The following is a 57,434-nucleotide window of genomic DNA, read 5'->3' on the forward strand; positions in this document are numbered from 1 at the left end:
CAAGTATCAGGGAGCACTGAACAGCAGGCCAAGAAAATGCCTCGGGTTCCGGCAGCCTTCAGTGGTCTTTGCAGAGTTAAGACAGGCGGCTTAGCGTTGCACTTCGAACTTGAATCCGCCGTTTGTCGTCTCAGTGAATAGCGATGCGGTGCCTGCGGTCCTGAATAATGAGCAGTTCCATAAGATATACGGCATTGATAATCCCAATCTGAAATTAATTGCCGAGCTAAGGCAGGCAGGGGTGGAAATTTCAGTTTGCGATCAATCTGTTGCTTTTCATCATCTGCAGCATGACTGGATCGATAAATCTGTTATCCATACGCTTTCCAGCGGCACCACGGTGGCAACGTTACAGAACCAGGGATATGCCTTTTTACCACTGTAACCTGCTACTGACACCGATATAACGGATGTCACTTCTGCCGGTGCAGTGAAATAAATGAGTAAATATTTCGTCTGCGCGCGGAAGGCATTTGCAGTGCATAGCGCTGGCGGAATACAATTGCACAGTGCTTCACCAGGGCATACATCGCACAGTGAAAATTGCGCATAATAAATTCCTACAGGCGCCAAAATAATGTTTAGCAAAATCGAGGTAAGTCTATGCTGAGGCTGCTGCGGCCAAAGACAGACTTACGCACTCTGATCACCATGCTGGCGATTGCCAGTATTGTGATTACTCTGGCCAATTCTCTTTATGCAACATGGCGTGTTCAGCGTGAACAGCTGATCAATAACACGCTGGAAGCGAACCGGGTGTACGCCACAAAACTGGCATCAACCACGGAGATCTTCTTCCAGCTGGCGCAGTCGCAGCTGGCGTACAGCGCGAAACGTCTCAGCAGCGGCATGGATGATGATAACGTGCTGCAGGAAGAGGTCGATCGGCTGCGTGAGCAAACCTCCAGCTTTAACTCGGTGGTGATTGTCGATGCCGATGGCTGGGTGCGCTCTATCTCCCCGGAATCGCTGATGCTGAAAGGCATGCATCTGAACACCGATCTGGCGCGTCAGGCACTGACTGAGCGTAAGCCGATTATCAGTCTGCCCAATATATCGGCGTCGAATAATCTGGTGGTGCTGATTTCGTATCCGGTATGGTCGAAAAATGGTATCTACCTCGGCTATGTTGGCGCATCGATTTATCTCAAGAAAAGAAGCATTCTGAATGAACTGCTGGGCGAGCAGTTTTACCGCGATGGTTCCAGCCTGTATGTCGTTGATCAGCAGAATCACGTGCTTTATCACCAGAATCACAAGCTGATTGGCAAATCCATCGCGCCATTGATCAGCGATGAAGATAAGCAGAAAAACCCTAATGGTTATCTGGAAATGGTGCCGCAGGGTGAAGAGGCGATGCTGGCGGGGTATGCCACTGTCCCGGCTTCTGGCTGGATGATTGTCGCGCTGAAACCGACCCGAACCACGCTGGAACCGCTGAACAGCCTGCTGTTGCAGGTGCTCAGCAACTCGGTGCCGTTCGCCGTGCTGACCCTGATTGCCGCCTGGATTCTGGCGCGTCTGATTGCGCTGCCGTTGTGGCAGCTGGCGCGTAAAGCCAGTCAGATGGATGCGCAGGGCGTGTCGAAAGAGATTAATGGCATTCGCTCATGGTATTACGAGGCCGCGCAGATTAAGCGTGCGCTGCTGGCGGGTATTGGCTGCAGGATAAAATCGGCAAGCTGAAGTTTGAAGTACAAACCGATCCGTTAACCCATTTACTTAACCGTCGTGGTCTGAGCGCGGTGCTGGAATATTTCCTCACTACCCGCCAGCCGTTTGCGGTGCTGGCGCTGGATATTGACCATTTTAAACGGGTGAATGATACCTTTGGTCACGATGTCGGTGATACCGTGATCATTCGTGTTGCGCGTGAACTGGAGCAGCATTCACGCCAGACCGATGTGGTGTGCCGTAATGGTGGCGAAGAGTTTTTAATGATTCTGCCTGGCGCTGACAGCGGAATGGCGTTGATGATTGCCGAACGGGTGCGTCAGCATATCTTCCAGCTGGAGATTAACCCGGTGGGGAATGTGTCGGTGTCGCTGGGTGTGGCGTTGTGGCAGCCCGACCATAAGAGTATGGAAGAGGTGTTTAAAGCCGCTGACGACGCATTGTACCTGGCGAAAAATGCCGGACGCAACTGCGTCAGGCTGGCGCAGGAACGTCCTGCCTTAGCCTCTGCCAGTTAATCCGTTTGCTGGCAGGTTAGACAAAAAGAGCGCTAACCTGCCAGCTGCCTTTCTGTTCGTCAGGCCTTTCAGTACAATTCAGCCTTTTCCTCAATGAACTCAGGGACGTCATTATCATGCTGGCATTGTTAATCCAGTGGTATCGCCGCCGCTTCAGCGATCCGGAAGCCATTGCGTTGCTGGTCATTTTGCTGGCCGCTTTCGTTATTTTATTCTTTTTCAGTGGCTTACTGGCACCGCTGCTGGTCGCGCTGGTGATGGCTTATTTACTGGAGTGGCCAACGGTACGTCTCGAGCGGCTGGGATGTTCGCGTGGCTGGGCCACCAGTATGGTGTTGACGCTGTTTGTCGGGGTTTTACTGCTGATGGTGCTGGTGGTGGCACCGATTGTCTGGCAGCAGGGGATTAACCTGACGCGCGACCTGCCTAATATGCTGAATAAACTGTATCTGTTTGCCGCAGGTTTGCCAAAGCGTTTCCCGGCGCTGGTGGATGCGGGCATTATCGACATTCTGGTGGAAAATATTCGCAGCCGTCTGACAGGGGTCGGTGAGTCACTGGTGAAATATTCGCTGGCGTCGCTGGTCGGGCTGATGACGCTGGCGATCTACCTGGTGCTGGTGCCGCTGATGGTGTTCTTCCTGCTGAAAGACAAAGAGCAGATGCTGAACGCGGTGCGCCGCGTACTGCCGCGCAATCGCGGGCTGGCGGGGCAGGTCTGGAGCGAAATGAACCAGCAAATCACCAATTATATCCGCGGTAAGGTGCTGGAAATGGTGGTGGTGGGTGTCGCGACCTGGATTGGTTTTCTGATTATTGGTCTGAATTATGCGTTATTGCTGGCGGTGCTGGTCGGGTTGTCGGTGCTGATCCCGTATATCGGCGCGCTGGTGGTCACGATCCCGGTGGTGTGTGTCGGCCTGTTCCAGTGGGGGCTGGGCAGCGATTTCTGGACCATGCTGGTGGTGTATCTGATTATTCAGGCGCTGGATGGCAATCTGCTGGTGCCGGTACTGTTTTCCGAGGCGGTGAATTTACATCCACTGGTGATTATTCTTTCCGTGGTGATATTCGGCGGTCTGTGGGGCTTCTGGGGCGTGTTTTTCGCTATCCCGCTGGCGACGCTGGTGAAAGCCGTGGTGCACGCCTGGCCGGATGAAATGCGTGTGGAATAGCGCTGCGGGCGGCGGTATCCGCCGCCCGTGGTAGTTACGCTGACTTCAGGTAGTCCAGCACAATGTCGTGGTGATTGGTGGTTTTGAAATCATCAAACACCTTCTCCACGCGGCCATTACCGTCAAGCAGGAAACTGATGCGGTGGATGCCGTCATAGGTTTTACCCATAAACGACTTCTCACCCCAGACGCCAAACTGTGCGCTGACCTGATGATCTTCATCAGACAGCAGCGTGAAATTCAGCAGTTCCTTCTCAGCAAAACGCGATAATTTTTCCGGTTTGTCGGTGCTGATGCCCAGCACTTCAACGCCAGATTTTTTCAGGTCGTCCATGTTGTCCCGCAGGCCACATGCCTGCACGGTGCAGCCCGGTGTCATCGCTTTCGGATAGAAATAGACCAACACACGTTGTCCCTGGAAGTCGGCCAAATTTACTTGTTCGCCGTCTTGATCGGGCAAGCTAAATTTCGGTGCAATATCACCGGCTTTCAGTGGATTCATCACTACTCTCCATTTTTTCTTCATGCTGTGGGTAATTCACGACACTAAGAGTGCCCTGAGCCTGCAGTTCTGTACATAGCTTGTTAAAGGCTTGTTCAATAAATGAGGCATCCTGGCTGGCAGGACTGTGCGCAGTAATCTGAATATAGAGTAATGGGGGGCGGCCTTCTTCGGCTGGCTGCGTGCGGGAAACCAGCTCCGCGATATTCATCTGCTGCGAATCGAACAGATCGGTAAAACGTTCGATAATATGCGGTGAGTCGGCCACTTCCACCTGTACCCACACGGTCGCAGGCGTTGGGCGTTGCGCTTTGGCGTTCGTCCGTTTCATCACGATCAGCAGTTCCAGCTCAGCGCCTTTCAGCGGCAGCGTCGACTCAATCAGCGTGATCGCATTCCAGCTGCCGGAAAGCAGCATGATAAACGTGAATTCGTCACCGAGCATCGCCAGCCGGCTATCTTCGATATTGCACTCACAGCTGCTGACATGGCGGGTAATCGTATTGACAATCCCCGGACGGTCAACGCCCAGTGCGGTAATAACCAGATAATGTTGCTCTGACTGCGGCAAAATGTTACTTCCTGTCCGTCGTGGTGATTAGCAATTGTGATAACCCTAAGGTAAACATAAAAAATACCCTCTGCCAAGCGCCTCTGCGCCCTTGCCCGCTTGCTTTTCAATAGCCGTCAAACGTACCATGAAGCACTTGTTTGTGGAGGGGATGGCTAATGTTTACGGGAAGTATTGTTGCGCTCGTCACACCGATGGATGACAAAGGTAATGTCTGCCGTGCGAGTCTGAAAAAACTGATTGATTATCATGTCGCCAGCGGGACTTCGGCGATTGTCTCTGTCGGCACCACCGGCGAATCCGCCACACTCAGCCATGAAGAGCATGGTGATGTGGTGATGCTGACGCTGGAACTGGCCGATGGCCGTATTCCTATCATCGCAGGCACTGGCGCTAACGCGACGGCGGAAGGCATCTCTCTCACCAAACGTTTTGAAAAATCGGGTGTGGTTGGCTGTCTGACGGTAACCCCGTACTATAACCGTCCGACTCAGGAAGGGTTGTATCAGCACTTTAAAGCCATCGCGGAAAGCACCGATCTGCCGCAGATGCTGTACAATGTCCCTTCGCGTACGGGCTGCGATATGCTGCCGGAAACCGTTGGTCGTCTCGCTAAAATCAAAAATATTATCGGGATCAAGGAAGCGACCGGGAACTTATCACGTGTTAGTCAGATCCAAGAGCTGGTTGATGAAGACTTCGTGATTGTCAGCGGCGATGACGCGAGCGCACTGGATCTGATGCAACTGGGTGGCCGTGGGGTCATCTCGGTAACAGCAAACATTGCTGCGAAAGAGATGGCTCGTCTCTGTGAGCTTGCGCAACAGGGCAACTTCGCCGAAGCACGCCGCCTTAACCAGCGCCTGATGCATCTGCATCAGAAATTATTTGTTGAACCTAATCCAATCCCGGTGAAATGGGCCGCGAAGCAATTAGGACTGATAGCAACCGACACATTGCGTCTGCCAATGACGCCATTTACAGATGCAAACAAACCGGTTGTCGAGCAGGCGCTTAAAGAAGCGGGTCTGCTGTAATTTAGGGAGATTTGATGGCTTACTCAGTAAAGAAGTCCACGGTAGTGAAAGTTGTTGGACTGTCAACGGTGATGCTGCTTGCAGCTTGTTCCAGTGACCAGCGCTACAAGCGTCAGGTGAGCGGCGACGAGTCTTATCTGCAGGCTCCCGAACTGAAAGAATTGCACGCACCCGCAGGGATGATCCTGCCGCTGCAGAACGGTGATTATGATATTGCTGCCACGGCGGGTAACGGCGTGACAGGCAAACAGCTGGATATTCGTCCGCCAGCTCAGCCACTGGCGCTGCTGAATGGCGCACGCAGTCAGTTTGCCGGTAACACCGGTACTCTGATGCTGGAAAATACCCGCAGTGGTTCAATCTGGCCGCAGGTGGTGAATGTGGTTCAGTCCTACAAGTTCCCGATTGCCGATCGTCAGGATGCCAGCCAGCAGCTGACCACCGACTGGGTACAGTGGAACCGTGCGGATGAAGATAACCAATACCGTGGTCGCTATCAGATTAGCGTGCAACAGCAGGGTTATCAGCAGGCGCTGACTGTTCGTCTGCTGCAGCTGCAGCAGCAGGGCGCTGACGTTACGGCACCTGCGCAGATCCAGCGTTATACAGCACAGATGCTGAATGATATCAGTACCGGCATGGACAAGATCTCCTCAGCACAGGAAGATGCGGCGGCGAACCATGGTGTTACCCGCGTCGATGTGCAGAGTGGTGCAGATGATACCGGTCTGCCGAACCTGATCCTGCGTGCGCCGTTTAATGCGGTATGGCAGCGTCTGCCAGATGCGCTGAAACGCGTTGGCATGGAAGTGAAAGACAGCAACCGCTCGCAGGGCAGCCTGGCTATCACTTACAAGGCACCGGGCAGCGGCCGCTTTGACGACCTGGGAGCGAAAGATCCTGAGTTGCCAAACGGCGATTACAAACTACAGGTGGGTGATTTAGATAACCGCAGTAGCCTGCAGTTTATCGATCCGAAAGGACATCCGCTAACCCAGTCGCAGAACGATGCGCTGGTCGCTGTGTTCCAGGCAGCGTTTAACAGGTAAACTATCAGGGCCGGACTTCCCGGCCCTTTTTTATCACGTTTGGAGTTAATCAAGATGCAAAAGCAAGCTGAGTTGTATCGCGGCAAAGCGAAAACCGTTTACAGCACCGAAAATCCGGACCTGCTGGTACTCGAATTCCGCAACGATACGTCAGCAGGAGATGGCGCCCGTATTGAGCAGTTTGACCGCAAAGGTATGGTAAATAACAAGTTTAACCACTTTATTATGACCAAACTGGAAGAAGCGGGCATCCCGACGCAAATGGAAGCGCTGCTGTCAGATAACGAAGCCCTGGTGAAAAAGCTGGAGATGGTGCCGGTTGAATGCGTGATTCGTAACCGCGCGGCAGGCTCTCTGGTAAAACGTCTGGGTGTGGAAGAGGGTATCATCCTGAATCCGCCACTGTTCGATCTGTTCCTGAAAGATGATGCCAAACATGATCCGATGGTGAATGAGTCTTACTGCGAAACCTTTGGCTGGGTGAATAAAGAGAACCTGGCGCGTATGCGTGAGCTGACTTACAAAGCTAATGAAGTGCTGAGCAAGCTGTTTGCCGATGCGGGTCTGATTCTGGTGGACTTTAAACTGGAATTTGGTCTGTTCAAGGGCGAAGTGGTGCTGGGCGATGAGTTTTCGCCGGATGGTGCGCGTCTGTGGGACAAAGACACCCTGGCAAAAATGGACAAAGATCGTTTCCGTCAGAGCCTCGGCGGCGTGATTGAAGCGTATGAAGAAGTTGCTCACCGTCTTGGCGTTAAATTAGACTAACTGCGCAATCGTTTTCCTTGCCGTTATTTTCTTCACAGGCCGGTGATACCGGCCTGATGTCGTTGTAGGTACTGTTGTTTCATCTGTTTGTTCTCCCGCCTTAACTGCCTTGCTCTGTTTACCCCTGCTTTTGTGGCTGTGATGATATGCCACCACGGCGGTGCTGGTTATTCAGGGGCAGCACAGCTACTATCTGCTTTATTTGCTGTAATCCATACATGAGGTGCGTTATGCGTTGGCAGGGGCGTCGTGAAAGCGACAATGTGGAAGACCGACGCAATGAGTCTGCTTCGATGGGTGTTGGCCGTATGCGTATTCCGCGCGGTAAGGGCGGGATTATCCTGCTGTTTATCGTCATTCTGGCGAGTTACTACGGCTATGATTTGACGCCGTTACTGACCGGCGAAGTTCCGGGGCAGCAGCGTCGCGCTCAGCAGGATGATGAAGCGGCGAAATTTACCAAAGTCATGCTCGCGACCAATGAAGACACCTGGCAAAAATTGTTTCAGCAGATGGGCAAACCCTGGCAGCCACCGGGGCTGGTGATGTACCGCGGCTCAAGATCGACTGGCTGCGGTACTGGCCAGTCGGTGATGGGACCGTTTTACTGCCCGGCTGACAGCAAGGTCTATATCGATCTCTCCTTTTATGATCAGATGCGAACACAGCTCGGTGCGGGCGGCGATTTTGCTCAGGGTTATGTGATCGCCCATGAAGTGGGTCATCATGTGCAAAAACTGCTGGGAATTGAACCAAAAGTACGTGAGATGCAGCAAAAGGCATCAGAAACGCAGCGTAACCAGTTGTCAGTCAATATGGAATTACAGGCCGACTGTTTTGCCGGTGTCTGGGGTCACTATATGCAGCAGCAGGGGATTCTCGAGCCTGGCGATCTGCAGGAGGCGCTGAATGCGGCGACCGCCATTGGTGATGATCGTTTGCAGCAGCGCAGCCAGGGGCACGTGGTGCCAGACAGCTTTACGCATGGCAGTTCAGCTCAGCGTTACAGCTGGTTCAAACGCGGCTTCGACAGCGGCGACCCCGGCCAGTGTAATACTTTTGGTGCGTAACGGGTGATGGACCTTCTGCAACTGACTGCTGATATGCAACGGCAGGGTGTGCGTCGTCTGCTGGTGATTAGTGGCGAGGCAGAGTGGTGTGAACAGCAGGCAGCACTGTGGCAGGCGTCGCTGTCTGGCTACTGGCTGCGGGTCAGTGAACAGCCAGCAGATGGCCCCTGTTATACGCCCGGCGCGATGCGGACATTGCTGGGCCAGGAGTTTCGTCATGCCGTGTTCGATGCCCGCGCGGGATTTCATGCCGAAGCCTTTGCTGCCCTGGCAGGAACGCTTCTTGCCGGGAGCTGGCTGTTGCTGATGACGCCGCCATGGCGGCAGTGGCCTGTGACCGTCGATCAGGATACGCTGCGCTGGAATGATGGCGCGCAGGCTATCGCGACACCCCATTTTGTGCACCATCTGCAGTATACGCTATCGCACGATGCGGAAGTGGCAATGCTGCGTCAGGGAGAGCCGCTGCATCTGCCGCCTTTAGCTCCCCGTCCTGCGTGGCAGCCAGACGGCGAACGTCAGCAGCAACAGATCGTGCAGGCGTTGCTGTCATCAGAACCGGGTATTTCGGTGCTGACTGCGCCACGTGGTCGCGGCAAATCGGCGCTGGCAGGTATGCTGGCGCAACACTCCCCAGGACGCTGTGTCGTGACGGCGCCGGCAAAGGTGTCGGTTGAGGTACTGGCACGGTTTGCAGGCGAGGCGTTTCACTTCTCCGCTCCAGATGCCCTGCTGGCTGCCTGTGAACAGGAAGCGCCAGAGGCTGAGTGGTTGCTGATTGATGAAGCCGCTGCGATCCCGACGCCACTGTTACAGCGTTTAATCCGCTATTTTCCGCGTGTATTACTTACCACCACCGTGCAGGGGTATGAAGGTACTGGTCGTGGTTTTTTACTGAAGTTTTGTGCCGCGTTGCCGCAGGCGCAGTTTTACACCCTCGACCAGCCGCTGCGCTGGGCACAACATGATCCGCTGGAGCGTGTTGTCGATAATGCATTGCTGTTTGCTGAAAACATCAATCCGCAGATTACCGGGCCTGCGGCATTCCTGCGTCTGGAGCAGCAGCACTGGCAAACACAGCCGCAGCAGCTGACGGCAATGTATCATCTGCTTGCCAGTGCGCACTACCGCACCTCGCCTCTTGATTTGCGCCGCATGATGGATGCGGAGGGGATGCATTTTATTGCCGCACACAGCCAGCAGCAGATTTGTGGGGCATTGTGGCTGGTCGATGAGGGAGGGCTGGATGCCGGGCTGGCATTTGCGGTCTGGGCTGGCGACCGCCGCCCGCGCGGTAATCTGGTGGCACAGTCGCTGGCGGCACACGCCGGTTTCCCTGAAGCGGCCCGGTTGCGTTCGCGGCGGATTACGCGTATTGCGGTTGCGCCGTCACTGCGTCGCAGCGGTATTGGCCAGCAGCTGATTGCACACTGCGCCGCTGATGCTGACGCACTGGATTTTCTCTCGGTTAGTTTTGGTTATACCGATGAACTCTGGCGTTTCTGGCAGCGTTGCGGTTTTCAGCTGGTACGTATCAGCACCCAGCGTGAGGCCAGCAGCGGCTGCTATAGCGCGATGGCGCTGCTGCCGGTAACGGCGGCAGGTCATACACTGGTGGATCGTGCGGCACGGCGACTGGCGCGTGATTACTGGTGGTTGCGGCAAAAGCTGACACAACCGCTGGCAATCATCTGCGATGAACAGCAGTGTTTCACTGAAGATGACTGGCATGAGGCGGCGGGATTTGCCTTTGCCCGGCGTTCGTTTGACGCCGCATGGCCAGCGCTCGGGCGTTTGCTGGCCGACGTTTCACTGATCCTGCCTGCACTGCGTGGTGCGATTAACCAGCAATTGCCTGCCAGCGAATTATCCCGCCTGCTGGGATTATCCGGGCGTAAGGCGTTATTAAACCAGTGGCGAATTGAAGCACAGCAGGCGTTAATGGCATATGACCGCAGGCGGGCGCAGGAGAGCCAGCAGCTCCTCTCCCGGGCGGGAGAGGAGTGGGGGACCGACGACTATTTCTTTTTCGGCCAGTCCTCTTCATCGTCCCATTTATGATTAAAATCGCGATGGGGCGGCAGCTCGGGCCTGTTGTCCATAAACTTTTTATGATCGATGCGCTTCAGGTCTTTATAGACATTCATCAGCGCGCCCACCATCAGCAAGATAATCAGGACCCACCAATACTCTTTAATCCATTCCATGATATTTCTCCCCGCTTCAGGCGATCAGCTGTTCCATAATACGTTGGTACATACGGCTAAGCAGTTGCAGATCCGACGCCTTCACACACTCATTGATCTTATGGATCGTGGCATTGACCGGACCCAGTTCAACGACCTGTGAGCCCATCCGTGCGATAAAACGACCATCGGAGGTACCGCCATTGGTCAGCAACTGCGGTTTAATTTCATTATAGTGCTCAACGGCGTTCACCACCGCATCGACCAGCTTACCGCGTGAGGTGAGGAATGGCTGGCCGGAAAGCCACCAGTCCAGGCTGTAGCGCAGCTGATGGCGATCCAGCAGTTCTGTCACGCGCTGTTTAATCATTTCATCAGTCAGTTCGGTGCTGAAGCGGAAGTTGAACTGCACAAACAGTTCGCCGGGAATGACGTTATTGCTGCCAGTACCGGCCTGAACATTCGCGATCTGCATGCTGGTGGCCGGGAAAAATTCATTGCCCTGGTCCCATTCGGTTGCAACCAGCTCATTCAGCGCCGGCATTGCCCGATGCACCGGGTTATCGGCGAGGTGCGGATAAGCAACGTGACCCTGCACGCCGTGGATGGTCAGATTGGCAGTCAGCGAGCCACGGCGGCCATTTTTCACCACGTCACCCACCACTTCGGTGCTGGATGGCTCACCGACCAGGCAGTAGTCGAGACGTTCGTTACGCGCCATCAACTTTTCCACCACCTTCACGGTGCCGTTCGCACCCGTAGCTTCTTCGTCAGAGGTGATCAGAAATGCCAGACGGCCCTTATGGTTCGGGTGCGCTGCGACAAAACGTTCTGCCGCCACCACCATCGCCGCCAGTGAACCTTTCATATCCGCAGTGCCGCGGCCGTACAGCATGCCGTCACGAATGGTTGGTTCAAATGGCGGATTGATCCAGCGGCTGACATCACCCGTTGGCACCACATCGGTATGGCCAGCGAAGGCCAGGGTTTGCCCATCGCCACGCCACGCCCAGAAGTTCAGGGTGTCATCTATATTCATCTGCTCGACGTTAAAACCAATAGCCTGCAGCCGCTCGATCATAATGGCCTGACAGCCGGCATCATCGGGGCTGAGGGAAGGGCGACGAATAAGCTGCTGCGTCAGCTCAATGACCGGACAGAACATATTATGACTTCTCCTGGGTAAACTGCTGATAAGTTGTTTCGCTAAAGCCCAGCAGCATAGAGCCGCCAGCGTCGCAGAGCAATGGGCGTTTGATAATTGACGGCTGTGTCAGCATCAATTCGCGCGCGGCATCGGCATTATTAATGGCGTTACGCTGTTCTTCTGGCAGTTTGCGCCAGGTGGTGCCGCGTGTATTGAGCAGGGATTCATAACCAAGCGTATCGATAAAGCGTTGCAGCAGTTCTGCGGTCAGACCATCTGCACGGTAGTCATGGAAGCGGAAGTCGATGTTCTGGCTTTCCAGCCAGCGACGCGCTTTTTTGATGGTGTCGCAGTTTTTGATGCCGTACATCGTGAGTGGTTGCTGCAGATTGCCTTCAGTCATAAATCATTATTCTCCTGATAATAGTTTCGTATTTTCTTTATTAGCCTGATTGCTGGTTATTATGCAATAAATCATCGTGTCAGGATAATAATAATTGCGAGCTATGCCGAAATATCATTGTTTATTAGTCGGGATGCTAATGACGGGAGTCAGTCTGCCGGGTAGCATAGTTATGGGTGCCTGAAACTGTTAGTTTCAGGTATTTCACGAGCTGACAGAAGAAGGCCCCAGGTCAATATATTATTAACCTGAGGCCACTCCTGACACACCACAAGGTCAGGATAGCCTCTTAACAGCAGAAATGCAACGGAGGTCTGAATGCCAAAAAAGTATTTATTACGCGGACTGGTGGTGGTTTGTTTTACATTACTGGTTGCACTGTGGTTAGTTCGTGACCGTTTATGTGAAGTGCGAATTAATCAGGGTGGTAATGAATATGCGGCGTTCCTGAACTGTGAAGTTAAGAGCTAACCGCGGGCGGGGGAAACCCCGCCTGACTGGTGGAGTTGTCAGTGCTTCAGGCACCCTTTTTATTATTCATTAAATAATTATTATATTTAACTCGTTTGTGATGAGTGCTGTCTTTTTTCTTTATTATTATTTGTTCAGGTAATGACAGAGGTCAATGTTCTGCATTAGCATCATTCCGGGCGCCTGAAGCTGTCTGCTTCAGGTGTTTTTTTGATAGTGGACAGAAGAAGGCCCCAGGTCAATATTCTATTAACCTGAGGCCTGTCCCGACTCCCACACAGAGTCAGGATAGACTCTTAATTGCAGTGATGCAAGGAGGTTTAAATGCCACGGAAATATTTATTACATGCATTAATAGTGGTTTGTTTAACATTATTATTGAGTCTCTGGATAATTGGTGATCGTCTGTGCGAGATTCGTGTTACTCAGGGAAGTAATGAATATACGGCGTTTTTAAACTACGAATTTAAGAGCTAACCGTGGGCGGGGGGAACCCCGCCTGATGGTGTGTGGTTTTTGGTACTTTAGGCGCCCCTTCACTTTTTTCTTATTATGTCTGGTAACCGATTTATTTACTTTCCGACATCAGCGTAGCCATCTTGCAGACAGAACACCGTTCTGTTGTATTTGAGAATTAAACGCATTTATGGTCTCGATAAGGAGAGGGCTAATCTTTTCAATAAATTAGATTGATGTCTTATCTTAAATTTATGACCAGCAGCAAATTTTACAGTTTTGATAAAAAATGCCGATGATAATTATAGGGTGAATGTATTCACCTGCTCAAAAAACAGGCGTATACTGCGCCTGATTATAAGAGAGAGGGTAACATGATTGATTTAGAACTGGGGAACTGGAAAGACTTTATTGAAGCAATGTTGCGTAAGTAAGCATTTCTTTCAGAAAGCGATCTACCGTATCTGTTGCAGTAAGCTCTAACCATACCGAATACAACATAGTGAAAGGCCGCCAGCATACTGGCGGCCTTTTTTCCTTTATTGATGCGTCTTCTCTTTCAGCGGAAAGCGCTGACGGACCACGACAAAGAACAGCGGTACAAAAAATATCGCCAGCACGGTGGCGGCGATCATTCCGCCCATGACACCCGTCCCTACCGCATGCTGGCTGCCGGAACCTGCGTCGCTGCTGATTGCCATCGGCAGAACGCCGAAAATAAAGGCCAGCGAGGTCATCAAAATCGGACGTAAACGCTGACGTGAGGCTTCCAGCGTGGATTCGATCAGCTCACGTCCTTTGGTATTCATTTCATTGGCGAATTCAACAATCATAATGGCGTTTTTCGCCGACAAACCAATCACCGTCAGCAGACCGACCTGGAAATAAACATCATTTTCCAGCCCACGCATCCAGGTAGCGAGTAGTGCGCCGACCACGCCCAGTGGCACCACCAGCATCACAGAGAAGGGGATAGACCAGCTTTCATATAGCGCTGCCAGACAGAGGAAGACCACCAGCAGCGAAATGGCATACAGCGCAGGCGCCTGAGCGCCAGACATACGCTCCTGGTAAGATGCACCAGTCCATTCAAAACCGACGCCGAGTGGCAACTGACTGACCAGCTTTTCCATAATATCCATCGCCGTACCGGTACTGACCCCCGGGGCTGCTTCACCGACGATCTCCAGCGCGGAATAACCGTTGTAACGCTCGAGGCGTGGCGAACCGGTTTCCCATGCGGTTTTGGCGAATGCGATAAATGGCACCATGCCGCCTGCACTGTTACGTACATACCATTTGCTGATATCGTCCGGCAGCATACGGTATTTCGCCGCCGCCTGGACATACACTTTTTTCACCCTGCCACGATCAAGGAAATCATTAACATAGGTTGAGCCCCAGCCTGTTTTCAGCGTGTCATTAATATCATCAAGTGAGACGCCGAGCGCCTGTGCTTTACGCTGGTCAACATCAATACGCAACTGTGGCCGGTCATCAAGCCCGTTATGGCGCACACGCGCCAGCTGCGGATCGCTGTCGGCCATCGCCAGCAGTTGATCGCGCATCTGCATCAGCCGGGTGTGGTCAATACCAGCATGATCCTGCAGTTCCATATCGAAGCCCGCCGAGTTACCGAGGCCGGTAATGGCCGGTGGGCTGCTGGCGATGACACGCGCTTCATTAATCTTACGAAATGCCCGGCTGGCGCGTTCGATAATGGCAAACGAACTGCGTTCTGCACCCGGACGTTCATCCCAGTCTTTCAGGCGGATAAACAGACGTGCGACGTTTTGGCCGTTACCGCCCGGGCCAGAGCCGACAGTGGCAAACACTGACTGCACGTTATCCTTCTCATGCGTCATATAGTAATTTTCCACCTTCTGGACCACTTTCAGCGTTTGCTGCTGAGTGGAACCCGGTGGTAACTGCACCTGGGTGGTAAAGACGCCGCGGTCCTCCAGCGGTAAAAACGAGGTGGGCAGACGCAGAAACAGAAAGGCCATCACGCCAATAATTGCCAGATACAGCAGCAGCCAGCGTCCGCTTTGTTGCAGAATTTTCAGCACGCCACGTTCGTAGCGCTCGCTGTTACGGTGGAACATACGGTTAAACCAGCCGAAGAAACCGTGCCGGCCATGATGCTGGCCCTGCGGCAACGGTTTCAGCAGCGTGGCGCACAGGGCTGGCGTCAGGATCATCGCCACCAGCACCGACAACACCATCGCGGCGACGATGGTAATTGAGAACTGACGATAGATAGCACCGGTGGTGCCGCCAAAGAAGGCCATCGGGATAAATACGGCGGACAGCACCAGTGCGATCCCTACCAGCGCTCCCTGGATTTGTCCCATCGATTTACGGGTGGCATCACGCGGCGATAATCCCTCTTCGCTCATAATGCGTTCGACATTCTCTACTACCACGATGGCATCATCAACCAGCAGGCCGATGGCCAGCACCATGGCGAACATCGTCAGGGTGTTAATACTGAATCCGCAGACATACAGAACCGAGAAGGTGCCAAATAGCACCACCGGTACGGCAATGGTGGGGATCAGGGTGGCACGGAAGTTTTGCAGGAACAGGTACATCACCAGGAACACCAGCAGTACCGCTTCGAGTAGCGTTTTCACCACATCATGAATGGAAGCGGTGACAAACGGCGTGGTTTCATAGGCCACTTTCACTTCCAGCCCGTGCGGGAAGAAGTGCGACAGCTCTTCGATGCGCGCACGCACCAGCTTATCGGTTTCCAGTTCATTGGCGCCGGACGCCAGCTTCACCCCGAGGCCAGATGCCGCCTGACCGTTATAGCGGCTGAGGAAATCGTACTTTTCTGCACCCAGCTGAACTTCTGCAACATCACCGAGGGTGACGACCGAACCATCCTGATTCGCGCGCAGGATGATGGCTTTGAACTGCTCCGGGGTTTGCAGCAGAGACTGTGAATTAATGGTGGCGTTCAGTGCCTGACGATCCACTGACGGTGTGCCGCCCACTTCGCCGACCGCAATCTGGCTGTTTTGCGAAGAAATGGCGTCAACCACATCCTGGGTAGTCATGGCATAGTTAATCAGTTTGTTCGGGTCGAGCCAGATACGCATCGCATATTGCGAGCCATAGGCGTCCACCTGACCGACGCCGCTGATACGGCTGATCGGGTCCTGAATATTACTGGCGACATAGTCAGCAATATCCTGTTTATCCATGCTGCCGTCGGTGGAGACAAACGCCAGCATCAGGATATTGGTATCGCCGGTTTTATTTACGGTCACTCCCTGCTGCTGCACATCCTGTGGCAGCTTACGCACGGCGGACTGCAGCTGGTTTTGCACCTGCTGGCGCGCTTCATCGGGGTTGGTGCCGGCGGTAAAGGTCAGGGTAATCGTTGCCTGCCCGGTACTGCTGCTTTGCGACGACATGTACATCAGATTATCGATGCCCGTCATGCTTTGCTCGATCACTTGCGTCACGGTATTTTCCAGCGTTTCTGCAGATGCACCAGGATAGTTAGCGGTAATACGCACATTCGGCGGTGCCAGATCGGGATATTGCTCTACGGGGAGTGACATGATCGACAACACGCCGGCCAGACACAGGATAATTGCCAGTACCCAGGCAAAAATCGGGCGATCAATAAAGAATTTCGCCATCGAAATCAGAGCTCCTCAGCAGCAGTAGTCTTAGCTCACAAAGAAAATACGCCAGTATCAGGGTTATCGGCGAAGAAAGTGTTGCAGCCGGGAAAAATGTTCTGTTGATTCAGACTTCTCCGGCAGGAAATTACTTTACCCGTAGTGGATGAAAGAATCGTGGAGAAATTAAGGAGAAATGTAAAATATCATCGCGCTATGTCTTCCCCCGGGCGGGGGAAGACAGGGAGGGGGGGTGAGGTGATTACTCACTCACTTTTTGTGAAGAGACGACTCGCCGCGGCAGATAGCTAACCAGCCACGCCAGCACAAACAGTGCCGCCTGGATGAGGACAATACAGGGGCCAGTGGCCGCATCCAGCCAGAAGCTGGCGAGCGTTCCGGCGAAAGCGGAGAACAGCGCGCTGAGAGTAGCGACAACCAGCATGGCACTAAAGCTGCGGCACAACATCAGCGCGGTGATCCCCGGGGTAATCAGCATCGCGACCACCAGCACAATCCCTACAGCCTGCAGGGCAGCAACGATAGTCAGTGCTAACATACTCAGCAGGCCATAATGCAGCCACTTAACCCGTAAGCCGATGACCCGTGCCTGCGCCGGATCGAAGCAATACAGCAGCAGGTCCTTACGTTTCACCAGCATCACCACGCTAACCAGCAGGCTGATCACCAGACATTGCCAGAACTCCGCAGCGGTGACACCTAACACATTGCCGAACAGGATATGGCTCAGATGCTGATCGCTTTCGATACGGGAAAACATCACCAGCCCGATGGCAAACATGCCGGAGAATACAATCCCCATCACGGTATCTTCTTTGATACGGCAGTGGTCCTTGATATAGCCGGTCGCAACAGCACACAGCAGGCCGGACGCGAAAGCGCCCACCACCAGCGGTGCGCCAGCCACATAGGCCAGCACCACGCCGGGCAATACCGCGTGGGAAATGGCGTCGCCCATCAGCGACCAGCCCTTCAGCACCAGGTAGCAGGAGAGAATGGCGCAAACCGTACCGCTAATCATGGCGGTCAGCAGCGCACGTTGCATAAAGGGCAGGCTGAGCGGCTGGCTGACCAGTTCAAATAGCATACTCATAGCGTTGCTCTCCGAACCTTACGTCGGCTGGCGAGCAGGCCATATTTAGGGGCAAAGAAAAAGGCCAGCAGAAACAGTGCGGTTTGCAGCGTGACAATCACGCCACCCGTTGCGCCATCAAGGTAGTAGCTCAGCCATGCGCCTGCCGCGCTGGTGGTCGCGCCCAGCGTGACGGCAATCAGCAGCAGGCGCGGGAAGCGGTCGGTCAGCAGCCATGCGGTGGCGCCTGGGGTAATCACCATGGCAATCACCAGAATGGCACCGACGGTTTGCAGTGCGGCGACGGTGCAGGCGCTGAGCAGGGTGAAGAACAGGATTTTCAGCCGTAGCGGGGAAAGGCCAACCGAGACGGCATGTCCTTCATCAAAAAATACCACCAGCAAATCTTTCCAGATCAGCAGCATAATCAGCAGCGAAATGGCGCTAATCACCGCGACCTGAATCACATCTTCATCTGCAATACCGAGAATATTGCCGTAGATAATCGACTGGATATTTACCGATGTCGGGTTAAGGGAAATGATCAGCAGACCCGCGGCAAAAAAGCTGGAGAAGACCAGGCCAATAATCGCGTCCTCACGCAGACGGGTCAGATGGCGCACCAGTGTCATCCCCAGTGCTGCCAGCATGCCGGTGATAAAGGCACCGACCGCATACGGCAGGCCAATGGCATACGCTGCCGCGACGCCCGGCACCACGGAGTGTGACAGGGCATCGCCCATCAGCGACCAGCCTTTCAGCATCAGCCAGGCGGATAAAAAAGCACAACTGGCGCCGACCAGCGCGCTGACGCCAATCGCTTTGACCATATAGTTATAATGCAGAGGTTCCAGCAGCAGCTCGATCATGATTGCCCGCTCCCACACAGCGGAGTGTCTGGCGCGGCTTCCACGGCGGTATCGGCAGGCAGCGTAAGATAACGCAGCACGCCACCAAAGGTTTGCTGCAGATTCTGCTGGGTAAAGGTGGTTTCGGTGGGTCCGCAGGCCACCAGGGTACGGTTAATCATCACTACCCGATCGCAGAATGTCGGCACGGAACTCAGGTTATGGGTGGAGACCAGCAACAGATGGCCCTCATCCCGCAGCGCTTTCAGCATATCGACAATCGCGTTTTCGGTCTGCACATCGACGCCGGTAAAAGGTTCATCGAGCAGCAGAATGCTGGCCTGCTGCGCCAGCGCACGCGCCAGAAACACACGTTTACGCTGACCGCCAGACAGTTCGCCAATCTGCCGGTCGCGCAGATGCAGCATACCGACGCGATCCAGCGCCTGCTCCACCCGCCGCTTATCTTCAGCAGACGGAATACGCAGGAACGACATCTTACCGTAGCGGCCCATCATCACCACGTCGCTGACCAGCACCGGGAAATTCCAGTCCACTTCTTCGGTTTGCGGTACATAGGCGATCAGGTTGCTACGCAGCGCTTTCGCGACCGGCTGCTGGTTGATTTCCACTTTGCCGCTGGTGGGTTTCACCAGTCCCATAATACTTTTGAACAGCGTTGATTTGCCGCTGCCGTTGACGCCGATCAGGGCGCACAAGCTGCCAGCATGCAGGTCGAAACTGGTGTCGACCAGCGCCGTATGGCCGTTCCGGTAGGTTACGGTAATATTTTGCAGCGAAATATGCGCCCCGTTACTCATTGTCCGAACCCTTTCGCAATCGTATTAACGGTAACCTGCAACAGGTCGATATAGGTTGGCACCGGGCCATCCGCCTGTGACAGCGAATCGACATACAGCACGCCGCCGTAACGTGCTCCGGTCTCTTTGCTCACCTGGCGGGCGGGTTTATCCGAGATAGTGCTTTCACTAAATACCACCGGAATGTGATGCTGGCGTACCAGGTCAATCACGTGCTTCACCTGTTGTGGTGAACCCTGCTCATCCGCATTGATGGGCCACAGCCAGCCCTCTTTCAGCTGGTAGTCGCGGGTGAGGTAGCTGAAGGCACCTTCACTGGTGACCAGCCAGCGTTGCGCCGCAGGGATTTTATCCAGGCGTGCACGCAGTGGCGCATCCAGCGCGCGGATCTTTTCGGCGTAGTTTTTGGCATTGCGGTTATACACGTCGGCATTTTTCGGATCGTATTTGACCAGTGCCTGACGGATATTCTCAATATAGATCAGCGCATTGGACGGTGACATCCAGGCGTGTGGATTCGGTTTGCCACTGTAAGGTCCGTCGCTGATCGACATCGGCTCGATGCCGTCGGTCACCACGGCGGAAGGCACATCATGCAGGCTGGCGAAGAAGCGGCTAAACCAGCGTTCCAGGTTGAGGCCGTTCCATAAGATCAGGTCGGCCGACTGTGCTTTCAGCACATCGCGCGGTGTTGGCTGGTAGTCATGGATCTCGGCACCGGGTTTGGTGATCGATTCCACCACTGCAGCGTCACCGGCGATGTTCTGCGCCATATCCTGAATAATGGTAAAAGTCGTCACGACCTTAAACTTCTCCGCTGCACTGGCGCTAAACGCCAGCATTAATGCAACAGCCGCCAGTCCCAACGATCGCACAGTTCCACAATGCATAGTTATCCATCCTGAAGGTGAGGTGATTTTATACACAGATATAGCATTTGCTATATTAGTTAGCAATAGCTATAAAAAACTATACAAAACGTCGCAGGCGACGCACTGGAAAACGGGAGCAGGGAGATAGCGAAAGAGAAGAGAAGGGGGAGATGTTTCTGTATCGGCGAGATTGATCACATCAGGTTACCTGGAGCAAACATTGATACCACTCCTGACAGTTCCCAGGATTGCTGCCGTTTCTCTTCACAAAGCTTGCAGGCTTTTACCCACGCGTCACGTTGGTTTTCATTGGGCAGGTAATAATCATTATCGTGATTAACAAACAAGCTTATGATTAACGAAGTAAGTGCTAAGGAGCATCTTATGAAAATCAAATTACCTGCCATCGTTGCTGTTGCCGTGCTTGCTGCTTCTTCTTTTACCGCAATGGCGGCCACTGAAGTGAATAACGAGCAGGCGCAGGGACTACAGAGTATGGGTAGCGTATCTATCTCTGGCGCGCGTGGTTCCATCGACGATGCACAGCATCACCTAGCGCAGAAAGCGGAAGAGATGGGGGCGACCCATTATCGTGTGGTGGGCCTCGATAATCCGGGTGATTCCAGCCGCTGGAGTGGTACAGCAGAGATTTACCGTTAATCCCCTTTCCTGTCCTGTGTAGCCTTAGTTTGCCTGTGGGCATTGACTAAACCGACCGCAACCTGCGGTCGGTTTTTTTGTTTTGCGTCAAGTGACACACGATTATTTTTGTCGCCAGTCCACATAATTACAAAACGTCATCTTTTTTCCTTATGGTTTATTTTGCTTCGTTCCCGCAGAACGGGTAGGATTCATCGCCGTAAAATAGGCTGCATCCCGAAAATTATAAATAACAGGATGATAGCGATTACCCCATTTCGGCAGACTTGACGCAAACGTTTGGTTACGTCTGCAGCAATGGGCTGAGCGTACAGGCGCTCTGTCATCGGACAGGTAACAGGAATAAAAATGAAAGCTACGAAAAAAAACGCAGCTGATGTACATGCTGCAAAAAGACGTTGGTTGAACTCGCAGGATTCGGGTTATCACAAAGCGATGGGTAATCGTCAGGTACAGATGATTGCTATCGGCGGCGCTATCGGTACGGGTCTGTTCCTTGGCGCGGGTGGACGTTTACAGGCAGCAGGTCCGGCGCTGGCGCTGATCTACCTGGTGTGCGGTATTTTCTCTTTCTTTATCTTACGTGCGCTTGGCGAGCTGGTTCTGCATCGCCCAAGCAGCGGCAGCTTTGTCTCTTATGCGCGTGAGTTCCTCGGCGAAAAAGCGTCGTTTGTCGCGGGCTGGATGTACTTCGTTAACTGGGCGATGACCGGTATCGTTGATATCACGGCGGTTGCACTCTATATGCACTACTGGGGTGCGTTTGGCGATGTGCCACAGTGGGTGTTTGCCCTTGGCGCACTGGCGGTGGTCGGCACCATGAATATGATCGGCGTGAAGTGGTTCGCCGAGATGGAATTCTGGTTTGCACTGATCAAAGTGCTGGCGATTGTTGTGTTCCTGGTGGTCGGTACTGTCTTCCTTGGCAGCGGCAAGATGCTTGATGGCAATGCCACCGGCTTCCATCTGATCAGTGATAATGGCGGTATCTTCCCGCATGGTCTGTTACCTGCACTGGTGCTGATCCAGGGCGTTGTCTTCGCCTTTGCCTCCATCGAACTGGTGGGAACGGCGGCTGGCGAAACCAAAGATCCACAGACTGTACTGCCAAAAGCGATTAATAGCGTCATCTGGCGTATCGGCCTGTTCTATGTCGGTTCTGTGGTGCTGCTGGTGCTGTTGCTGCCATGGAATGCGTATCAGGCGGGCCAGAGTCCGTTTGTCACCTTCTTCAGCAAACTGGGCGTGCCTTACGTTGGCAGCATTATGAATATGGTGGTGCTGACTGCCGCACTGTCCAGCCTCAACTCAGGTCTCTACTCGACCGGACGTATTCTGCGTTCGATGGCGATGGGCGGTTCCGCGCCAGAGTTTATGGCGAAGATGAGCAAGCAGCAGGTGCCTTACGCCGGTATTATGGTCACCATCGGCATTTACGTGATCGGTGTGGTGCTGAACTACTATGTGCCGACTCAGGTGTTTGAGATCGTCCTGAACTACGCGTCTCTGGGGATCATTACCGCCTGGGGCTTTATTGTTGTCTGCCAGATGCGTCTGCGTAAGGCGATTAAAGAAGGTAAAGCGGCGGATGTCAGCTTCAAAATGCCTGGCGCGCCGTTCACTTCCTGGCTGACGCTGCTGTTCCTGCTCAGCGTGCTGGTGCTGATGGCGTTTGACTATCCAAACGGCACTTACACCATTGCGTCTATTCCGCTGATTGCGGTGCTGCTGGTGCTGGGCTGGTTTGGTGTGCGTAAGCGCGTACACGCGATTGCTCAGGCAGAACAGGAGCATCACGCGCAGTATGAGCATCATGACGATGAAACGCACGCGCAGCCTGACGCGCAGGAGCGTCCGTTAAAAGATTTACCGAACACCTGATTGTTCTCTCCGGGCCAGCGATTGCTGGCCCGTTTTCTTTCTGCTTTCGGATAGTCTTCCGTCGTTTTCCATTCTAAGATGATCGGCTCCTTCACAGCATTATGGAGACGGTATGTCGGCGAAAGTAGAGATCATCAAAAACAAGATTCTCTCCGAAAACTGGTTCGTATTACGCAACTTCACTTACGACCTGATTGCTAAAGATGGCGCCACGCTACGCCATAAGCGCGAAGTTTATGACCGCGGCAATGGGGCGACAATTCTGCTGTATAACCGTGAAAAAAACAGTGTGGTGCTGATTAATCAGTTCCGCATCGCGACCTATGTCAACGGCAATGACAGCGGCATGCTGATTGAGAGTTGCGCCGGTCTGCTGGATGATGACACGCCGGAAGATTGCATTCGTAAGGAAGCGATTGAAGAGACCGGTTACGCCGTGGGTAAGGTTGAGAAATTGTTTGAACTCTATATGTCGCCGGGCGGCGTGACCGAAATCGTCCATTTCTTTGCGGCTGAATATCATGAGTCGCTGCGGGCAAATGAGGGGGGCGGCGTCGATGATGAAGATATTCATGTGCTGGAGATCCCTTTCCCGCAGGCGCTGGCAATGGTGAAAGACGGCCGGATTCGTGACGGTAAGACGGTGATCCTGTTGCAGCATGCCCAGCTGGCGGGCTGGCTGAAAGCGTAACATGTCAGGGCGGTCAGTGACCGCCCGCTGTTTTTGTGACTGCCGCTGCGCTTTTGTTACTGGTTAGTTAAATGTACGACAAATCCGATTGAGACAGCAGCGCGGCCTCGCGAAGATAAAGCATATACTACTGTTCGCTTTTTCGGAGGGCTGGCTGCTGAATGTCTTACTGGATGAAATCACTGCTGTTGTTGCCTTTTCTGTTGAGCGCCAGCCTGCGCGCGGAACCGCTGCAAAAGACATTTTCCGACTGGCAGATTACCTGCAATAACCTGAATTTTTGTCAGGCACGCAGCTTCCCCGGCGATAATGGTCTGGCGATGACGATTTCCCGTTACGCGGGTGGCAATGATCGTCCGTTGCTGCGCATCGACTATGGCAACAGCTACAGTGGTGAACTGAGCGGTGGTACGTTGCAGGACAATTTGCTGCTCGATCAACAACGGCTGCGCCTCGATCTGAAACACTGGACGGTGGCGCCGCATCATCTTGCCACCTCACACACTATCTCGATTGATGAGTTCCTTGCTCAGGTGATGGATGCGGATGTCATTCAGCTGACGTATCGCCCGCAGGCGCAGATTTCACTGCATGGTATGAAAGCGGCATTATTGCTGATGGATGAAATTCAGGGACGCGCCAATGGGATGAGCGCCTGGGTGAAACGTGGCGACCGGGTTGCGTTCGATGTACCGCCCGCGCCGCCACAGCTTCCCCCTCCAGCTCAGCAAGCCACGCCGCTGACGCGGGAAGAGAGCAATGGGCTGATTGATTTCGCCACCTGGCGGGTGAATACCAGTGAATGTTCACTTGATCCGATGCGGCGCGAAGTCAGCGTGGCGCCACTCACTGATGATAAGGCGCTGCTGCTGGTGAGCTGTGAGATGGGGGCGTATAACGTTATCGACCTTGCATTCGAAGTGACGCGCAGCCAGCCATATGCGGCGCGTGGTCTTACGCTGGATTTGCCTTTCACCCCACCAAACCGCAACCAGCGTCAGATGGAGCTGATTAATGCCGAATATGATGCGGCCAGCGGTCAGCTGGTGACCTGGTCGAAAGGGCGTGGGTTAGGGGATTGTGGTAATGCGTCGCGCTGGCAGTTTAATGGGGAAACCTTCGAACTGGCGGAGTATACCGAAGAATCGACCTGTGATGCCTGGCATGGCAGTAACGACTGGCCGTCACTGTGGGTGACGGAACGGGCAGAACCGGCAAAATCTGCGGAGCCTGCGGGCTGACCTGACATGTCTTTCCCTGAGACGCTGCACCGGTGACTCCCTCCCCCACATTAGTGGGGGAGGGTTGGGGAGGGGGAACCACTGGCTCGGTGCTGTTTGCTCCCCCATCCCAGCCTTCCCCCATTACATGGGGGAAGGAGCGGTTAACATCGCTGTCACTGGCATTCTCAGCGCGTTTTCAGCAGCGCTTCCGCCTTGCTGACAATGTTTTCCACCGTAAAGCCAAACTCAGCAAACAGTTTCTCTGCGGGCGCTGACTCACCAAAACCGGTCATACCAACAATCGCGCCATTCAGGCCAACATACTTGTACCAGTAATCCGCAATACCCGCTTCGACCGCCACGCGTGCCGTAACAGCGGCCGGTAATACCGACTCACGATAGGCCGCATCCTGTAGATCAAACAGGTCGGTAGACGGCAGTGAAACCACCCGCACTTTGTGGCCGCTGATGGTCAGTTTTTGCGCCGCGCCGAGGGTGATTTCAATTTCCGAGCCGGTGGCAATCAAAATAACATCCGGCGTGTCCCCGGCATCCTGCAGCACATAGCCACCCCGGGAGATATTCTCCAGCTGGGCAGGCGTGCGCTCCTGTTGTGCCAGATTCTGGCGTGACAGGATCAGCGCGGTTGGGCCGTGATGGCGCTCCACGGCATGTTTCCATGCCACGGCGGTTTCCACCTGGTCGCACGGACGCCAGACGCTCATATTGGGTGTCAGGCGCAGACTGGCCAGCTGCTCGACTGGCTGGTGGGTCGGGCCATCTTCGCCAAGGCCAATAGAATCATGGGTATAGACCAGCACCTGGCGTGCTTTCATCAGCGCCGCCATACGTGCGGCATTACGCGCATATTCCACAAACATCAGGAAAGTCGCGGTATAGGGCACAAAACCGCCATGGTGTGCGATGCCGTTAGCAATCGCTGTCATACCGAATTCACGCACGCCATAGTGGATATAGTTACCGGCGATATCCTCTTTAATGGATTTTGAACCCGACCAGATGGTGAGGTTACTGGGCGCGAGGTCAGCAGACCCGCCCAGAAACTCCGGCAGCAGTTTGCCATACGCTTCCAGCGCATTCTGCGAGGCTTTGCGGCTGGCGATTTTCTGCGGATTTTGCTGTAGTCCGCTGATAAATTTCGCGCTTTCCGCCTGCCAGTTTTCCGGCATCTCGCCCTGCATCCGGCGGCTGAATTCCTGCGCCAGTTCAGGATGCGCCGCTTTATAGGCCGCGAAGGCATCGTTCCAGTTCTTCTCACGCTGTGCACCCGCTTCTTTTGCGTCCCATTGCTGATAAATTTCCTGCGGGATTTCAAATGGCGGGAAGTTCCAGCCAAGCGCTTTACGCGTCAGTGCCACTTCTTCTTCACCCAGCGGCGCGCCGTGCGCTTCTTCTTTACCCGCTTTGTTTGGCGAGCCGAAGCCAATCTGAGTGCGGCAGATAATCAGTGAGGGTTTATCCGTGACGCTTTGCGCTTCTTTAATGGCGCGCGCCACCGCGTCGGGATCGTGGCCATCAATTTCATGCACCACATGCCAGTGATAGGCTTCAAAACGCTTCGCGGTGTCATCGGTAAACCAGCCTTCGGTTTCACCATCAATGGAGATGCCATTGTGATCGTAAAAACCGATCAGCTTACCAAGCCCGAGTGTACCCGCCAGCGAGCTGACTTCATGGGAAATCCCTTCCATCAGGCAACCATCGCCCATAAAAACATAGGTGTAGTGGTCGACAATCTCGTGACCCGGGCGGTTAAACTGTGCGCCCAGCGTGCGCTCAGCAATGGCCAGACCTACCGCGTTAGCCAGCCCCTGGCCCAGCGGGCCGGTGGTGGTTTCCACGCCAGGCGTGTAGCCAATTTCCGGGTGTCCCGGGGTTTTCGAATGCAGCTGGCGGAAGTTTTTCAGCTCTTCCATCGGCAGGTCATAACCGGTCAGGTGCAGCAGGCTGTAGAGCAGCATTGAACCGTGGCCGTTAGAGAGAATAAAGCGGTCACGATCCGCCCAGGCGGGGTTGGCCGGGTTGTGCTTCAGGACATCGCGCCACAACACTTCGGCGATATCCGCCATCCCCATTGGCGCGCCAGGGTGGCCCGATTTGGCTTTCTGTACTGCATCCATACTGAGTGCGCGAATAGCGTTGGCAAGTTCTCTGCGTGAGGACATGTTTACTCCCCTGTATAGGCTTCAGAATTGACACGGGTGACATCACTGCCACCCGTGAGATGATTGATTTTGTACGTTGGCTTTCCGGGTTATCTGGCGGCTTACCGGGCAGGCATTACAGCCGCGCCGCCAGCATATCTTCCAGTTTTTGCTGGTCGACAGCGAACTGACGAATACCTTCAGACAGTTTTTCCACCGCCATTGGGTCCTGATTGTGCGCCCAGCGGAACTCCGCTTCAGACAGTGGCGCAGGCTGATGGAAGCCTTCCGTTGATGGCGTCAGTTTGCGCTCAACCGGTGCGTTGCTGTTCTGCAGCTCCTGCAGCAGATTGGGTGCAATGGTCAGGCGATCGCAACCCGCCAGCGCCAGAATTTGCTCGGTTTTACGGAAGCTGGCACCCATAATCACCGTGTTGTAACGGTGTTTCTTGTAGTAATCATAGATACTACGCACGGATTTCACGCCAGGATCTTCATCCGCAACATACGGTTCCAGCGGGGTACGGCTGTTATACCAGTCGTAAATACGGCCAACGAATGGCGAAATCAGGAACACGCCCGCTTCGGCGCAGGCGCGCGCCTGGGCAAAGGAGAACAGCAGCGTCAGGTTACAGTTGATGCCGTTTTTCTCCAGCTCTTCCGCTGCGCGGATACCTTCCCAGGTTGATGCCAGCTTAATCAGAATGCGTGAGCGCTTAATGCCATGCTCTTCATACATTCTCACCAGTTTTTCCGCTTTGGTGACGCACATACCACGATCGTAAGAGAGGCGCGCATCCACTTCCGTAGAGACACGGCCCGGCACGCTTTTCAGGATCTCCATGCCGAGGTTGATCGCCACTTTATCGCTGGCATTAATGATCTGGGTTTCCTTACTGCCGCCCTGCGTTTTGGCATAGTCGATGGCGTCATCGATCAGATGCTTATAGGCATCGAGGCCAGCGGCTTTCAGTATCAGGGAGGGATTGGTGGTGGCATCTTCAGGATGGTAACTACGAATCGATTCAATATCGCCACTGTCCGCTACCACAGTAGTGAACTGTTTTAAGGCGTCTAGCTGGTTCATCTCTTGTCTCCTTGATAAACAATCTGTGATGCAAAATAGCGCCGCGACGGGCGTTGTTTTTACCGAAGGGGGCATGCGCTTAAACCAGCGGGCGACCTGGGGCGACAGGCCACATTGTTATAATGTGGCGAGACAACGACTCGAACCGACACGGCAAATAATTCTCAGGCGAAACATTGCATCAGACATGCGGCGATGAAAATGCGTTTTCTCTGATTATTGCAATGGATTCGCCCAATGGCCGCGCCACGGCGCTGAATAAAAAGCCGTACCCAAAAGTGTAGCAGTTAGCGTAAAAACCGTGCTGGCGCAGCGCACAGCTGCGCGTCGCACCGGCATTATTTCTCGCTAACGGTCTGCTCGTAATAGCTGATTTTTTCCACTTTGGCCGTCGAACCGCCACCTTCAAACTCTGAATTCAGCCAGCTGTTGACGATGCTGCGCGCCAGTTCCGGGCCAATCACGCGTGCGCCCAGCGTCATAATCTGTGCATTGTTGCTTTTACGCGCCCGTTCAGCGGAGTAGGTGTCATGGCACTGCGCCGCGCGGATGCCGGGCACTTTATTGGCGACAATCGCCATGCCAATGCCGGTGCCGCAGATCAGAATACCGCGCTGGTGTTTGCCTTCACGCACGGCGTTGGCCACGGTCCAGGCAATGTCCGGATACAGCGGTTTTTCCGCCTGTGCGTCATTGCTGTAGTCGCTGACAGCGATATTTTTTTCCTGCAGATACTGTTTGATCAGGTTTTTCAGTTCCAGAGCCGCATCATCGGCTCCAATCGCGATAGAAGACATAGGTACTCCTGCTGAGTTAACAAGTTGCCTGGTTATGCCGGCAGCGGTTCGCTATTACCCTAGCGCACTATTGTTCATATGCTCAATAGGCGTTCTTTTGTTTTTGATTGTTTTCCTTTCCTGTGGTCCGTTGTCAGCCTTGCAGTGCATGGATTAGGTGGTTTTGTGCCGTGTTACGGCAAAGTTAAAGGTTTAGAGCTGTGTCACAAATTCAATTTTGTGGGCTGGGGTTTGAACATAAATGCAGTTAATGTTCATATGTTCACGCATTGATGCAATGCACAAGAAGACCCACCAGAGGACTCAACCATGCGTCAAATCTGCCTTTTGTTCACCTGCAAAACCGCGAACCTGGTTCGCAATACGGCTCCCGCACCAGGGGTATTCAGCACCGTCTGCAACCTGGCCGGGGGTAAACCATGAACACGCCCGATCAACACGCGGTAGAAAAATCCGCGATCCGTAAGGTCTGCCTGCGGCTGGTGCCCTTCGTGGCGCTGATGTTTTTTATTAACTTCCTCGATCGCACAGCCATCTCTTTCGCCGGCCCCAATGGTCTGACGGAAGATCTGGGCCTGAAAGCGGCGCAGTTTGGTCTTGCGTCCGGCATCTTCTTTATTGGTTATATCCTGCTGGAAGTGCCCAGCAATCTGGCGCTGCATCGCTACGGTGCACGGAAATGGCTGGCGCGCATTATGGTCAGCTGGGGCATTGTGTCGCTGCTGTTCACCTGGGTGAGCAGTGTGGAGGCGTTGTATATCCTGCGCGTGCTGCTGGGAATTGCCGAAGCGGGCTTCTTCCCGGGAGCGATACTGTTCCTTAGCATGTGGGTGCCGGCGAAACACCGCAGTAAAATTCTGTCGCTGTTTTATCTCGCACAGCCACTGACGGTAGTGCTGGGCGCGCCGCTGGCTGCCGCACTGATTGAGCAGCACGGCCTGTTTAATCTTGCTGGCTGGCGCGTGATGTTCCTCGGCGTCTCTATTCCGGCCATTATCATCGGCATTGTCGCCTGGTTCTATCTGGTCGATTCACCGCGCGAGGCGAAGTGGCTGAATGCGGAAGAAAAAGAGTGGCTGAGCCAGGCGCTGGAAAAAGAGCATCAGCAAAAAGGCACGGCTCACGCCAGCGTACGCACCGTGATGTTCAATGGTCGCGTCTGGCTGTTGTGCCTGATTTACTTTGGCTTTATCTACGGCCTGTATGCGCTGGCCTTCTTCCTGCCGACCATTATTTCCGGCTTCCAGCAACAGTTCGGCGCCACCTTTAATGTGATTCAGAAAGGCTTAATCACCGGCGTACCGTATCTGTTTGCTGCAGTGGCAATGTACTTCTGGTCGCGGGATGCGACGCGTCGCGGCTGCCGAACCTGGCATATTGCGCTGCCCGCCCTGACCGGTGCTATCAGCGTACCGCTGGCGCTGTATATGGAGACGCCGCTGGCGACCATTCTGGTGATTTCAGTCACCGCCAGCTCGATTTTTGCTGCACTGCCTAATTTCTGGACCTTACCGACGCAATTCCTCAGTGGCGCATCGGCTGCGGCCGCCATTGCGCTGATCAATACGCTTGGCAATGTTGCCGGTTTTTCTGCGGGCTATCTCACCGGCATGCTGCATGACTCCACCGGCAGTTACACGGTGCCGATGATGGTCGTCGGCGGATTTATGCTGCTCTCCTCGCTGCTGATGGTGTTGCTGAATGTGAAACGGCGTGGCGTTGAACCCACTCACTTTGCACAGGAGCAATCCCAATGACCTGGTTGTTTAATAAGCCCTCTGCCTTTGCCAGCGAGCTGATTGAAGGTTTTGTTGCCGCCAATGCGGATAAAGTGCGCCAGGTGCCCGGCGGCGTGGTGCGCAGCACCCGCAGCCAGCCAGGCAGCGTCGCGATTGTGATCGGCGGCGGTTCCGGCCACTACCCGGCGTTTTCCGGCCTGGTCGGGCAGGGGCTGGCACACGGCGCGGCGATGGGAAATCTGTTTGCTTCTCCGTCCGCGCAGCAGATCTACAACGTGGCACGCGCGGCCGATAATGGTGGCGGTGTGCTGCTGGCCTTTGGCAACTACGCGGGTGATGTACTGCATTTTGGTCAGGCCTGTGAGCGGCTGAAAGCCGAGGGCATTCCCTGCGAGCTGCTGGCCGTGACAGACGATATTTACAGTGCGGCACTTGATGAACGCGAGAAACGCCGTGGCGTGGCGGGCGACCTGGCGATTTTTAAAGTCGCGGCTGCAGCGGCGGAAGCCGGTTATTCGCTGGCGGAGGTTACCCGTCTGGCGCGCTATGCTAACTATCGCACCCGTTCGCTGGGGGTGGCCTTCTCCGGCTGTACGCTGCCGGGGGCGAGTCAGCCGCTGTTTGAAGTGGCACACGGCACCATGGCGCTGGGAATGGGCATTCACGGCGAGCCGGGGATCAGCGAATGTGCGATTCCGGCAGCGGATGCGCTGGCGGAACTGTTTGTCAGCAGCCTGCTGAAAGAGTGCCCGGACGAAATTACCAGCCGGCGTGGTCAGCGGGTGGCGGTGATCCTCAATGGTCTCGGCTCAGTGAAATATGAAGAGCTGTTTGTGGTGTATCGCCGCGTGGCGCAGCTGCTGGCCGATGAGGGATTACAGGTCGTGGAGCCGGAAGTAGGCGAGTTTGTCACCAGTTTTAATATGGCAGGTGCCTCACTGACGCTGATGTGGCTGGACGATGAACTGGACACCTTCTGGCGTGCCCCGGCCAATGCGCCAGCGTTCCGCAAAGGCAGCGTGATCCCTGCCGAACCACTGAGTGCGGTCGACATGGTGCTGCCGCAGCAGGATGACGTGCCTGCCGCCAGTAAAGCCTCGCAGCAGGCGGCACGCTGCGTGCTGTCCATCGTGACCGCCATTGCTGAAGTGATTGAGGAAAATTGTGAAGAACTGGGCCGCATTGATGCGGTGGCGGGCGATGGCGATCACGGTATCGGCATGGCGCGCGGTTCGCTGGGTGCGCTGGAGAAAGCGCAGGAGATGCAGCAACGTAACGCGGGCGCAGGCACGTTGCTGTGCCGCGCGGCCGATGCCTGGGCGGATAAAGCGGGCGGCACATCCGGCGCATTATGGGGCGTGGCGCTGACTGCCATCGGCACTGCGCTGGGCGACCAGCAGACGCCTGATGCCCGGCGTGTGGCGCTGGGCGTGCAGCAGGCGAAAGAGGGGATTATGCATTTCGGCAAGGCGAAGCCAGGGGATAAAACGCTGGTCGATGTGCTGGTGCCGTTCAGTGACTGCCTGACCCGGCGGGTAAATGCCGGAGATTCACTGGCGGATGCCTGGGTGGCGGCGGCGAAACAGGCGACGCAAAGTGCACAGGATACCGCTCAGCTGCTGCCGAAAATGGGCCGTGCGCGTCCGCTGGCGGAAAAGAGCCTCGGCACGCCAGATGCTGGCGCGGTGTCGCTGGCGTTAATCGTTAACCGGGTACTGACGCAGTTGCAGAGCAGTGCTGCGCAGCAACAACCGCAGGAGATGAATTCATGACACAACCGCGCATCATGCTGGGCGTTAGCCTGAAAATGTATTTCAGCTATCAGCAGACGCTGGCATGGAGTCAGGAGGTGGCGGAGATTGCCCGCCGTCATCCGGCCATCGTTAATGGTGAAGTCGGTCTGTTTGTTCTGCCTTCTTTCCCCGCCATCGCGGCGACGGGGGAGATTTTTTCTGGTACGCCGGTGACCATCGGCGCTCAGGATTTGTGCTGGGCGGATAACGGTGCCTGGACCGGTGAAGTGAGTGGCCCGATGCTGGCGGAGCTGGGCAGCCGCTGGGTTGAAATCGGCCATGCTGAGCGTCGCCGCCACTTTGCCGAAACAGATACGCAGATTGCCGCCAAACTGGCGGCGGCGCTGCGCAATGGTTTAACCCCGGTGCTGTGTCTGGGGGAAGAACAGCACCTCTCCAGTGAGCAGGCGATTGCCATCTGCCGCCAGCAACTGGAGGCCGCACTGAGTGAGGCGCGCGAGCAGCAGCTGAATGGCGACATTGTTATCGCCTGGGAACCACAGTGGGCGATTGGTGCTCCGGCGCCCGCGCCGGACGATTTTATTGCTGAGGTTTGTGCAGGACTGCGCCAGCTGCGTGTGGCGGGCGATTTCCGCTTCCGCGTGATTTATGGCGGCAGCGCCGGTCCCGGTTTGCTGGCGCGTTTAGGCCACCATGTTGATGGCCTGTTCCTCGGGCGTTTTGCCCACCAGCCGCAGGCGTTGCGGCAGATTATTGATGAAGCAGCTGCACTGCTGACGGCGACGGAGGCATAAATGGCAATTGGTTTAAGCACTTATGCTTTTTTCTGGCGCATGTCTGAGCGCGTGCCTGCGCCGCTGACGCTGTTACAGATGCTGGAGCAGACGGCGGCGATGGGCGTAAAGCTGTTTCAGATCTGCGATTACGTTCCGATTGAAAGCTGGAGCGATGCGCAGCTGCGCGAACTGCGCCAGCAGGCTGATACGTTGGGTATCGAACTGGAGCTGGGCACGCGCGGTTTACAAACGGCGCATCTGCAGCGCTATCTGCATCTTGCCCGTCTGCTGCGGGTGAGCGTGCTGCGCTCCATGTTTAACAGCGCCGACCATCGCCCGACGCTGGCAGAAGCGGCGGCGCTGATTGAAACCATTCTGCCGCAGTGTGAGCAGCAGGGCGTGCGCCTGTGTCTCGAAACCTACGAACAGGTGAGCAGTGCTGACCTGATGTCGGTGATTAACCGTTTTCCTTCTGATTATCTCGGCGTGTGCCTTGATCCGGCCAACTGTGTGGCCGCGCTGGAGCTGCCGCAACAGGTGATCGCCAATACTGCGGCGCGGGTGCTGAATCTGCATATCAAAGATTTCTCCTTCAGCCGCCAGCAGGGCTGGGTCGGCTTCACCCTCGCGGGCTGCCCGCTGGGCACCGGTTTACTGGATTACGACCAGTTAATTGCGCAGGTGCGTCCGGCGCAGCGTGGTATTAATCAAATCGTCGAACACTGGCTGCCGTGGCAGCAGGATGCGGCCAGCACCTGCCAGCGCGAAGCCGAATGGACGCAACAGAGCGTCGACTTTTTACGTGACAGACAACCCCAGGAGTAACTGATGAGCACAACATTAAAAACCATCACAGTGATTGGCGCAGGCGGCAAAATGGGGATGCGTATCTCCGCCAACCTGCAGAACAGCGACTACCAGGTGTTCTACTGCGAAAATTCGCCGCAGGCACAGACGCAGATGAGTGCGCAGGGGCGTGAACTCTCCAGCGCAGAATCGGTAGTGCCGCACAGTGATGTGGTTATCCTCGCTGTGCCGGATATTGTGCTGGGCAAAGTGTCTGAAGCGGTGGTGCCATTGATGAAAGCGGGCACGACACTGTTAACCCTCGACCCGGCAGCGGCCTATGCCAATCTGATTGCTCAGCGTTCGGACATCGATTACGCGGTGGCGCATCCCTGCCATCCGTCGGTATTCCTGCAGCGTTACACCAAAGAGGAGCATGCTGATGCCTTTGGCGGCGTCGCGGCAGTGCAGCATGTGGCGGCGTCGTTTGAGGCAGGCAGTGATGCGCAGAAAGCCGAGCTGAGCAAGGTGATCAGCGTGATGTATGGTCCGGTTGAGCAGGTGCACTGGGTCACGGTCAAACAGCTGGCTTATCTGGAGCCGACACTGGTGGAAACCGTCGCCTGTATGGCGGGCGCTTTTATGAAAGAAGCGCTGGATGAGACGGTAAAACACAGCGGCGTGCCGGAAGAAGCGGCGAAAGCGATGCTGTACGGCCATATTCAGATTGCGCTGGCGGTGGCCTTCCGCGCCACGAACCCGTTCTCAGATGCCTGCATGATCGCCATGGAATATGGTCGTGAGAAAATCATTAAGCCAGACTGGAAACAGATTTTCGATGAAAAAGAGCTGGATATTGTGATTGCCCGCATGCTGAAGATTGACGCAATTAAGCGTTAATTCCCCGCTGGCGTGCCTGGTGCACGCCATTGCATTTTGCTGATATGTCTGTTGATATCACAAAGAAATTCGCCTGGTGGATAGTATACAATGATATATACCCGAAATATGACGGGGATAACTTGTTGCTTCTGGTGCGCGTGATAGTGTGCCAGCCACTGATATCGAAGAGACGACTAACCGGATGGAAAAAAACACGCTATCTCAGGACACCGAGCTGCTGACGGAAATCGCGGTTGCGTATTATCAGGATGAAATCACTCAGGAGGAGATTGCGCGGAAATTTGGTATTTCGCGTATCAAAGTGGGGCGCTTATTAAAACGGGCCAGGGAAGAGGGCATTGTTGAAATTAATGTGCGCTATCATCCGGTCTTCAGTACCCGCCTGGAACAACAATTACTGCAACGTTTTCCCCTGCAGCGTGCGCTTATCGCACTCGACCATCAGGATGATGATGAACAGCGTCGTCAGGTGGCCGCATTGGTCTCAGCACATCTGTCGCAAAACCTGAAAGATAATGCTGTGGTCGCGGTGGGGCAGGGACGCAATGTGGCGGCCGTGGCCGATTACCCGGGGAGTGTGCCGACGCGTAACTGCCACTTTATTAGCGGTATTGGCGGCACGCATCGTCCGGGGGATGCGATTAATGCTGACCATATCAGCCGCCGTCTGGCGAAGAAATTTGGCGGCACCAGTGAAACCCTGTATGCCCCGGCGTATGTGGAAAACCGCGCGTTAAAAGATGCCTTTATGCAGAACGGCACCATCAAAGAGACGCTGGATCGCGCGCGCAAAGCGGATATTGCGCTGGTGGGTATCGGCGATATGAATGAAAACAGCTATATGGTGAAGCTGGGCTGGTTCAGCCCGCATGAAATCATTGATGCCAGCCTGAATCAGGGGGTTACCGGTGATGTCGCGGGGTATGACTTCTTTAATGCCCAGGGTCAGCATGTTGATACGGTGATGAACGATCGGGTGATCGGGCTGAGTATTGACGAGCTGCGTAAAATTCCCTGCGTGATTGCGATTGCGGCGGAAAATACCAAGGCGATGGCGATTCTGGGTGCGTTGCGTACCGGTGCTATCGATATTATTGCCACGTCAGCCCAGAATATTCGTACTTTGCTTAATATGACGAAGTAAGCGGATTAGCACGGGTATTACTTTACGTTTTGCATCTCCTTCAGAGGACCGCTTTTAGTTCCTCGTCTGCTCAGGGGCGTCGCTTCCGGTTCCGTGACCGCTCAGGGAACACGGTCAGCTCCGGAAAGACGCAAAAAACGTCATCCCTGACGGCTCGGCCCGCGCCGTCCATGGCGCGGGATGCTTTCCTCCGTTGACCGTGTTCCCTGCGCGTTACGTTTATGTGTTGCTGTGAGGTTTCAGGTGTATCGCGCCTCTGCTTATCTCTGTTCAAAATGTCGATGATTTGGAAATTATTTCCAAATCATCTTCCCGGGTATTGTGAAGTTTGAAGCGCTTCATGTTTTTTCGCCTTTTGCCGCTTTTATACTGGCGTTTCCGACCTCTCTAACTGACAGGGATTCCGACGATGGACGACCAACTGAAGCAGAGTGCGCTCGATTTTCACCAGTTCCCCACCCCAGGTAAAATTCAGGTTTCCCCCACCAAACCACTGGCGACGCAGCGCGATCTGGCGCTGGCCTATTCGCCGGGCGTGGCGGCGCCGTGTCTGGAAATTGCTGACGATCCACTGGCCGCGCACAAGTACACCGCGCGTGGCAACCTGGTGGCGGTGATCTCCAATGGTACGGCGGTGCTGGGGCTGGGCAATATCGGTGCGCTGGCGGGCAAACCCGTGATGGAAGGCAAAGGCGTGCTGTTTAAAAAGTTCGCCGGTATCGACGTGTTTGATATTGAAATCGACGAGCAGGACCCGGATAAGCTGATCAATGTGATTGCCGCGCTGGAGCCGACGTTCGGCGGCATTAACCTCGAAGATATTAAAGCACCGGAGTGTTTCTATATTGAGAAAGCGCTGCGTGAGCGGATGAAAATCCCGGTGTTCCATGATGATCAGCACGGCACAGCGATCATCTGTACCGCCGCGGTCCTGAATGGCCTGCGGGTGGTGAAGAAAAATATCTCCGATGTGCGGCTGGTGGTTTCCGGTGCGGGGGCGTCGGCGATTGCCTGTCTGAATCTGCTGGTGGCGCTCGGCATGCAGAAGCACAATATTGTGGTGTGTGATTCACGCGGGGTGATTTACCACGGACGTGACGCGGAGATGGCGGAGACCAAGGCTGCTTATGCGGTGGCCGATAACGGCAAACGCCAGCTGGCGGAGGTGATTGCCGATGCGGATATCTTCCTTGGTTGTTCTGGCCCAAAAGTGCTGACGCCGGAAATGGTGCTGCGCATGGCACCGCACCCGCTGATTCTGGCGCTGGCTAATCCGGAACCGGAAATTCTGCCACCACAGGCGCAGGCGGTACGGCCTGACGCCATTATCTGTACCGGCCGCTCTGATTACCCCAATCAGGTCAATAATGTGCTCTGTTTTCCGTTTATCTTCCGCGGTGCGCTGGATGTGGGCGCGACGGCGATTAACGAAGAGATGAAGCTGGCGGCGGTGCATGCGATTGCGGAACTGGCGCTGGCGGAACAGAGTGAGGTGGTGGCTTCTGCCTATGGCGATCAGGAACTGACGTTCGGCCCTGATTATCTGATCCCGAAACCGTTCGATCCGCGTCTGATTGTAAAAATTGCGCCAGCGGTGGCGAAAGCGGCGATGGAGTCGGGCGTGGCGACGCGGCCGATCAGTGATTTCGATGCCTATCGCGAGAAGCTGACGGAATTTGTCTATAAAACCAATCTGTTTATGAAGCCGATTTTCGCCCAGGCACGTAAAGAGCCTAAACGTGTGGTGCTGGCGGAAGGGGAGGAGACGCGTGTGCTGCATGCGACTCAGGAGCTGGTGACGCTTGGGCTGGCGAAGCCGGTGCTGATTGGTCGCCCGAATGTGATTGAGATGCGGCTGAAAAAACTCGGGCTGAAGATTGTCGCCGGAAAGGACTTTGAAGTGGTGAATAATGAGTCCGATCCGCGCTTTAAGGCGTACTGGACGGAATATCATCAGCTGATGAAACGGCGCGGCGTGTCAGCGGAGGAGGCGCAGCGTGCGGTGATCGGTAATCCGACGCTGATTGGCGCGATTATGGTCCATCGCGGTGAGGCGGATGCGCTGATTTGCGGCACGATTGGCGATTATCAGTCCCATTATCAGATTGTGGAGAAGCTGTTTGGTTTCCGCCCTGATGTGAAAATGGCCGGGGCGATGAATGCGCTGCTGCTGCCCAGTGGCAACACCTTTATTGCCGATACTTACGTCAATGAAGATCCGACGCCGGAAGCGTTGTGCGAACTGACGCTGATGGCGGCGGAAACGGTGCGGCGCTTTGGTATTGAACCGAAGGTGGCGCTGCTGTCGCATTCCAGTTTTGGCACCTCCAATGCCCCCGCTGCGCGCAAAATGCGTGAGACGCTGGCGCTGGTGAATGCACGTGCGCCGGAGCTGGAAATTGACGGTGAGATGCATGGCGATGCCGCGCTGGTGGAAAGCATTCGCCATGATTTAATGCCGGACAGTCCGCTGAAAGGCGCCGCCAATATTCTGATTATGCCGAATGTGGAAGCGGCGCGTATCAGTTATAACCTGCTGCGCGTTTCGTGCTCAGAAGGGGTAACGGTCGGGCCAGTATTGATGGGGATTGCCAGACCGGTGCATATCCTGACGCCTATCGCTTCGGTGCGGCGTATCGTCAATATGGTGGCGCTGGCAGTGGTGGAGGCGCAGACGCAGCCGCTGTAAAAAGGGAAAGTTTGACTCTGTACAGGCACAGGGAACGCGGGCAGATCGGAAAGTCGCTAAGCGTCATCCCTGACAGCTCGGCCCGCGCCATCCCTGGCGCGGGACGCTTTCCTCTTCTGCCCGCGTTCCCCGTGCTTTACGTTTGTATGCTGTGTCGGTTAAAACGGGCATGAAGTTGCGAGCCGCGGCTCGATCAATTTTTCAGCCAGTCCTTCACCGGCAAAAAGTCGTTATACAGTGCCGCTTCCGGCGATCCCGCTTCCGGCTGATAGTCGTACTCCCAGCGTACCAGCGGCGGCATCGACATCAGAATCGACTCGGTACGTCCGCCGGTCTGCAGACCAAACAGCGTGCCGCGGTCCCACACCAGATTAAATTCTACATAGCGGCCACGACGGTACAGCTGGAACTGGCGCTCGCGCTCGCCCCACGCCAGCGTTTTACGGCGTGCGACAATCGGCAGATAGGCATCCAGATAACCCTTGCCCACCGCCTGCATAAAGGCGAAACAGTGGTCAAAATCCGGTGTATTCAGGTCGTCAAAGAACAGGCCGCCGATGCCGCGCTGTTCATTACGATGGCGCAAATGGAAATAGTCATCACACCATTTCTTGTAGCGCGGGTAAACGTCGTCGCCAAACGGCTGGCACAGGTCAAATGCCGTCTGGTGCCAGTGTTCCGCATCCTCAGTAAAGCCGTAATAGGGGGTTAAATCGAAACCGCCGCCAAACCACCATACCGGCGCTTCGCCCGGTTTTTCGGCAATGAAAAAGCGCACGTTGGCGTGGCTGGTCGGCACATACGGGCTTTCCGGGTGGATCACCAGCGAAACGCCCATGGCTTCAAAACTGCGGCCCGCCAGCTCCGGACGGTGAGCGGTCGCGGAAGCTGGCATCGTTGTGCCATGTACATGGGAAAAGTTAACTCCGGCCTGTTCAAACACTGCGCCATTGCGCAGCACCCGGCTGCGTCCACCGCCGCCGCCTTCACGCAGCCATTCATCTTCGGCAAACTGCGCCTGGCCATCGGCCTGTGCCAGTTGCTGACAGATATTATCCTGCAGGGAGAGCAGAAACTGTTTTACGCGAGCGATATCAGGAGAGTTCATAAGCATGCCGTTGTGAAAAATTTCAGCCAATTATACCTGAGCCACAGGTGCTAAACCCGGCGTAAAGTGGCTTTTTTTATGGCAAAACCGTACTGGGGGTTGCACCCGTGAAAGAATGCGTGATAATCAGTTAAATCTGCTAAATATTTGAGTCAACTTCATGGAAATCCGCGCATTCCGCCAGGAAGATTTTGAAGAAGTCACCACGCTGTGGGAGCGTTGCGATCTGCTGCGCCCGTGGAACGATCCGGAAACCGATATTGAACGTAAGCTGAATCACGACCCCGACCTGTTTCTGGTGGCGGTGGCAGGCGGTGAAGTGGTCGGTACGGTGATGGGCGGCTATGACGGTCATCGTGGTTCGGTCTACTACCTGTGTGTCCACCCGGATTATCAGGGGCGTGGTTTTGCCAATGAGCTGATGAACCGGCTGGAGAAAAAGCTGATTGCGCGCGGCTGCCCGAAAATCAATCTGATGGTGCGTGCGGAAAATGACGCTGTGATGGGCTTCTACGACAAGCTGGGCTACGACAATGTCGATTCCGTGATCCTCGGCAAGCGTCTGATTGAAGATCGCGAATATTAAGTCTCCGTCAGGCAGCTACGTCTGCCTGACCCTGCCACGGTTATCCTGTGTACTCTCCTGACGATTACGATCATAAAGGCCAGCTGCGCCTGCCACTCACTTTCTGGATTATTCTGCTATTACAGGCACGTAGCTGGCTGCTATTAATCATGGCGGGCGCATCACGTGAGCAGGGGAATGCGCTGCTGGAACTGTTTTATCCGGAAACCCGCGTGTTCTGGATTGGAATGGCGCTTGGCGTGCCCGCGGCGATGGGGCTGCTGCTGACCGGTTACCGCCAGCGATTGCCGCGTCTGTGGCGCGCGTGGCGCTGGGTATTGTGCGCAGACCTGCTGGCGATGCTGCTGCAACAGGGGCTGACCGTCTGGCTGGGTGATGAGGCGCTGTCGCCGCTGATATGGCTGTTTATGTTGTTTGATGTGCTGGCGCTGGGCTATTTACTGTTCAGTCAGCGCCTGCGCGACTGCTTTGACGTGCGGCTTAACAGCGCGGAATAAAACTTTTTCCCGCTGGCGCACTCCAAGCTGACTCACACCACTCAGGTGTTGATTACAGGAGTAGCAATGAAATCTCTCTATCCGGCGCTGATTATCGCCGTATTATTAACCGGTTGCGCCAGCTCTGACAGCACCACGTCATCTGACAGCAACTGGTGGAACCCGTTTAGCAAAATTTCCTGGTCGAGCCTTTCACCGTTTAACTGGTTCGGCTCTTCACTGCAGGTCAGCGAGCAGGGCGTGGGCGCACTCAACAGCAGCACCGCGATGAACACTGGCGCGATTGATAATGCGCTGGATGGCAAATATACCCTGCGTCAGGGCATGCGCAGCAGCAATGGCGATGTGGTGTCGTTCTGGCAGGCACTGGATGAGGGTAAGGTACAGCTGATTATCAACGGCAAAGCCAGCGTCAGCAGCGTTGAAGTGCTGGATAAAGATGTGGCCAGCAGTGATGGCAGCAAGATTGGCGATAAGTTTAGCGCGCGCTACAGCAAAGCGTTTGGCGCCTGCCAGAATGCCGCCACGCTGGATGGCGCAGCGGTCGAGTGTAAAGCGCCAGACAGCCAGCATATCAGCTACGTTTACAGTGGCGAATGGAGTGGCCCGGAAGGTTTAATGCCGCCGGATGACACACTGAAAAACTGGACGCTCAGCAAGATTATCTGGCGTCAGTAACGGCCATTCTGCCGGGTGGCGATGCCGCCCGGTTTATTTTGCACTATCCGCATAACCTTCCCCGCTGCCTTATAGCTTTTTATACTTCCAAATCACTAAACGGTATATAAAACCGTTACAGCTTTTCACCGCGTTATAAATACACTGAGCGTTATTGTTGGTATGGGCTAACTGTCGACTCAGGGTGGCAAATGACATCTCCGGTGATGAAAAAATTCGTAAGCGGTGCCGCGTTTTCTTTGCTGCTGGCAGGCGCTGCGCAGGCGACTGAGCTGCTGAACAGCTCGTATGACGTCTCGCGTGAACTGTTTGCGGCGCTGAATACGCCGTTCGAACAGCAATGGGCGCAACAGCATCCCGGCGACACCCTGACCATTAAACAGTCCCACGCCGGTTCTTCCAAACAGGCTCTGGCGATTCTGCAGGGGTTGAAAGCGGACGTGGTGACCTATAACCAGGTGACGGACGTGCAGGTCTTGCATGACCGTGGTCAGCTGATCCCGGCAGACTGGCAGCAGCGCCTGCCGAATAACAGTTCGCCGTTTTACTCCACCATGGGCTTCCTGGTGCGTAAAGGTAACCCGAAAAATATCCATGACTGGAGCGATCTGGTTCGTAACGACGTCAAACTGATTTTCCCTAATCCTAAAACCTCCGGCAATGCGCGCTATACCTACCTGGCGGCATGGGGGGCGTTCGATCAGGCCGATGGCAAAGATAACGCCAAAACGACCCAGCAGATGACGAAGTTTCTGCAAAACGTTGAAGTGTTTGATACCGGCGGCCGCGGCGCCACCACCACCTTTGTGGAGCGTGGGCTGGGCGATGTGCTGATCAGCTTTGAGTCGGAAGTGAATAATATTCGTAATCAGTACGGCAAAGATGACTACGAAGTGATCATCCCGAAAACCAATATTCTGGCGGAATTCCCGGTGGCGTGGGTCGATAAAAACGTCGCACATAACAACACCACCGATGCCGCGAAAGCCTATCTGAATTATCTGTATTCGCCGCAGGCGCAGCAGATCATCACGCAGTTCTACTACCGCGTGAATAACCCTGAGCTGATGGCACAGCAAAAAGAGCGTTTCCCGGCCACCACTCTGTTCCGGGTGGAAGATGCTTTTGGCAGCTGGGATGAAGTAATGAAAACGCATTTCGCCAGTGGTGGTGAGTTAGATAAGTTGTTAGCGGCGGGGCGCGGCTGATGTTTGCAGTAAGCAGTAAGCGGGTCCTGCCCGGTTTTGGTCTCAGTCTTGGCAGCAGCCTGTTCTTCACCTGTCTGATCCTGTTGCTGCCGCTGAGCGCGCTGGTAATGCAGCTGTCGCAGATGACGCTGGCACAGTACTGGGAAGTGATTACCAATGCGCAGGTGGTGGCGGCCTATAAGGTCACGCTTATCTCTGCGGCAGTGGCTTCACTGTTTAACGCGGTGTTTGGCATGCTGATGGCATGGATCCTGACGCGTTACCGTTTCCCGGGGCGCACACTGCTGGATGCTCTGATGGATTTACCGTTCGCGCTGCCAACTGCAGTGGCGGGTCTGACGCTGGCCGGTCTGTTCTCGGTGAATGGCTGGTACGGTCAGTGGCTGGCGCAGTTTGATATTAAGGTCACCTACACCTGGCTGGGGATCGCGGTGGCGATGGCCTTTACCAGTATCCCGTTTGTGGTGCGTACCGTGCAGCCAGTGCTGGAAGAGTTAGGCCCGGAGTATGAAGAGGCGGCGGAAACCCTCGGAGCCAGCCCGTGGCAGAGCTTTCGTCGCGTGGTGCTGCCGGAAGTGGCACCTGCGCTGCTGGCGGGAACCGCACTCTCGTTTACCCGCAGTCTCGGTGAGTTTGGCGCGGTGATTTTTATCGCCGGGAATATCGCCTGGAAAACGGAAGTGACCTCGCTGATGATTTTTGTGCGTCTGCAGGAGTTCAACTTCCCGGCAGCCAGCGCTATCGCCTCGGTGATTCTGGCTGCGTCACTGCTACTGCTGTTTGGCATTAATACTCTGCAGAGCCGTTTTGGCCGTCGTCTGGGAGGTCACTAATGGCTGATGTATCGCAATTTAATGGCGTTTCCCGTCGGCGGGTGAACTGGGGCAAGTGGCTGCTGATTGGCGCGGGTGCGCTGATCTCGATTCTGTTCCTGGTCGTACCGATGGCAGCCATCTTCGCCGAAGCATTTTCGCAAGGTCTGGCAGTGATCGGCACCAATCTGCAGGATGCGGATATGCTGCATTCGATCTGGCTGACCATTCTGATCGCGCTGATTACCGTGCCGGTTAACCTGGTGTTTGGCACGTTGCTGGCCTGGCTGGTGACCCGTTTTACCTTCCCTGGCCGCCAGTTGTTGCTGACGTTATTCGATATCCCGTTTGCGGTATCGCCAGTGGTTGCGGGGCTGATTTATCTGCTGTTCTGGGGCGCCAACGGCCCGCTGGGCGGCTGGCTGGACAGCAATGGCATTCAGCTGATGTTTGCCTGGCCGGGCATGGTGATGGCCACGGTGTTTGTCACCTGTCCGTTTGTGGTTCGTGAGCTGGTGCCGGTGATGCTGAGCCAGGGCAGTCAGGAAGATGAAGCCGCGGTGCTGCTGGGCGCATCCGGCTGGCAGATGTTCCGCCGCGTGACGCTGCCTAATATTCGCTGGGCGCTGCTGTACGGCATCGTGCTGACTAACGCACGCGCGATTGGTGAGTTTGGTGCGGTATCGGTGGTATCAGGATCGATTCGCGGCGAAACCTATTCGCTGCCATTACAAATTGAATTACTGCATCAGGATTACAACGTCGTTGGCGCGTACACCGCCGCCGCGCTGCTGACCCTGATGGCGATAGTGACACTGTTTCTGAAAAGCGCGCTGCAGTGGCGATTAGAGAACCAGCAGAAGCGTTTGCAGCAGGAGAGAAATCATGAGCATTGAGATTAGCGATATCAACAAATCCTTTGGCCGCACGAAAGTGCTGAATGATATCTCGCTGGATATTGCATCAGGCGAAATGGTGGCGCTGCTGGGGCCTTCCGGTTCCGGGAAAACCACGCTGCTGCGCATTATCGCCGGACTGGAGCATCAGAACAGTGGCCGTCTCAGCTTCCATGGTAAAGATGTCAGCCAGCTGCATGCACGTGACCGCCAGGTCGGTTTTGTGTTCCAGCATTACGCGCTGTTCCGCCATATGACGGTGTTCGACAATATCGCTTTCGGCCTGACGGTTCTGCCGCGCCGTGAGCGTCCGTCGGCTGCTGAGATTAAGAAGAAAGTCACCCAGTTACTGGAAATGGTGCAGCTGGCGCATCTGGCGGATCGTTTTCCGGCGCAGCTTTCCGGCGGGCAGAAGCAGCGTGTGGCGCTGGCGCGTGCGCTGGCTGTTGAACCGCAAATCCTGCTGCTGGATGAGCCGTTTGGCGCACTGGATGCACAGGTACGTAAAGAACTGCGTCGCTGGCTGCGTCAGCTGCATGAAGAGCTGAAGTTTACCAGCGTGTTCGTCACCCATGACCAGGAAGAGGCGATGGAAGTCGCTGATCGCGTGGTAGTGATGAGCCAGGGCAATATCGAGCAGGTGGGCACGCCGGATGAAGTGTGGCGTGAACCCGCCACGCGCTTTGTGCTGGAGTTTCTCGGTGAAGTTAACCGCTTCGACGCCGAAGTGCACGGCTCGCATTTCCATGTTGGCGCACACAACTGGCCGCTGGGCTATGCGCCTGCGCATCAGGGCAAAGTGGAGCTGTTCCTGCGTCCGTGGGAAATCGACGTCAGCCGCCAGAGCAGCCTGGAAACGCCACTACCGGTGCAGGTGCTGGAAGTCAGCCCGCGTGGTCACTACTGGCAGCTGGTGGTGCAGCCTGCCGACTGGCATGGCGAGCCGGTGAGCGTGGTGTTTGATGGCGATAATGTTGCGCCGCTGCGCGGTGATCGTCTGTTTGTTGGTCTGCAGCAGGCACGACTGTATAACGGTGATGTACCGCTGCGCGCAGTTGCCTTTGCCGAAAGCGCCTGATATTTTCTTTGCATCGCGAATCTGAACAATAAAGAGGCGGGAGTTATCCCGCCTCTTTGCTTATGCATTCTCCCGCTGGCAGGAACCTATAGTGACAACTCTCGAACAAACCATCGGCAACACGCCGCTGATTAAATTACAGCGTCTGACGCCGGATAACGGCAGTGAAATCTGGCTGAAGCTGGAAGGGAATAACCCGGCTGGCTCGGTAAAAGATCGTGCGGCGCTGTGGATGATTCAGCAGGCGGAGCAACGCGGGGAAATCCATCCTGGTGATGCGCTGATTGAGGCCACCAGCGGTAATACCGGCATCGCGCTGGCGATGATTGCGGCAATGAAAGGTTACCAGCTGAAGCTGTTGATGCCCGACAATATGAGCATTGAGCGCCAGGCCGCGATGCGTGCGTATGGCGCGCATCTGATTCTGGTCAGCAAAGAGCAGGGAATGGAAGGCGCGCGCGATCTGGCGCAGGCGATGGCTTCACGCGGTGAAGGGAAGGTGCTGGATCAGTTTAATAACCCGGATAATCCGCTGGCGCATTACAGCACCACCGGCCCGGAAATCTGGCAGCAGAGCGCAGGGCGGCTGACCCATTTTGTTTCCAGTATGGGCACCACGGGTACTATCACGGGGGTGGGCCGTTTTCTGAAAGAGCAGAGTAATAGCGTGGAAATCGTCGGGTTACAGCCGGCAGAGGGCAGCGCTATTCCGGGTATCCGTCGCTGGCCGCAGGCTTATCTGCCGGGGATTTTCCGTCCCGAGCTGGTGGATCGGGTGATCGATATGGGCCAGCAGGAAGCGGAAGACACCATGCGTCAGCTGGCACAGCGCGAAGGCATTTTCTGTGGCGTCAGTTCGGGTGGTGCTGTGGCGGGGGCGCTACGCATTGCCCGCGAGCAGCCAGGCAGTGTGGTGGTGGCGATTATCTGCGATCGCGGTGACCGCTATCTTTCCACTGGCGTATATAACTAATACCTTACTGCTCCCCCATCCCAACTTTCCCCCATTTTATGGGGGAAGGAGCAAACCCCCATCACTCCCGTTCCAGCGCATGAATCGGGTCCATCCTGGCCGCGCGCCGCGCCGGGAAGAAACCAAACACGATCCCAATCAGGCTCGAACAGACAAAAGCGGCAATAATCGATGCTGGTGAGTAGATCATCGAGAAACTGCTGTCACTTTGTGCCAGTAGCAGTCCCGGCAGCAGCGCCAGCAACACGCCGATAATCCCGCCGGTCAGACATACCAGCACTGCTTCAATCAGGAACTGCTGCATAATATCGCTGGCGCGCGCGCCGACCGCCATCCGCACGCCAATCTCACGCGTACGTTCAGTGACCGAGACCAGCATAATATTCATCACGCCGATGCCGCCGACCAGCAGCGAAATCAGGGCAATTGCCGCCACCAGCAATGTCATGGTGTTGGTGGTGCTTTCAATCGCTTCACGGATGCTGTCGGTATTCATAATAAAGAAATCTTTGCTGCCGTGACGCTGGGTCAGCAGTTTAGTGACCCCCTGTTCAGCGATACCGAGATCAACATTGTCTTTGATGCGCACGGTAATACCGCTCAGCCAGCTTTTGCCAATCATCCGCGTCATCGCGGTGGTATACGGCACCCAGATATTGAGATTGTTATCACGGCCAAAGCTGGTCTGGCGCGTGGCGACACCGACAATACGCACAGGCAGATTCCCCAGCATCAGCACCTGGCCGATGGGGTTTTCTCCGTGCGGGAACAGCTTTTTGCGGGTGTTGTCGTCAATCACACCTTCCTGGGCGAGCGTGTCGACACTGGCACGGGTAAAGGCCATCCCCTGAATCAGACGGTAACCACGCACGGCAAAAAACTGCTCGCCGACACCATTCACCGCCACATTCAGCGCCTGATTGCGGTACTTCAGCGTGACATTGTTGCTGATGGTCGGCGTTACGCTGTGAACATAAGGTTGCTGCGCCAGCGCATCGGCGTCGCTGGCGCGCAGCGTCTGGATGCGGGCGGAGCGCATATCGCCGAAGTCTTCGCCGGGAAAGACATCCAGCGTGCTGGTGCCCATCGCACTGATATCCTGCAGGATCTGCTGCTGCGAGCCTTTACCCAGCGCCACCACGGAAACCACAGAGGCAATGCCGATGATAATCCCCAGCATGGTAAGAAAGGTGCGCAGCCGCTGTGACAGCATTGACACCATCGCCATTTTAAAGGCTTCACTCAGCCGGTCGCGTAATGCGCGCCAGGGATGTGGCGTGGCAGGTGGGGGGGAGGGCAGACGCGTGCGCGCTGTCGCGGGTGTATTGCGGGTATCGCCAGTGATTTCACCATCGTGGATTTCGATAATGCGGTCCGCATGATGGGCGACCTGCATATCGTGGGTGACGATCACCACCGTATGTCCCTGCTGATGCAGGTCACGCAGAATCGACATCACCTCTTCACCGCTGTGGCTGTCGAGTGCCCCGGTCGGCTCATCGGCAAGGATCACTTCACCGCCATTGATCAGCGCGCGTGCGATACTGACTCGCTGCTGCTGACCACCGGAGAGCTGGCCTGGCCGGTAGTGCAGGCGCTCGCCCAGCCCCAGCCGGGTCAGCAGCGCACTGGCGCGCTCACGGCGTTCTGCGTGGCTTTTTCCGGCATAGATCGCCGGAATCTCAGTGTTGCCGAGTGCGCTGAGTTCACTCAGCAGATGGTAACGCTGGAAGATAAAACCGAAATGCTCGCCGCGCAGCTGCGCAAGGGCATCGCTGTCCAGCTGCGAGATCGATTTTCCCACCACCAGATAATCACCGCTGCTGGCTTTATCCAGGCAGCCAAGCAGATTCATCAGCGTCGATTTACCCGAGCCGGAGGCTCCGACAATCGCGACAAATTCGCCAGCGTCAATGGTCAGGTTGATCTGTTTCAGCACCCTGACGCGCTGCTCACCGCTGATAAATTCGCGGTTAATGTCTCTGAGCTGCAAAAGCACCATCGGTTACATCCCCATCGGTGGGCCTGGGCGGTGCTCGCCTGGCGCAGAACCCTGACTGATAATCACCCGCTCACCGGCGTTCAGACCGTGAGTGATTTGTGCCTCAATGTTGTTATTGATGCCAACCTGTACCTCACGACGCTGGATACGCTGCTGATCATCCACTACCTGCACGCTGGTTCTGCCATCGAGGGTATCGAGCGCGGTGGACGGGATGACAATCGCGTCCGGCTCCTCACCCAGAACAATATGCACTTCCGCGGTCATGGAAATGCGCAGGGTATGTTCCGGGTTAGCGACATCGAACAGACCATAGTAATAGATGGCTTCGCTGGTGGAAGATGAGCTGGCGGTGGAGGTGGTCATCATATTGCTGCTCTCGGTATTGATCGAGTCAGGTGCGGGTTCGATGGCGCGCAGCGTAGCGGGGTAGCGTTTATTCGGCTGACCGAGAATGGTAAACCACACTTTCATGCCTGGCTTGACGTTCACCACGTCCGCTTCGGAAATCTGCGCTTTCACCGTCATGGTATCGAGGTTCGCCACTTTGATGATGGTGGGGGCGCTCTGCACCGCGTTCACCGTCTGGCCTTCTTCCACCGGAATTGATACCACGGTGCCATCCATCGGCGAGGAGATCTGGGTATAACCCAGGTTGACTTTGCTGGTATCGAGATGGATTTGCGCCTGCACAATCTGCGCCTCCAGCGCTTTTATTTCGGCGCTGGTGCTGTTGAGATCGGCCTGAGCCGCATCGTAATCGGCTTTTGGCGTCAGATTTTTCGTCAGCATCGCCTGCTGACGGGAAAACGCCGCGCGCTGATTCGCCAGTACCGCCAGTTTGGCTGCACGTTGTGCCTGCACATTTTCCAGCGCGGCTTCAGCATTTTTCAGCTCGTTTTGCTGCGTCATGCTGTCGATTTCAGCAATCAGCTGGCCCTGTTTAATCGGCTCGCCAAGCGTCACCAGCAGCGACTTAATCTGGCCGGAAACCTGTGCACCGACACTGACCTGTTTGCTGGAGGTAATCGTGCCATCCGCCAGTACCGTTTGTTGCAAGTCGCGCTGTTCGGCGCGTGCTGTAATATAATCTGGTTTTGACTCATTTTTATGCAGCATTAACCCGCCAGCCAGAGCAATTGCTGCCACAATAATAAGAGTGATGATCGTCCTGCGTCTGCCTGACAGGCGGCGTAATTCCATAGTAAAACAGTTCCTTAACCAGCTACTGAGGGATTCAACGTAAATTTTACGCTAATTAAGTTAAACCAGCATGCAAAGAGGCCCTGGGTGACTGTAAGGATTGAGTAAAATCAGCTGCTAAAGCCCTTGCCACAGGCGAAAATAGCGTCAGTGATGACCGAGAGATAGATATGAAAATTTTATTAGTCGATGACGATCTTGAATTAGGCACCATGCTCAGCCAGTACCTGATTGGTGAAGGGTTCGATGCTTCACTGGTTTTAACCGGTAAAGCAGGCGTGGAAGGTGCGCTTTCCGGTGAATATACCGCGATGATCCTTGATATTATGCTGCCCGATATGAGCGGCATTGACGTGCTGCGCCAGGTGCGGCAGAACAGTCGCCTGCCAGTGATTATGCTGACGGCGAAAGGGGATAATATCGACCGCGTGATCGGCCTCGAAATGGGTGCCGATGACTATATGCCGAAGCCGTGCTACCCGCGTGAGCTGGTTGCGCGCCTGCGTGCGGTGTTGCGTCGCTTTGAAGAGCAGGCGCCAGCGCCAGAGAAGAAAGACCTGATTACCTGGGGCGATCTGACACTGAATCCGGCCACGCGTATCAGCGAATGGAAAAACCAGCCATTCGATCTGACGGCGTCCGAGTTTAACCTGCTCTATCTGTTACTGCGTTCGCCTGACCGTGTGGTGTCAAAAGACGAGCTTTCAGAGAAAGGTCTGGGACGCCCGCGCGAAGCGTATGACCGCAGCGTGGATGTGCATATCAGTAATATTCGCCAGAAACTGTCACAGCTGACGGGCGACCGCATCAATATCGAGACCGTACGCAGTATCGGGTATCGCATTCGATGAAGAGTCGGTTCCGCGGACGTTTATTCTGGAAGATCCTGTTCGGTTTCTGGCTGGTGTTTCTGGTGATTAGCCAGCTGTTGTGGCTGGGTTTTTACCTGAAAGGCGATCATCGTGAGCCGCCGGAAAATACCACGGTGCGCCGTATCGTTAATCTGCAGATGACTTCTGCGGTATCGGTACTGCAGCGCGGTGGTCTGGTGGCGTTAAACGATATGATGGCTGACTGGCCAGACAGCGATCGACGCTTTTTCTCCGTGGTGCCAATGCCAAAACCGCCGCAGGAGAAACCACGCAAAGATCTGGACCGTATTATGCCGCCAGGCGAGTTTCCTGGGGAAGTGATTGAGTGGGTCACCGGCGCGGACGGGCGGCAGTATATGCTGCGCTACGATGTCCACGGTCTGCGTGAAGACAGTGCGATTGGCCATCCGATGCGTAACTTCCTCAATATCCCGGAGCCGATGTTTATTTTTGCCGGGGCAGCGGGGCTGCTGTTCAGTATGCTGCTGGCCTGGAACCTGACACGGCCGATGCGTCAGCTGCGTGAAGGTTTCGCCCGCGTCTCTAAAGGTGATCTCTCGGTACGTCTCTATCCGGTGATGCGTCGCCGCCACGATGAACTTTCTATTGTCGCCAGTGACTTTGATGCCATGGTGGAGCGTTTGTCGGTGCTGGTGCGTGCGCGCGAAGAGTTGCTGCATGATGTGTCTCATGAACTGCGTTCACCGCTGGCGCGTCTGCAACTGGCAACCGGGCTGGCGCGTCAGACGCCAGAGTCAGTGGAAAGTTCGCTGGATCGCATTGATGAAGAGGCACGGCGACTGGACAAGATGATTGGCGAGCTGCTGACGCTGTCGCGGGCGGAAAATGACAGTATGCCTGACGAGCAGTATTTCGACCTGCGTGGTCTGCTGGAAGTGGTGGTCAATGATGCCCGCTATGAAGCGCAGGTGCCGGGGGTGGAAATTCAGTTCGATGCCGGCAACAACACCGATTTTACTGTGAAAGGTAATGCTGAGTTGATTCGCCGGGCGGTGGAGAATGTGGTGCGTAATGCGCTGCGCTTCTCACTGCAGGGGCAGACGGTAAAAGTCGCGCTGCGTAAGGAAAGCAACTGGCTGGCCATTTGCGTCAGCGATCAGGGACCGGGTGTCGATGCCGAAAAGCTGTCGAGTATTTTCGATCCTTTTGTGCGCGTGAATTCGCCATTAATGGGTAAAGGTTACGGCCTGGGCCTGTCGATTGTGCGTAAAGTGGTGCTGGCGCACAGCGGTGAAGTACAGGCGGTGAATGGTAAGCAGGGCGGTCTGGAACTGACGATTCGCTTACCGCACTGGGCGGTGAAATAGCAGTAATAAAAACGGCGCCATCTGGCGCCGTTTTACTGATAACGTCTGGCGTTATTTCTTGATACGGAAGATTGGGGTTTCACCCACGGTCACGCTGCCACTCAGTTTAATCAGCTCTTTGATCTCATCCATGTTAGAGATCACTACCGGCGTCAGCGTAGATTTCGCTTTCTCTTCCAGCAGTGGCAGATCGAGCTCGATGACCACGTCACCTTTCTTCACTTTCTGACCTTCTTCAGCGATGCGTTTGAAGCCTTCGCCTTTCAGTTCAACCGTATCGATACCGAAGTGGACAAACAGCTCAATGCCGTTGTCGGATTCGATAGAAAATGCATGGTTAGTTTCGAAGATTTTACCAATGGTGCCATCAACCGGAGCGACCATTTTGTTGCCTGCTGGTTTGATGGCGATACCGTCGCCAACAATTTTCTCGGCAAACACTACATCTGGCACATCTTCGATATTGACGATTTCACCGGACAGCGGCGCAACGATTTCAATAGTACCGGTCGCAGCGTCTGATTTGTCGCCAAACAGTTTAGAAAACAAACCCATGATCTTCTCCTAAGCAGTAAATTGGGCCAGCATCTCGCGGAATCAGCAGAGTGTTTTTTCTTCAATAAACTTGTTGACCAGGTCCATCAACTCTTCCGCAGTCGGTTGAGTCAGAGCCTGCTCTGCTAATGCCTTCGCATCTTCATAATTCGTATTACGAATAATTTTCTTGATGCGTGGGATAGAAATGGCACTCATGCTGAATTCATCCAGCCCCATTCCCAATAACAGTAGTGTAGCACGTTCATCACCCGCCAGCTCACCACACATACCGGTCCATTTACCTTCAGCATGAGAAGCATCAATAACTTGCTTGATCAGGCCAAGGACGGAAGGCGTCATTGGGTTGTAGAGATGGGAAATCAGATCATTGCCACGATCAACCGCCAGAGTATACTGCGTCAGGTCGTTTGTCCCAATACTAAAGAAATCAACTTCTTTGGCCAGGTGACGGGCGATGACGGCTGAGGCTGGCGTTTCCACCATAATACCGACTTCAATGGATTCGTCGAACGCTTTGCCTTCTTCACGCAGCTGTGCTTTCAGCAGTTCCAGTTCGCCTTTCAGGGTACGTACTTCTTCCACTGAAATGATCATTGGGAACATGATACGCAGCTTGCCGAATGAGGACGCACGCAGGATAGCGCGCAGCTGTGCGTGCAGAATTTCTTTGCGGTCCATGGCGATACGAATCGCGCGCCAGCCGAGGAACGGGTTCTCTTCTTTCGGCAGGTTCATGTACGGCAGATCTTTGTCACCGCCGATGTCCATGGTACGCACGATCACCGCCTGGGAGCCCATGCCTTCCGCCACCGCTTTGTAGGCCTGGAACTGCTCTTCTTCGGTTGGCAGTGCATCACGGTCCATAAACAGGAATTCGGTACGGTACAGACCGACACCTTCTGCGCCGTTACGCTCTGCACCCGCGATATCACGCACGGTGCCGATGTTGGCGCACACTTCCACCTGGTGACCATCCAGGGTGATGGCAGGCAGGTCTTTCAGTTTCGCCAGCTCGTTTTTCTCGCTAACGTACTGGTGCTGTACGGCTTTCAGTTCTTCGATAACGTCTGCAGTTGGGTTAACGTAGATTTTGTTGTTAACGCCATCGAGAATCAGGTAATCGTCGTTTTTCACGCGGCTGGTGACTTCACCGGTGCCGACGATGGCTGGCAGTTCCAGAGAACGGGCCATGATAGAGGTGTGAGACGTCCGGCCACCGAGGTCGGTGATAAAGCCCAGCACTTTCTTCAGGTTCAGCTGCGCGGTTTCTGACGGGGTCAGATCTTTCGCCACCAGCAGCACTTCGTCCTGGATTGCGCTCAGGTCGACGATATGCAGGCCGAGAATGTTTTGCAGCAGGCGTTTACCGATGTCACGCACGTCAGCTGCACGCTCTTTCAGGTATTCATCATCGAGTTCTTCCAGCGCTTTCGCCTGGCCTTCGATGACGGAGTGCGCTGCGGCGTCTGCCGACATGTGCTCATCTTTGATTAAAGCAATGATTTCCTGCTCCAGCTCTTCGTCTTCCAGCAACATGATGTGGCCTTCGAAGATAGCTTCTTTCTCTTCACCGAATGTTTCGCCGGCTTTGATTTTGATTGCTTCGAGCTGCGCAGCGGCTTTGCTACGACCATCGAGGAAGCGCTGGACTTCCTGCTCTACGTCATCCGCAGTGATTTTTTTGCGGTTGATGACGATTTCATCTTCTTTCAGAAGAAGCGCCTTGCCGAAAGCGATACCCGGTGATGCTAAAATGCCTGAAATCATAACCTTACCTTTTTATAACGATGGCTCATTAGGCGACGTGGCGCGCTGCCAGTGTTGCAAACGCTACTTTACGGATGCAACAACGCGGACATGATGTCCGCGATCAAAATGTTTGCACTCAGTTCTGCCTGATGAAACAGTTTATCTGGACGACGGCCCCAATTACTCGAGTTCAGCCATCAGCTTAACCAGATGCTCAACAGCTTGTTGCTCATCTTCACCTTCAGCGGACAGGGTCACTACGGTGCCCTGGGTCAGGCCCAGCGTCTGCAGCTTGAACAGGCTTTTCGCACTGGCGGATTTGCCGTTAGACGTAACGGTGATTTCGGAAGAGAAGCCTTTTGCTTCTTTAACAAACTGAGCAGCAGGACGGGTGTGCAGACCATTTGGAGCGGTAATAGTGACTTCTTGCTGGAACATTATGTTTCCCCAACTTAATTGGTTTGGTGTTGTGGATCTAAAGTCTAGCCTGGCGGCGTAACTTTAGCCTGTGTAGGTCGCGCGGGCGCGAGTACGGGACTCGCAAATCAGCGCAATTAAGGGTAAAGATTTTGCGGCGGCTGCATCCTGTGAGCGACGTCGCAAACCCGGTTCCCATTATGCCGCGCTTTGTATTATTGCGCCAAATGTCTAAATCGATTCAGCGTGACCCGGTTCGCACGGCAATTAATTTTGTGGATCGAAATAATTGCCAGCTTAAATACCAGACCAGGCGGGGTAAGATCAATCTGTCCCTCAACCAAACTTTGATGAGTGTCACAAAAAAGGCGCGATAAGCACGTTGTGCGACATTCTCTTTACGGTTTTTCCTAGCGATATTTTAAGCGGAGACGGGCGTGTAAAGTTTTACAAATCAGATAAATTCCTGCGGTGAAGGTGATAAACAGAGTGGGAATGAATCAGTGTCGAAGTTACCTGTATTTGGCAAACTGACACGGAACAGCTCCTTCCCCCGCTGAGCGGGGGAAGGCTGGGATGGGGGAGAGAACTGTATGGGGGATGTATTTACTGCTGCAGTTCTTTCTCGGTGAACAGGTCAGCAAACAGCGCGGTGCTGAGGTAACGCTCGCCAGAAGAGGGCAGGATCACCACGATGTTCTTGTTGGCGAAAGCTTCATCTTCCTGCAGTTTCAGCGCAGCCGCCACTGCGGCACCGGAAGAGATACCCGCCAAGATACCTTCTTCTTCCATCAGGCGACGTGCGGTGGCAATCGCATCGTCATTGCTGATGCCGACAACTTTATCAATCAGCTTCAGATCCAGGTTACCCGGGATAAAGCCCGCGCCGATACCCTGAATTTTGTGCGGGCCGGGTTTAATCTCTTCACCCGCCAGCGCCTGGGCGATAACCGGGGAGTCCGTCGGTTCCACCGCCACGGTGATCAGATCTTTTTTGCCTTTGGTGTTTTTGATGTAGCGGCTGACGCCAGTCAGCGTACCGCCGGTGCCGACACCCGCAATGAACACGTCCACTTCGCCGTCGGTATCTTCCCAGATTTCCGGGCCGGTGGTTTTTTCATGAATTTCCGGGTTAGCCGGGTTGCTGAATTGCTGCAGCAGCACGAATTTGTCGGGATTGCCCGCCACAATTTCTTCTGCTTTAGCGATTGCGCCTTTCATGCCTTTCGCGCCTTCCGTCAGCACCAGGTTGGCACCCAGCGCTTTCAGCAGCTTACGACGCTCGATGCTCATGGTTTCCGGCATGGTCAGGGTGAGTTTGTAGCCACGCGCCGCGGCAACGTAGGCCAGGGCGATACCGGTGTTACCGCTGGTTGGCTCAACCAGTTCGTTACCGGGTTTCAGCACACCACGTTTTTCGGCGTCCCAAATCATATTGGCACCGATACGGCATTTGACGCTGAAACTTGGGTTACGGGATTCGATTTTCGCCAGAATGCGTCCATTACCGATGCGATTCAGTCGCACCAGTGGCGTATGACCGATGGTTAAAGAATTGTCTTCATAGATCTTACTCATAGCCCGTCCTTAACTGGTTGAATTTTTGGCAACGCTAAGAGCATACCTGTTCAGATTTCTCAAGGAAGGAAAGAAATCGTATATGTATATGTTGCAGCGAAATAAGGCTTAGCGAAATGGCATAAGGCTGGTACTAAGCCCTTCCTTATGCCTGCGGATTAGCGATGTGATGAAAGGGAGGCGCGGTAACGATCGACCCACATGGCGGTTGCGCCGCATACTGCCACCGGCATAATCGCCAGATTCAGCAGCGGCACCATGGTAAACAGGCTGACCAGCGCACCGAACTGCATACTGTCGGTTTTGTGCTGGCGCAGCGCACTGCGCATCTGGCGGAAACTGACTTTGTGGTTATCAAACGGATAGTCACAATACTGGATCGCCAGCATCCAGGCGCTGAACAGGAACCACAGCACCGGGGCAATGGTCTGGCCCACACCGGGAATAAACCACAACAGCAACAACCCCAGCGCGCGCGGCAGGTAGTACATCAGTTTCTGCCATTCACGTTTCATAATGCGCGGTATATCTTTCATCATCCCCAGCCAGCCGCTGTCCGGCAGCGGTACGCCGGTCAGCCGTGCTTCCAGCTGCTCGGCCAGCAGGCCGCAAAACGGTGCGGCAATCCAGTTCGCCACCGTCGAGAACAGATAGCTGAACACCAGTACGATGGAGAGCACGGTCAGCGGCCACAGCAGGTAGCTCAGCCACTGCAGCCAGTCCGGTACATGGCTCATCAGCGCCGGTATCCATTCGCCCAGCTGGCGGAACAGCCAGATAAAGGCGCCACCCATCAGCAGGATATTGACCAGCAGGGGTAAAATGACAAAGCGACGAATGCCCGGCTGGCAGATCAGTTTCCAGCCCTGGCTAAAGTAATAAATCCCGTTCCGGGACTGCAGGTTTTTCTCAGATGCCATCGGCAACTTTTCTCCGTTATGGGGGAAGGCAGCGTTATCATACCGCAGCTTTTTCCGCTGACTAACAGCCAACTGGACGAAAAAACAGCGAAAAAGCATCGTGAAGCTATCTAATTTGTCAGAAAATAGTGCACAGACTTGCACTTGTTTACCTGGACAAATACAGTTAGAGGATAAAGTTTGCCGCGGTGGCAAGGTATTGGAACAACAGAGAATACAATGATGCAGGATTTGCGTCTGATATTAATCGTTGTTGGCGCGATCGCCATAATAGCGCTTCTTCTTCATGGCCTGTGGACCAGCCGTAAAGAGCGCTCTTCTGTGTTTCGCGATCGCCCGCACAAGCGCATTAAGCACGATAAACAGCAAGGGTTGTC

Annotated in this window: 52 protein-coding genes and 2 pseudogenes (1 of these 54 running past the window's edge); 33 read left to right on the top strand and 21 right to left on the bottom strand. The window is 54.9% G+C overall.

Going from position 1 to position 57,434, the window contains the following annotated elements; translation table 11 throughout:
* Positions 1-121: 121 nt before the first annotated feature.
* The 3 genes and pseudogenes from ACSZO1_RS04205 to ACSZO1_RS04215 all read left to right on the top strand — a co-directional run.
* Positions 122-385, top strand: a pseudogene (locus ACSZO1_RS04205) (DsrE family protein); the annotation flags it as partial.
* A 218-nt stretch (positions 386-603) separates the two neighbouring features.
* A pseudogene (locus tag ACSZO1_RS04210) lies at positions 604-2,192 on the top strand (sensor domain-containing diguanylate cyclase).
* A 116-nt stretch (positions 2,193-2,308) separates the two neighbouring features.
* Complete coding sequence (locus ACSZO1_RS04215; RefSeq protein ID WP_437609845.1) at positions 2,309-3,367, top strand: AI-2E family transporter; 1,059 nt, start codon at positions 2,309-2,311, stop codon at positions 3,365-3,367.
* A gap of 34 nt (positions 3,368-3,401) precedes the next feature.
* Here ACSZO1_RS04215 and bcp read toward each other — a convergent pair whose 3' ends face one another.
* On the bottom strand, positions 3,402-3,869 hold the full coding sequence (gene bcp / locus ACSZO1_RS04220) for a thioredoxin-dependent thiol peroxidase (protein ID WP_437609847.1): 468 nt from the start codon (positions 3,867-3,869) through the stop codon (positions 3,402-3,404).
* On the bottom strand, positions 3,847-4,440 hold the full coding sequence (locus tag ACSZO1_RS04225) for a glycine cleavage system transcriptional repressor (RefSeq protein ID WP_437609849.1): 594 nt from the start codon (positions 4,438-4,440) through the stop codon (positions 3,847-3,849). Before ACSZO1_RS04225 ends, bcp begins: the two co-directional genes overlap by 23 nt.
* A 158-nt stretch (positions 4,441-4,598) precedes the next feature.
* On the opposite strand from ACSZO1_RS04225, the gene dapA reads away from it, so the two are divergent.
* The 5 genes from dapA (at position 4,599) to ACSZO1_RS04250 (ending at position 10,425) form a co-directional block, all read left to right on the top strand.
* On the top strand, positions 4,599-5,477 hold the full coding sequence (gene dapA, locus ACSZO1_RS04230) for a 4-hydroxy-tetrahydrodipicolinate synthase (RefSeq protein WP_437609851.1): 879 nt from the start codon (positions 4,599-4,601) through the stop codon (positions 5,475-5,477).
* A 14-nt stretch (positions 5,478-5,491) separates the two neighbouring features.
* Complete coding sequence (gene bamC / locus ACSZO1_RS04235) at positions 5,492-6,526, top strand: outer membrane protein assembly factor BamC (protein ID WP_437609854.1); 1,035 nt, start codon at positions 5,492-5,494, stop codon at positions 6,524-6,526.
* A 54-nt stretch (positions 6,527-6,580) separates the two neighbouring features.
* Positions 6,581-7,294 carry a phosphoribosylaminoimidazolesuccinocarboxamide synthase gene (purC, locus tag ACSZO1_RS04240; RefSeq protein WP_437609856.1) on the top strand — a complete coding sequence of 238 codons (714 nt, stop codon included), beginning with the start codon at positions 6,581-6,583 and terminating at the stop codon, positions 7,292-7,294.
* 230 nt (positions 7,295-7,524) lie between these two features.
* Entirely contained in the window at positions 7,525-8,364 is an 840-nt protein-coding gene (gene ypfJ, locus ACSZO1_RS04245) for a KPN_02809 family neutral zinc metallopeptidase (protein ID WP_437609858.1), read from the top strand.
* Between the two features lie 33 nt (positions 8,365-8,397).
* Entirely contained in the window at positions 8,398-10,425 is a 2,028-nt protein-coding gene (locus tag ACSZO1_RS04250) for a tRNA(Met) cytidine acetyltransferase TmcA (RefSeq protein WP_437609860.1), read from the top strand.
* On the opposite strand, the gene ACSZO1_RS04255 is transcribed toward ACSZO1_RS04250, so the two are convergent.
* From ACSZO1_RS04255 to ACSZO1_RS04265, 3 genes are read right to left on the bottom strand one after another with little or no spacing between them, the layout of a single operon-like run.
* Positions 10,383-10,571 (bottom strand): YpfN family protein, encoded by a 189-nt coding sequence (locus ACSZO1_RS04255; protein ID WP_437609862.1) that lies wholly within the window; start codon positions 10,569-10,571, stop codon positions 10,383-10,385. The genes ACSZO1_RS04250 and ACSZO1_RS04255 overlap by 43 nt on opposite strands.
* 16 nt (positions 10,572-10,587) lie before the next feature.
* On the bottom strand, positions 10,588-11,715 hold the full coding sequence (gene dapE / locus ACSZO1_RS04260) for a succinyl-diaminopimelate desuccinylase (RefSeq protein ID WP_437609864.1): 1,128 nt from the start codon (positions 11,713-11,715) through the stop codon (positions 10,588-10,590).
* A 1-nt stretch (position 11,716) separates the two neighbouring features.
* A complete protein-coding gene (locus tag ACSZO1_RS04265) occupies positions 11,717-12,100 on the bottom strand; it encodes an ArsC family reductase (protein ID WP_437609866.1) in 384 nt (127 codons plus the stop codon).
* Between the two features lie 318 nt (positions 12,101-12,418).
* Between ACSZO1_RS04265 and ACSZO1_RS04270 the strand changes: the two genes are divergently transcribed.
* The 3 genes from ACSZO1_RS04270 (at position 12,419) to ypfM (ending at position 13,461) form a co-directional block, all read left to right on the top strand.
* On the top strand, positions 12,419-12,571 hold the full coding sequence (locus ACSZO1_RS04270) for a Hok/Gef family protein (protein ID WP_437609868.1): 153 nt from the start codon (positions 12,419-12,421) through the stop codon (positions 12,569-12,571).
* A 324-nt stretch (positions 12,572-12,895) separates the two neighbouring features.
* Positions 12,896-13,048 carry a Hok/Gef family protein gene (locus tag ACSZO1_RS04275; protein WP_437609870.1) on the top strand — a complete coding sequence of 51 codons (153 nt, stop codon included), beginning with the start codon at positions 12,896-12,898 and terminating at the stop codon, positions 13,046-13,048.
* A 353-nt stretch (positions 13,049-13,401) separates the two neighbouring features.
* Positions 13,402-13,461 (top strand): protein YpfM, encoded by a 60-nt coding sequence (gene ypfM, locus ACSZO1_RS04280; protein WP_101505280.1) that lies wholly within the window; start codon positions 13,402-13,404, stop codon positions 13,459-13,461.
* A 105-nt stretch (positions 13,462-13,566) separates the two neighbouring features.
* On the opposite strand, the gene acrD is transcribed toward ypfM, so the two are convergent.
* From acrD to ACSZO1_RS04305, 5 genes are all read right to left on the bottom strand, one after another.
* Positions 13,567-16,683 (bottom strand): multidrug efflux RND transporter permease AcrD, encoded by a 3,117-nt coding sequence (gene acrD / locus ACSZO1_RS04285; RefSeq protein ID WP_437609872.1) that lies wholly within the window; start codon positions 16,681-16,683, stop codon positions 13,567-13,569.
* Between the two features lie 244 nt (positions 16,684-16,927).
* On the bottom strand, positions 16,928-17,779 hold the full coding sequence (locus ACSZO1_RS04290; RefSeq protein WP_437609874.1) for a metal ABC transporter permease: 852 nt from the start codon (positions 17,777-17,779) through the stop codon (positions 16,928-16,930).
* Positions 17,776-18,627: a metal ABC transporter permease gene (locus ACSZO1_RS04295; protein WP_437609876.1), complete on the bottom strand. Its 852-nt coding sequence runs from the start codon at positions 18,625-18,627 to the stop codon at positions 17,776-17,778. Before ACSZO1_RS04295 ends, ACSZO1_RS04290 begins: the two co-directional genes overlap by 4 nt.
* Positions 18,624-19,427 carry a metal ABC transporter ATP-binding protein gene (locus tag ACSZO1_RS04300; RefSeq protein WP_437609878.1) on the bottom strand — a complete coding sequence of 268 codons (804 nt, stop codon included), beginning with the start codon at positions 19,425-19,427 and terminating at the stop codon, positions 18,624-18,626. The genes ACSZO1_RS04295 and ACSZO1_RS04300 overlap by 4 nt, the downstream gene beginning before the upstream one ends.
* The gene (locus tag ACSZO1_RS04305) at positions 19,424-20,317 is read right to left on the bottom strand and encodes a metal ABC transporter substrate-binding protein (RefSeq protein WP_437609880.1); all 894 of its coding nucleotides are present in this window, start codon (positions 20,315-20,317) and stop codon (positions 19,424-19,426) included. Before ACSZO1_RS04305 ends, ACSZO1_RS04300 begins: the two co-directional genes overlap by 4 nt.
* A gap of 366 nt (positions 20,318-20,683) precedes the next feature.
* On the opposite strand from ACSZO1_RS04305, the gene ACSZO1_RS04310 reads away from it, so the two are divergent.
* The 4 genes from ACSZO1_RS04310 to ACSZO1_RS04325 all read left to right on the top strand — a co-directional run bounded on the left by ACSZO1_RS04310 (position 20,684) and on the right by ACSZO1_RS04325 (position 24,772).
* Positions 20,684-20,959: a YdgH/BhsA/McbA-like domain containing protein gene (locus ACSZO1_RS04310; protein ID WP_437609882.1), complete on the top strand. Its 276-nt coding sequence runs from the start codon at positions 20,684-20,686 to the stop codon at positions 20,957-20,959.
* 348 nt (positions 20,960-21,307) lie between these two features.
* Positions 21,308-22,840, top strand: coding sequence for an L-asparagine permease (gene ansP, locus ACSZO1_RS04315; RefSeq protein ID WP_437609884.1), 1,533 nt, complete (start codon positions 21,308-21,310; stop codon positions 22,838-22,840).
* A 112-nt stretch (positions 22,841-22,952) separates the two neighbouring features.
* Positions 22,953-23,531: a GDP-mannose pyrophosphatase NudK gene (gene nudK, locus ACSZO1_RS04320; RefSeq protein WP_437609886.1), complete on the top strand. Its 579-nt coding sequence runs from the start codon at positions 22,953-22,955 to the stop codon at positions 23,529-23,531.
* Positions 23,532-23,692: 161 nt separating this feature from the next.
* Positions 23,693-24,772, top strand: a complete 1,080-nt coding sequence (locus ACSZO1_RS04325) for a DUF1176 domain-containing protein (protein WP_437609888.1) — start codon at positions 23,693-23,695, stop codon at positions 24,770-24,772.
* 167 nt (positions 24,773-24,939) lie between these two features.
* Here ACSZO1_RS04325 and tkt read toward each other — a convergent pair whose 3' ends face one another.
* The 3 genes from tkt to rpiB form a co-directional block, all read right to left on the bottom strand.
* Complete coding sequence (gene tkt, locus ACSZO1_RS04330) at positions 24,940-26,940, bottom strand: transketolase (RefSeq protein WP_437609890.1); 2,001 nt, start codon at positions 26,938-26,940, stop codon at positions 24,940-24,942.
* A 115-nt stretch (positions 26,941-27,055) separates the two neighbouring features.
* Positions 27,056-28,006, bottom strand: a complete 951-nt coding sequence (gene tal, locus ACSZO1_RS04335; protein WP_437609891.1) for a transaldolase — start codon at positions 28,004-28,006, stop codon at positions 27,056-27,058.
* A 338-nt stretch (positions 28,007-28,344) separates the two neighbouring features.
* Positions 28,345-28,803 (bottom strand): ribose 5-phosphate isomerase B, encoded by a 459-nt coding sequence (rpiB, locus tag ACSZO1_RS04340; protein WP_437609893.1) that lies wholly within the window; start codon positions 28,801-28,803, stop codon positions 28,345-28,347.
* 419 nt (positions 28,804-29,222) lie between these two features.
* Between rpiB and ACSZO1_RS04345 the strand changes: the two genes are divergently transcribed.
* From ACSZO1_RS04345 to maeB, 7 genes are all read left to right on the top strand, one after another.
* Positions 29,223-30,560 carry an MFS transporter gene (locus ACSZO1_RS04345; RefSeq protein ID WP_437609895.1) on the top strand — a complete coding sequence of 446 codons (1,338 nt, stop codon included), beginning with the start codon at positions 29,223-29,225 and terminating at the stop codon, positions 30,558-30,560.
* Entirely contained in the window at positions 30,557-32,314 is a 1,758-nt protein-coding gene (locus ACSZO1_RS04350) for a dihydroxyacetone kinase family protein (RefSeq protein WP_437609898.1), read from the top strand. Before ACSZO1_RS04345 ends, ACSZO1_RS04350 begins: the two co-directional genes overlap by 4 nt.
* Positions 32,311-33,090, top strand: a complete 780-nt coding sequence (locus ACSZO1_RS04355; RefSeq protein WP_437609900.1) for a triose-phosphate isomerase family protein — start codon at positions 32,311-32,313, stop codon at positions 33,088-33,090. Before ACSZO1_RS04350 ends, ACSZO1_RS04355 begins: the two co-directional genes overlap by 4 nt.
* Positions 33,091-33,897, top strand: a complete 807-nt coding sequence (locus ACSZO1_RS04360; protein WP_437609902.1) for a sugar phosphate isomerase/epimerase family protein — start codon at positions 33,091-33,093, stop codon at positions 33,895-33,897.
* A 3-nt stretch (positions 33,898-33,900) separates the two neighbouring features.
* Positions 33,901-34,758: a phosphogluconate dehydrogenase C-terminal domain-containing protein gene (locus ACSZO1_RS04365; RefSeq protein WP_437609904.1), complete on the top strand. Its 858-nt coding sequence runs from the start codon at positions 33,901-33,903 to the stop codon at positions 34,756-34,758.
* A gap of 184 nt (positions 34,759-34,942) precedes the next feature.
* Complete coding sequence (locus ACSZO1_RS04370) at positions 34,943-35,905, top strand: sugar-binding transcriptional regulator (RefSeq protein ID WP_437609972.1); 963 nt, start codon at positions 34,943-34,945, stop codon at positions 35,903-35,905.
* A 409-nt stretch (positions 35,906-36,314) separates the two neighbouring features.
* Positions 36,315-38,594 carry an NADP-dependent oxaloacetate-decarboxylating malate dehydrogenase gene (gene maeB / locus ACSZO1_RS04375; protein WP_437609906.1) on the top strand — a complete coding sequence of 760 codons (2,280 nt, stop codon included), beginning with the start codon at positions 36,315-36,317 and terminating at the stop codon, positions 38,592-38,594.
* A 193-nt stretch (positions 38,595-38,787) separates the two neighbouring features.
* Here the strand turns inward: maeB and hemF are convergent, their stop codons facing one another.
* Positions 38,788-39,702: an oxygen-dependent coproporphyrinogen oxidase gene (gene hemF / locus ACSZO1_RS04380; protein ID WP_437609908.1), complete on the bottom strand. Its 915-nt coding sequence runs from the start codon at positions 39,700-39,702 to the stop codon at positions 38,788-38,790.
* Between the two features lie 160 nt (positions 39,703-39,862).
* On the opposite strand from hemF, the gene ACSZO1_RS04385 reads away from it, so the two are divergent.
* The 8 genes from ACSZO1_RS04385 to cysM all read left to right on the top strand — a co-directional run bounded on the left by ACSZO1_RS04385 (position 39,863) and on the right by cysM (position 46,430).
* Entirely contained in the window at positions 39,863-40,288 is a 426-nt protein-coding gene (locus ACSZO1_RS04385; protein ID WP_437609911.1) for a GNAT family acetyltransferase, read from the top strand.
* Between the two features lie 47 nt (positions 40,289-40,335).
* Positions 40,336-40,785: a DUF2919 domain-containing protein gene (locus tag ACSZO1_RS04390; protein ID WP_437609913.1), complete on the top strand. Its 450-nt coding sequence runs from the start codon at positions 40,336-40,338 to the stop codon at positions 40,783-40,785.
* 66 nt (positions 40,786-40,851) lie between these two features.
* Entirely contained in the window at positions 40,852-41,463 is a 612-nt protein-coding gene (locus ACSZO1_RS04395) for an RpoE-regulated lipoprotein (protein ID WP_437609915.1), read from the top strand.
* A gap of 191 nt (positions 41,464-41,654) precedes the next feature.
* Complete coding sequence (locus tag ACSZO1_RS04400; protein WP_437609917.1) at positions 41,655-42,671, top strand: sulfate ABC transporter substrate-binding protein; 1,017 nt, start codon at positions 41,655-41,657, stop codon at positions 42,669-42,671.
* A complete protein-coding gene (cysT, locus tag ACSZO1_RS04405) occupies positions 42,671-43,504 on the top strand; it encodes a sulfate/thiosulfate ABC transporter permease CysT (protein ID WP_437609919.1) in 834 nt (277 codons plus the stop codon). Before ACSZO1_RS04400 ends, cysT begins: the two co-directional genes overlap by 1 nt.
* Positions 43,504-44,379, top strand: coding sequence for a sulfate/thiosulfate ABC transporter permease CysW (cysW, locus tag ACSZO1_RS04410; protein WP_437609921.1), 876 nt, complete (start codon positions 43,504-43,506; stop codon positions 44,377-44,379). The genes cysT and cysW overlap by 1 nt, the downstream gene beginning before the upstream one ends.
* Positions 44,369-45,457 (top strand): sulfate/thiosulfate ABC transporter ATP-binding protein CysA, encoded by a 1,089-nt coding sequence (gene cysA, locus ACSZO1_RS04415; protein WP_437609923.1) that lies wholly within the window; start codon positions 44,369-44,371, stop codon positions 45,455-45,457. Before cysW ends, cysA begins: the two co-directional genes overlap by 11 nt.
* Before the next feature lie 91 nt (positions 45,458-45,548).
* Positions 45,549-46,430: a cysteine synthase CysM gene (cysM, locus tag ACSZO1_RS04420; protein WP_437609925.1), complete on the top strand. Its 882-nt coding sequence runs from the start codon at positions 45,549-45,551 to the stop codon at positions 46,428-46,430.
* A gap of 61 nt (positions 46,431-46,491) precedes the next feature.
* Here the strand turns inward: cysM and ACSZO1_RS04425 are convergent, their stop codons facing one another.
* Positions 46,492-48,432 (bottom strand): MacB family efflux pump subunit, encoded by a 1,941-nt coding sequence (locus ACSZO1_RS04425; protein WP_437609927.1) that lies wholly within the window; start codon positions 48,430-48,432, stop codon positions 46,492-46,494.
* 3 nt (positions 48,433-48,435) lie between these two features.
* Positions 48,436-49,635 (bottom strand): efflux RND transporter periplasmic adaptor subunit, encoded by a 1,200-nt coding sequence (locus ACSZO1_RS04430; RefSeq protein ID WP_437609929.1) that lies wholly within the window; start codon positions 49,633-49,635, stop codon positions 48,436-48,438.
* A gap of 170 nt (positions 49,636-49,805) precedes the next feature.
* Here ACSZO1_RS04430 and ACSZO1_RS04435 point away from each other — a divergent pair, with 170 nt between their 5' ends.
* On the top strand, positions 49,806-50,486 hold the full coding sequence (locus tag ACSZO1_RS04435; protein WP_437609931.1) for a response regulator transcription factor: 681 nt from the start codon (positions 49,806-49,808) through the stop codon (positions 50,484-50,486).
* Entirely contained in the window at positions 50,483-51,835 is a 1,353-nt protein-coding gene (locus tag ACSZO1_RS04440; RefSeq protein WP_437609933.1) for an ATP-binding protein, read from the top strand. Before ACSZO1_RS04435 ends, ACSZO1_RS04440 begins: the two co-directional genes overlap by 4 nt.
* A 51-nt stretch (positions 51,836-51,886) precedes the next feature.
* Here the strand turns inward: ACSZO1_RS04440 and crr are convergent, their stop codons facing one another.
* The 5 genes from crr to cysZ all read right to left on the bottom strand — a co-directional run bounded on the left by crr (position 51,887) and on the right by cysZ (position 57,057).
* Entirely contained in the window at positions 51,887-52,390 is a 504-nt protein-coding gene (gene crr / locus ACSZO1_RS04445) for a PTS glucose transporter subunit IIA (RefSeq protein WP_437609935.1), read from the bottom strand.
* Positions 52,391-52,432: 42 nt separating this feature from the next.
* Positions 52,433-54,160, bottom strand: a complete 1,728-nt coding sequence (gene ptsI, locus ACSZO1_RS04450; protein ID WP_437609937.1) for a phosphoenolpyruvate-protein phosphotransferase PtsI — start codon at positions 54,158-54,160, stop codon at positions 52,433-52,435.
* A gap of 162 nt (positions 54,161-54,322) precedes the next feature.
* Positions 54,323-54,580: a phosphocarrier protein Hpr gene (ptsH, locus tag ACSZO1_RS04455; RefSeq protein WP_437609939.1), complete on the bottom strand. Its 258-nt coding sequence runs from the start codon at positions 54,578-54,580 to the stop codon at positions 54,323-54,325.
* A gap of 585 nt (positions 54,581-55,165) precedes the next feature.
* The gene (cysK, locus tag ACSZO1_RS04460; protein ID WP_437609941.1) at positions 55,166-56,137 is read right to left on the bottom strand and encodes a cysteine synthase A; all 972 of its coding nucleotides are present in this window, start codon (positions 56,135-56,137) and stop codon (positions 55,166-55,168) included.
* A gap of 158 nt (positions 56,138-56,295) precedes the next feature.
* Positions 56,296-57,057: a sulfate transporter CysZ gene (gene cysZ, locus ACSZO1_RS04465; protein ID WP_437609943.1), complete on the bottom strand. Its 762-nt coding sequence runs from the start codon at positions 57,055-57,057 to the stop codon at positions 56,296-56,298.
* A gap of 219 nt (positions 57,058-57,276) precedes the next feature.
* On the opposite strand from cysZ, the gene zipA reads away from it, so the two are divergent.
* A protein-coding gene (gene zipA, locus ACSZO1_RS04470) for a cell division protein ZipA (RefSeq protein ID WP_437609945.1) crosses the window boundary here: on the top strand, positions 57,277-57,434 show its 5' end (the start). Its footprint extends 796 nt past the window's final position; the window shows 158 of its 954 coding nt (coding positions 1-158); it begins with the start codon at positions 57,277-57,279; the stop codon falls past the right edge of the window.

The organism is Erwinia sp. V71 (assembly GCF_965644245.1).
Lineage (GTDB): Bacteria > Pseudomonadota > Gammaproteobacteria > Enterobacterales > Enterobacteriaceae > Erwinia.

Bases quoted from the DNA above. Each gene is read 5' to 3' on its own strand.
- ACSZO1_RS04215 (WP_437609845.1), top strand. From the start codon at position 2,309: ATGCTGGCATTGTTAATCCAGTGGTATCGCCGCCGCTTCAGCGATCCG.
- bcp (WP_437609847.1), bottom strand. From the start codon at position 3,869: ATGAATCCACTGAAAGCCGGTGATATTGCACCGAAATTTAGCTTGCCC.
- dapA (WP_437609851.1), top strand. From the start codon at position 4,599: ATGTTTACGGGAAGTATTGTTGCGCTCGTCACACCGATGGATGACAAA.
- bamC (WP_437609854.1), top strand. From the start codon at position 5,492: ATGGCTTACTCAGTAAAGAAGTCCACGGTAGTGAAAGTTGTTGGACTG.
- purC (WP_437609856.1), top strand. From the start codon at position 6,581: ATGCAAAAGCAAGCTGAGTTGTATCGCGGCAAAGCGAAAACCGTTTAC.
- ypfJ (WP_437609858.1), top strand. From the start codon at position 7,525: ATGCGTTGGCAGGGGCGTCGTGAAAGCGACAATGTGGAAGACCGACGC.
- ACSZO1_RS04250 (WP_437609860.1), top strand. From the start codon at position 8,398: ATGCAACGGCAGGGTGTGCGTCGTCTGCTGGTGATTAGTGGCGAGGCA.
- ACSZO1_RS04255 (WP_437609862.1), bottom strand. From the start codon at position 10,571: ATGGAATGGATTAAAGAGTATTGGTGGGTCCTGATTATCTTGCTGATG.
- dapE (WP_437609864.1), bottom strand. From the start codon at position 11,715: ATGTTCTGTCCGGTCATTGAGCTGACGCAGCAGCTTATTCGTCGCCCT.
- ACSZO1_RS04265 (WP_437609866.1), bottom strand. From the start codon at position 12,100: ATGACTGAAGGCAATCTGCAGCAACCACTCACGATGTACGGCATCAAA.
- ACSZO1_RS04270 (WP_437609868.1), top strand. From the start codon at position 12,419: ATGCCAAAAAAGTATTTATTACGCGGACTGGTGGTGGTTTGTTTTACA.
- ACSZO1_RS04275 (WP_437609870.1), top strand. From the start codon at position 12,896: ATGCCACGGAAATATTTATTACATGCATTAATAGTGGTTTGTTTAACA.
- acrD (WP_437609872.1), bottom strand. From the start codon at position 16,683: ATGGCGAAATTCTTTATTGATCGCCCGATTTTTGCCTGGGTACTGGCA.
- ACSZO1_RS04290 (WP_437609874.1), bottom strand. From the start codon at position 17,779: ATGAGTATGCTATTTGAACTGGTCAGCCAGCCGCTCAGCCTGCCCTTT.
- ACSZO1_RS04295 (WP_437609876.1), bottom strand. From the start codon at position 18,627: ATGATCGAGCTGCTGCTGGAACCTCTGCATTATAACTATATGGTCAAA.
- ACSZO1_RS04300 (WP_437609878.1), bottom strand. From the start codon at position 19,427: ATGAGTAACGGGGCGCATATTTCGCTGCAAAATATTACCGTAACCTAC.
- ACSZO1_RS04305 (WP_437609880.1), bottom strand. From the start codon at position 20,317: ATGCATTGTGGAACTGTGCGATCGTTGGGACTGGCGGCTGTTGCATTA.
- ACSZO1_RS04310 (WP_437609882.1), top strand. From the start codon at position 20,684: ATGAAAATCAAATTACCTGCCATCGTTGCTGTTGCCGTGCTTGCTGCT.
- ansP (WP_437609884.1), top strand. From the start codon at position 21,308: ATGAAAGCTACGAAAAAAAACGCAGCTGATGTACATGCTGCAAAAAGA.
- nudK (WP_437609886.1), top strand. From the start codon at position 22,953: ATGTCGGCGAAAGTAGAGATCATCAAAAACAAGATTCTCTCCGAAAAC.
- ACSZO1_RS04325 (WP_437609888.1), top strand. From the start codon at position 23,693: ATGTCTTACTGGATGAAATCACTGCTGTTGTTGCCTTTTCTGTTGAGC.
- tkt (WP_437609890.1), bottom strand. From the start codon at position 26,940: ATGTCCTCACGCAGAGAACTTGCCAACGCTATTCGCGCACTCAGTATG.
- tal (WP_437609891.1), bottom strand. From the start codon at position 28,006: ATGAACCAGCTAGACGCCTTAAAACAGTTCACTACTGTGGTAGCGGAC.
- rpiB (WP_437609893.1), bottom strand. From the start codon at position 28,803: ATGTCTTCTATCGCGATTGGAGCCGATGATGCGGCTCTGGAACTGAAA.
- ACSZO1_RS04345 (WP_437609895.1), top strand. From the start codon at position 29,223: ATGAACACGCCCGATCAACACGCGGTAGAAAAATCCGCGATCCGTAAG.
- ACSZO1_RS04350 (WP_437609898.1), top strand. From the start codon at position 30,557: ATGACCTGGTTGTTTAATAAGCCCTCTGCCTTTGCCAGCGAGCTGATT.
- ACSZO1_RS04355 (WP_437609900.1), top strand. From the start codon at position 32,311: ATGACACAACCGCGCATCATGCTGGGCGTTAGCCTGAAAATGTATTTC.
- ACSZO1_RS04360 (WP_437609902.1), top strand. From the start codon at position 33,091: ATGGCAATTGGTTTAAGCACTTATGCTTTTTTCTGGCGCATGTCTGAG.
- ACSZO1_RS04365 (WP_437609904.1), top strand. From the start codon at position 33,901: ATGAGCACAACATTAAAAACCATCACAGTGATTGGCGCAGGCGGCAAA.
- ACSZO1_RS04370 (WP_437609972.1), top strand. From the start codon at position 34,943: ATGGAAAAAAACACGCTATCTCAGGACACCGAGCTGCTGACGGAAATC.
- maeB (WP_437609906.1), top strand. From the start codon at position 36,315: ATGGACGACCAACTGAAGCAGAGTGCGCTCGATTTTCACCAGTTCCCC.
- hemF (WP_437609908.1), bottom strand. From the start codon at position 39,702: ATGAACTCTCCTGATATCGCTCGCGTAAAACAGTTTCTGCTCTCCCTG.
- ACSZO1_RS04385 (WP_437609911.1), top strand. From the start codon at position 39,863: ATGGAAATCCGCGCATTCCGCCAGGAAGATTTTGAAGAAGTCACCACG.
- ACSZO1_RS04395 (WP_437609915.1), top strand. From the start codon at position 40,852: ATGAAATCTCTCTATCCGGCGCTGATTATCGCCGTATTATTAACCGGT.
- ACSZO1_RS04400 (WP_437609917.1), top strand. From the start codon at position 41,655: ATGACATCTCCGGTGATGAAAAAATTCGTAAGCGGTGCCGCGTTTTCT.
- cysT (WP_437609919.1), top strand. From the start codon at position 42,671: ATGTTTGCAGTAAGCAGTAAGCGGGTCCTGCCCGGTTTTGGTCTCAGT.
- cysW (WP_437609921.1), top strand. From the start codon at position 43,504: ATGGCTGATGTATCGCAATTTAATGGCGTTTCCCGTCGGCGGGTGAAC.
- cysA (WP_437609923.1), top strand. From the start codon at position 44,369: ATGAGCATTGAGATTAGCGATATCAACAAATCCTTTGGCCGCACGAAA.
- ACSZO1_RS04425 (WP_437609927.1), bottom strand. From the start codon at position 48,432: ATGGTGCTTTTGCAGCTCAGAGACATTAACCGCGAATTTATCAGCGGT.
- ACSZO1_RS04430 (WP_437609929.1), bottom strand. From the start codon at position 49,635: ATGGAATTACGCCGCCTGTCAGGCAGACGCAGGACGATCATCACTCTT.
- ACSZO1_RS04435 (WP_437609931.1), top strand. From the start codon at position 49,806: ATGAAAATTTTATTAGTCGATGACGATCTTGAATTAGGCACCATGCTC.
- ACSZO1_RS04440 (WP_437609933.1), top strand. From the start codon at position 50,483: ATGAAGAGTCGGTTCCGCGGACGTTTATTCTGGAAGATCCTGTTCGGT.
- crr (WP_437609935.1), bottom strand. From the start codon at position 52,390: ATGGGTTTGTTTTCTAAACTGTTTGGCGACAAATCAGACGCTGCGACC.
- ptsI (WP_437609937.1), bottom strand. From the start codon at position 54,160: ATGATTTCAGGCATTTTAGCATCACCGGGTATCGCTTTCGGCAAGGCG.
- ptsH (WP_437609939.1), bottom strand. From the start codon at position 54,580: ATGTTCCAGCAAGAAGTCACTATTACCGCTCCAAATGGTCTGCACACC.
- cysK (WP_437609941.1), bottom strand. From the start codon at position 56,137: ATGAGTAAGATCTATGAAGACAATTCTTTAACCATCGGTCATACGCCA.
- cysZ (WP_437609943.1), bottom strand. From the start codon at position 57,057: ATGGCATCTGAGAAAAACCTGCAGTCCCGGAACGGGATTTATTACTTT.